The sequence below is a fragment of the Streptomyces sp. HUAS TT7 genome, assembly GCF_051550175.1.
Taxonomy (GTDB): Bacteria; Actinomycetota; Actinomycetes; order Streptomycetales; family Streptomycetaceae; genus Streptomyces.
In genome coordinates, this window is the sequence record NZ_CP196175.1 from 5,434,826 (window position 1) to 5,491,934 (window position 57,109).

At 72.0% G+C, this 57,109-nt stretch carries 50 protein-coding genes, 3 tRNA genes and 1 pseudogene (2 of these 54 cut by a window edge); 27 read left to right on the forward strand and 27 right to left on the reverse strand.

Going from position 1 to position 57,109, the window contains the following annotated elements:
* Positions 1–547 carry the 5' portion of a Gfo/Idh/MocA family oxidoreductase gene (locus tag ACSHXC_RS24575; protein ID WP_438293662.1) on the reverse strand. It extends 539 nt beyond the left edge of the window, so the window shows 547 of its 1,086 coding nt (coding positions 1–547); its start codon is at positions 545–547; its stop codon lies beyond the left edge, outside the window.
* A gap of 68 nt (positions 548–615) precedes the next feature.
* On the opposite strand from ACSHXC_RS24575, the gene ACSHXC_RS24580 reads away from it, so the two are divergent.
* From ACSHXC_RS24580 to ACSHXC_RS24640, 13 genes are all read left to right on the forward strand, one after another.
* Positions 616–1,716, forward strand: coding sequence for an ROK family transcriptional regulator (locus ACSHXC_RS24580; RefSeq protein WP_438293663.1), 1,101 nt, complete (start codon positions 616–618; stop codon positions 1,714–1,716).
* Positions 1,717–1,984: 268 nt separating this feature from the next.
* The gene (locus tag ACSHXC_RS24585; RefSeq protein ID WP_438293664.1) at positions 1,985–2,782 is read left to right on the forward strand and encodes a hypothetical protein; all 798 of its coding nucleotides are present in this window, start codon (positions 1,985–1,987) and stop codon (positions 2,780–2,782) included.
* 115 nt (positions 2,783–2,897) lie between these two features.
* Complete coding sequence (locus ACSHXC_RS24590; RefSeq protein ID WP_438296803.1) at positions 2,898–3,659, forward strand: GntR family transcriptional regulator; 762 nt, start codon at positions 2,898–2,900, stop codon at positions 3,657–3,659.
* Between the two features lie 497 nt (positions 3,660–4,156).
* A complete protein-coding gene (locus ACSHXC_RS24595; protein WP_438293665.1) occupies positions 4,157–5,278 on the forward strand; it encodes a TIGR03364 family FAD-dependent oxidoreductase in 1,122 nt (373 codons plus the stop codon).
* Positions 5,279–5,292: 14 nt separating this feature from the next.
* Positions 5,293–6,018: a phosphonatase-like hydrolase gene (locus tag ACSHXC_RS24600; RefSeq protein ID WP_438293666.1), complete on the forward strand. Its 726-nt coding sequence runs from the start codon at positions 5,293–5,295 to the stop codon at positions 6,016–6,018.
* Positions 6,015–7,094 carry an ABC transporter ATP-binding protein gene (locus ACSHXC_RS24605; protein ID WP_438293667.1) on the forward strand — a complete coding sequence of 360 codons (1,080 nt, stop codon included), beginning with the start codon at positions 6,015–6,017 and terminating at the stop codon, positions 7,092–7,094. Before ACSHXC_RS24600 ends, ACSHXC_RS24605 begins: the two co-directional genes overlap by 4 nt.
* Positions 7,095–7,272: 178 nt before the next feature.
* On the forward strand, positions 7,273–8,106 hold the full coding sequence (locus tag ACSHXC_RS24610; RefSeq protein WP_438296805.1) for a 2-aminoethylphosphonate ABC transporter permease subunit: 834 nt from the start codon (positions 7,273–7,275) through the stop codon (positions 8,104–8,106).
* The gene (locus ACSHXC_RS24615) at positions 8,093–8,890 is read left to right on the forward strand and encodes an ABC transporter permease (RefSeq protein ID WP_438293668.1); all 798 of its coding nucleotides are present in this window, start codon (positions 8,093–8,095) and stop codon (positions 8,888–8,890) included. The genes ACSHXC_RS24610 and ACSHXC_RS24615 overlap by 14 nt, the downstream gene beginning before the upstream one ends.
* Positions 8,891–8,918: 28 nt before the next feature.
* Positions 8,919–9,995: a 2-aminoethylphosphonate ABC transporter substrate-binding protein gene (locus ACSHXC_RS24620; protein ID WP_438293669.1), complete on the forward strand. Its 1,077-nt coding sequence runs from the start codon at positions 8,919–8,921 to the stop codon at positions 9,993–9,995.
* Positions 9,996–10,159: 164 nt separating this feature from the next.
* Complete coding sequence (locus tag ACSHXC_RS24625; RefSeq protein ID WP_438293670.1) at positions 10,160–10,939, forward strand: HAD-IIA family hydrolase; 780 nt, start codon at positions 10,160–10,162, stop codon at positions 10,937–10,939.
* Positions 10,940–11,038: 99 nt separating this feature from the next.
* Positions 11,039–11,614: a hypothetical protein gene (locus tag ACSHXC_RS24630; RefSeq protein ID WP_438293671.1), complete on the forward strand. Its 576-nt coding sequence runs from the start codon at positions 11,039–11,041 to the stop codon at positions 11,612–11,614.
* Position 11,615: 1 nt separating this feature from the next.
* Positions 11,616–12,299, forward strand: a complete 684-nt coding sequence (locus ACSHXC_RS24635; protein WP_438293672.1) for a class F sortase — start codon at positions 11,616–11,618, stop codon at positions 12,297–12,299.
* 329 nt (positions 12,300–12,628) lie between these two features.
* Entirely contained in the window at positions 12,629–13,672 is a 1,044-nt protein-coding gene (locus ACSHXC_RS24640) for a glycoside hydrolase family 6 protein (RefSeq protein WP_438293673.1), read from the forward strand.
* Positions 13,673–13,761: 89 nt separating this feature from the next.
* Here the strand turns inward: ACSHXC_RS24640 and ACSHXC_RS24645 are convergent.
* Positions 13,762–13,835, reverse strand: a tRNA-Lys gene (locus ACSHXC_RS24645).
* Between the two features lie 193 nt (positions 13,836–14,028).
* Here ACSHXC_RS24645 and ACSHXC_RS24650 point away from each other — a divergent pair.
* The 5 genes and pseudogenes from ACSHXC_RS24650 (at position 14,029) to ACSHXC_RS24670 (ending at position 20,788) form a co-directional block, all read left to right on the forward strand.
* The gene (locus tag ACSHXC_RS24650; RefSeq protein WP_438293674.1) at positions 14,029–15,642 is read left to right on the forward strand and encodes a peptidoglycan-binding protein; all 1,614 of its coding nucleotides are present in this window, start codon (positions 14,029–14,031) and stop codon (positions 15,640–15,642) included.
* 91 nt (positions 15,643–15,733) lie between these two features.
* Positions 15,734–16,897 (forward strand): annotated as a pseudogene (locus ACSHXC_RS24655) (SPFH domain-containing protein); the annotation flags it as partial.
* 187 nt (positions 16,898–17,084) lie between these two features.
* Positions 17,085–17,684, forward strand: a complete 600-nt coding sequence (locus ACSHXC_RS24660) for a lytic polysaccharide monooxygenase auxiliary activity family 9 protein (RefSeq protein ID WP_438293675.1) — start codon at positions 17,085–17,087, stop codon at positions 17,682–17,684.
* A 26-nt stretch (positions 17,685–17,710) separates the two neighbouring features.
* The gene (locus tag ACSHXC_RS24665; RefSeq protein WP_438293676.1) at positions 17,711–19,399 is read left to right on the forward strand and encodes an AMP-binding protein; all 1,689 of its coding nucleotides are present in this window, start codon (positions 17,711–17,713) and stop codon (positions 19,397–19,399) included.
* Between the two features lie 474 nt (positions 19,400–19,873).
* Positions 19,874–20,788 carry an SGNH/GDSL hydrolase family protein gene (locus ACSHXC_RS24670; protein ID WP_438293677.1) on the forward strand — a complete coding sequence of 305 codons (915 nt, stop codon included), beginning with the start codon at positions 19,874–19,876 and terminating at the stop codon, positions 20,786–20,788.
* A gap of 88 nt (positions 20,789–20,876) precedes the next feature.
* Here the strand turns inward: ACSHXC_RS24670 and ACSHXC_RS24675 are convergent, their stop codons facing one another.
* From ACSHXC_RS24675 to ACSHXC_RS24710, 8 genes are all read right to left on the reverse strand, one after another.
* Complete coding sequence (locus ACSHXC_RS24675; protein WP_438293678.1) at positions 20,877–22,460, reverse strand: MFS transporter; 1,584 nt, start codon at positions 22,458–22,460, stop codon at positions 20,877–20,879.
* 210 nt (positions 22,461–22,670) lie between these two features.
* Positions 22,671–22,744: transfer RNA gene (locus ACSHXC_RS24680), tRNA-Lys, on the reverse strand.
* 75 nt (positions 22,745–22,819) lie between these two features.
* Positions 22,820–23,578, reverse strand: coding sequence for an IclR family transcriptional regulator (locus ACSHXC_RS24685; protein WP_189966364.1), 759 nt, complete (start codon positions 23,576–23,578; stop codon positions 22,820–22,822).
* Between the two features lie 210 nt (positions 23,579–23,788).
* Complete coding sequence (locus tag ACSHXC_RS24690) at positions 23,789–24,571, reverse strand: amino acid ABC transporter ATP-binding protein (RefSeq protein ID WP_438293679.1); 783 nt, start codon at positions 24,569–24,571, stop codon at positions 23,789–23,791.
* Positions 24,561–25,211: an ectoine/hydroxyectoine ABC transporter permease subunit EhuD gene (gene ehuD / locus ACSHXC_RS24695; protein ID WP_344378925.1), complete on the reverse strand. Its 651-nt coding sequence runs from the start codon at positions 25,209–25,211 to the stop codon at positions 24,561–24,563. The genes ACSHXC_RS24690 and ehuD overlap by 11 nt, the downstream gene beginning before the upstream one ends.
* Positions 25,208–25,864 (reverse strand): ectoine/hydroxyectoine ABC transporter permease subunit EhuC, encoded by a 657-nt coding sequence (gene ehuC / locus ACSHXC_RS24700; protein WP_438293680.1) that lies wholly within the window; start codon positions 25,862–25,864, stop codon positions 25,208–25,210. Before ehuC ends, ehuD begins: the two co-directional genes overlap by 4 nt.
* Entirely contained in the window at positions 25,861–26,733 is an 873-nt protein-coding gene (ehuB, locus tag ACSHXC_RS24705; protein ID WP_438293681.1) for an ectoine/hydroxyectoine ABC transporter substrate-binding protein EhuB, read from the reverse strand. The genes ehuC and ehuB overlap by 4 nt, the downstream gene beginning before the upstream one ends.
* A gap of 76 nt (positions 26,734–26,809) precedes the next feature.
* On the reverse strand, positions 26,810–28,210 hold the full coding sequence (locus tag ACSHXC_RS24710) for an amidase (protein WP_438293682.1): 1,401 nt from the start codon (positions 28,208–28,210) through the stop codon (positions 26,810–26,812).
* A gap of 290 nt (positions 28,211–28,500) precedes the next feature.
* Between ACSHXC_RS24710 and ACSHXC_RS24715 the strand changes: the two genes are divergently transcribed.
* Positions 28,501–29,562 carry an LLM class flavin-dependent oxidoreductase gene (locus ACSHXC_RS24715; RefSeq protein ID WP_438293683.1) on the forward strand — a complete coding sequence of 354 codons (1,062 nt, stop codon included), beginning with the start codon at positions 28,501–28,503 and terminating at the stop codon, positions 29,560–29,562.
* Positions 29,563–29,876: 314 nt separating this feature from the next.
* On the opposite strand, the gene ACSHXC_RS24720 is transcribed toward ACSHXC_RS24715, so the two are convergent.
* Positions 29,877–30,425, reverse strand: coding sequence for an NADPH-dependent FMN reductase (locus ACSHXC_RS24720; protein WP_438293684.1), 549 nt, complete (start codon positions 30,423–30,425; stop codon positions 29,877–29,879).
* A 268-nt stretch (positions 30,426–30,693) separates the two neighbouring features.
* Between ACSHXC_RS24720 and ACSHXC_RS24725 the strand changes: the two genes are divergently transcribed.
* The gene (locus ACSHXC_RS24725) at positions 30,694–32,388 is read left to right on the forward strand and encodes a glycosyl hydrolase family 18 protein (RefSeq protein WP_438293685.1); all 1,695 of its coding nucleotides are present in this window, start codon (positions 30,694–30,696) and stop codon (positions 32,386–32,388) included.
* Between the two features lie 72 nt (positions 32,389–32,460).
* Here ACSHXC_RS24725 and ACSHXC_RS24730 read toward each other — a convergent pair whose 3' ends face one another.
* Positions 32,461–34,464 carry a putative bifunctional diguanylate cyclase/phosphodiesterase gene (locus tag ACSHXC_RS24730; RefSeq protein WP_438293686.1) on the reverse strand — a complete coding sequence of 668 codons (2,004 nt, stop codon included), beginning with the start codon at positions 34,462–34,464 and terminating at the stop codon, positions 32,461–32,463.
* A gap of 339 nt (positions 34,465–34,803) precedes the next feature.
* Here ACSHXC_RS24730 and ACSHXC_RS24735 point away from each other — a divergent pair, with 339 nt between their 5' ends.
* Positions 34,804–36,075, forward strand: coding sequence for a M6 family metalloprotease domain-containing protein (locus tag ACSHXC_RS24735; protein WP_438293687.1), 1,272 nt, complete (start codon positions 34,804–34,806; stop codon positions 36,073–36,075).
* A 171-nt stretch (positions 36,076–36,246) separates the two neighbouring features.
* Here the strand turns inward: ACSHXC_RS24735 and ACSHXC_RS24740 are convergent.
* The 7 genes from ACSHXC_RS24740 to ACSHXC_RS24770 all read right to left on the reverse strand — a co-directional run bounded on the left by ACSHXC_RS24740 (position 36,247) and on the right by ACSHXC_RS24770 (position 42,750).
* Positions 36,247–36,320: transfer RNA gene (locus tag ACSHXC_RS24740), tRNA-Lys, on the reverse strand.
* Positions 36,311–37,030 carry a bifunctional DNA primase/polymerase gene (locus ACSHXC_RS24745; RefSeq protein WP_438293688.1) on the reverse strand — a complete coding sequence of 240 codons (720 nt, stop codon included), beginning with the start codon at positions 37,028–37,030 and terminating at the stop codon, positions 36,311–36,313. Before ACSHXC_RS24745 ends, ACSHXC_RS24740 begins: the two co-directional genes overlap by 10 nt.
* Before the next feature lie 148 nt (positions 37,031–37,178).
* Positions 37,179–37,526, reverse strand: a complete 348-nt coding sequence (locus tag ACSHXC_RS24750; protein WP_189968460.1) for a hypothetical protein — start codon at positions 37,524–37,526, stop codon at positions 37,179–37,181.
* Positions 37,527–37,885: 359 nt separating this feature from the next.
* Positions 37,886–39,217 (reverse strand): AAA domain-containing protein, encoded by a 1,332-nt coding sequence (locus ACSHXC_RS24755; protein WP_438293689.1) that lies wholly within the window; start codon positions 39,215–39,217, stop codon positions 37,886–37,888.
* Positions 39,214–40,803 carry a hypothetical protein gene (locus ACSHXC_RS24760; protein WP_438293690.1) on the reverse strand — a complete coding sequence of 530 codons (1,590 nt, stop codon included), beginning with the start codon at positions 40,801–40,803 and terminating at the stop codon, positions 39,214–39,216. The genes ACSHXC_RS24755 and ACSHXC_RS24760 overlap by 4 nt, the downstream gene beginning before the upstream one ends.
* Complete coding sequence (locus ACSHXC_RS24765) at positions 40,794–41,942, reverse strand: hypothetical protein (protein WP_438293691.1); 1,149 nt, start codon at positions 41,940–41,942, stop codon at positions 40,794–40,796. Before ACSHXC_RS24765 ends, ACSHXC_RS24760 begins: the two co-directional genes overlap by 10 nt.
* Entirely contained in the window at positions 41,863–42,750 is an 888-nt protein-coding gene (locus ACSHXC_RS24770; RefSeq protein WP_438293692.1) for a phosphatase PAP2 family protein, read from the reverse strand. The genes ACSHXC_RS24765 and ACSHXC_RS24770 overlap by 80 nt, the downstream gene beginning before the upstream one ends.
* Positions 42,751–42,956: 206 nt before the next feature.
* Here ACSHXC_RS24770 and ACSHXC_RS24775 point away from each other — a divergent pair, with 206 nt between their 5' ends.
* Positions 42,957–43,562: a histidine phosphatase family protein gene (locus tag ACSHXC_RS24775; protein ID WP_438293693.1), complete on the forward strand. Its 606-nt coding sequence runs from the start codon at positions 42,957–42,959 to the stop codon at positions 43,560–43,562.
* A 753-nt stretch (positions 43,563–44,315) separates the two neighbouring features.
* Here the strand turns inward: ACSHXC_RS24775 and ACSHXC_RS24780 are convergent.
* Entirely contained in the window at positions 44,316–45,755 is a 1,440-nt protein-coding gene (locus tag ACSHXC_RS24780) for a tetratricopeptide repeat protein (RefSeq protein WP_438293694.1), read from the reverse strand.
* 230 nt (positions 45,756–45,985) lie between these two features.
* Between ACSHXC_RS24780 and ACSHXC_RS24785 the strand changes: the two genes are divergently transcribed.
* Positions 45,986–46,468 (forward strand): hypothetical protein, encoded by a 483-nt coding sequence (locus ACSHXC_RS24785; RefSeq protein ID WP_438293695.1) that lies wholly within the window; start codon positions 45,986–45,988, stop codon positions 46,466–46,468.
* 55 nt (positions 46,469–46,523) lie between these two features.
* Positions 46,524–47,381 carry a spermidine synthase gene (locus tag ACSHXC_RS24790; RefSeq protein ID WP_438293696.1) on the forward strand — a complete coding sequence of 286 codons (858 nt, stop codon included), beginning with the start codon at positions 46,524–46,526 and terminating at the stop codon, positions 47,379–47,381.
* Between the two features lie 4 nt (positions 47,382–47,385).
* Here ACSHXC_RS24790 and ACSHXC_RS24795 read toward each other — a convergent pair whose 3' ends face one another.
* Positions 47,386–47,940 carry a hypothetical protein gene (locus tag ACSHXC_RS24795; RefSeq protein WP_438293697.1) on the reverse strand — a complete coding sequence of 185 codons (555 nt, stop codon included), beginning with the start codon at positions 47,938–47,940 and terminating at the stop codon, positions 47,386–47,388.
* Positions 47,941–48,039: 99 nt separating this feature from the next.
* Between ACSHXC_RS24795 and ACSHXC_RS24800 the strand changes: the two genes are divergently transcribed.
* From ACSHXC_RS24800 to ACSHXC_RS24810, 3 genes are all read left to right on the forward strand, one after another.
* Positions 48,040–48,729 carry a response regulator transcription factor gene (locus ACSHXC_RS24800; RefSeq protein ID WP_438293698.1) on the forward strand — a complete coding sequence of 230 codons (690 nt, stop codon included), beginning with the start codon at positions 48,040–48,042 and terminating at the stop codon, positions 48,727–48,729.
* Positions 48,726–50,117 carry a sensor histidine kinase gene (locus ACSHXC_RS24805; protein WP_438293699.1) on the forward strand — a complete coding sequence of 464 codons (1,392 nt, stop codon included), beginning with the start codon at positions 48,726–48,728 and terminating at the stop codon, positions 50,115–50,117. The genes ACSHXC_RS24800 and ACSHXC_RS24805 overlap by 4 nt, the downstream gene beginning before the upstream one ends.
* Positions 50,118–50,621: 504 nt before the next feature.
* A complete protein-coding gene (locus ACSHXC_RS24810; RefSeq protein WP_438293700.1) occupies positions 50,622–52,109 on the forward strand; it encodes a cellulose binding domain-containing protein in 1,488 nt (495 codons plus the stop codon).
* A gap of 72 nt (positions 52,110–52,181) precedes the next feature.
* Here the strand turns inward: ACSHXC_RS24810 and ACSHXC_RS24815 are convergent, their stop codons facing one another.
* From ACSHXC_RS24815 to ACSHXC_RS24840, 6 genes are all read right to left on the reverse strand, one after another.
* The gene (locus ACSHXC_RS24815; protein WP_438293701.1) at positions 52,182–52,346 is read right to left on the reverse strand and encodes a hypothetical protein; all 165 of its coding nucleotides are present in this window, start codon (positions 52,344–52,346) and stop codon (positions 52,182–52,184) included.
* 37 nt (positions 52,347–52,383) lie between these two features.
* Positions 52,384–53,148 carry a MerR family transcriptional regulator gene (locus ACSHXC_RS24820; RefSeq protein ID WP_438293702.1) on the reverse strand — a complete coding sequence of 255 codons (765 nt, stop codon included), beginning with the start codon at positions 53,146–53,148 and terminating at the stop codon, positions 52,384–52,386.
* Positions 53,149–53,319: 171 nt separating this feature from the next.
* Entirely contained in the window at positions 53,320–54,723 is a 1,404-nt protein-coding gene (locus ACSHXC_RS24825; RefSeq protein ID WP_438293703.1) for a GH1 family beta-glucosidase, read from the reverse strand.
* Between the two features lie 174 nt (positions 54,724–54,897).
* A complete protein-coding gene (locus tag ACSHXC_RS24830) occupies positions 54,898–55,779 on the reverse strand; it encodes a carbohydrate ABC transporter permease (RefSeq protein WP_438296806.1) in 882 nt (293 codons plus the stop codon).
* A complete protein-coding gene (locus ACSHXC_RS24835; RefSeq protein ID WP_438293704.1) occupies positions 55,737–56,732 on the reverse strand; it encodes a carbohydrate ABC transporter permease in 996 nt (331 codons plus the stop codon). Before ACSHXC_RS24835 ends, ACSHXC_RS24830 begins: the two co-directional genes overlap by 43 nt.
* Before the next feature lie 2 nt (positions 56,733–56,734).
* Positions 56,735–57,109: the 3' end of an ABC transporter substrate-binding protein gene (locus tag ACSHXC_RS24840; protein ID WP_438293705.1), read on the reverse strand. 963 nt of this gene lie beyond the right edge of the window; 375 of the gene's 1,338 nt are visible here — the last part of the coding sequence; its start codon lies beyond the right edge, outside the window; its stop codon occupies positions 56,735–56,737.

Sequence of the window (57,109 nt, forward strand, 5' to 3'; positions counted from 1 at the left end):
GCAGCCCGCCGATCTCGTTCGGGTCGCCCGACTCGCGCCAGCCGCCCTTGGGCTGCGGCCGCCACCGCTCGAAGCGGGACTCGAAGCGCTGGATCTCGCCGAGCTCACCGTCCGCGAGCAGGGCCCGCAGGGTCAGGAAGTCGTTGTCCCAGCGGCGGTTCTGGAAGACCGAGAGCAGCAGGCCGCGCTCCTCGGCGAGGGACGCCAGGTCACGCGCCTCGGCGGCGGTGCCGGCCAGCGGCTTGTCCACGACGACCGGCAGACCCGCCTTGAGCGCCTCGGTCGCGATCGGGACGTGCGTCTTGTTCGGCGAGGCGATCACGACGAGGTCGAGGCCGGCGTCGTACAACTCCTCGGGGGAGTTCGCGACGCGCAGGTCCTCGCCGTGCTCGGCGCGGGCCTGTGCCTGGCGCTCGGGGTTCGAGGTGACGACCGTGTCGAGGACGAGGCCGTCGGTCGCGGCGATCAGCGGGGCGTGGAAGACGGAGCCCGCCAGGCCGTAGCCCACGAGTCCCACGCGGAGGCCGTCGGTCTGGGGAGCGTTCATGGGATCCTTCATGACATCCACTTAAGCAACGCTGTTGCCAAAGTGCAAGCAAGAGGGACAATGGGTCGGTGAACAGGAGCAATACGGGTGCGAATCTGCCGGCGCTGCGCAACCACAACGCCGCGCTGGTCCTCGACCTGCTGCGGGCCGCGGGAGAGGCGGGCATCAGCAGGCTGGAGCTCGCCGAGCGCACCGGGCTCACCCCGCAGGCCGTCAGCAAGATCACCGCGCGGCTGCGGGACGAGGGCACGGCCACCGAGGCGGGCCGCCGCGCCTCGACCGGGGGCAAGCCGCGCACCGTGCTCAAGCTGGTGCCGTCCGCCGCGCACGCCATCGGCCTGCACCTGGACCGCGACGAGCTGACCGCGGTCCTCGTCGACCTCGCGGGCACCCTGGTCGGCGCCAGGACCGTACCGCTGGACCTCGGCGCGGAGCCGTCGTGCGTGGTGGAGGCGGCGGCCGCCGAGGCGGAGGCGCTGACCGGGGGGCGGCGCGTGCTCGGCGTCGGCGTCGCCATGCCGGGCCCGCTCGACCACGGCAGCGGGGTGCTGCACCGGGTCACCGGCTTCCCGCACTGGAACGGCTTCCCGCTGCGCGACGCGCTCGCCGAGCGGCTCGGCCGGAAGGTCTTCCTGGACAAGGACACCAACGCCGCCGCCCTCGGCCTCGCCCTGCGCGCCGGCACCCGGGCGGGCTCCTTCGCGTACCTCCACCTCGGTACGGGACTCGGCGCGGGCCTCGTGCTCGGCGGGGCGCTGCACCGCGGCGCCCGTACGGGAGCGGGCGAGTTCGGGCACCAGACGATCCTGCTCGGAGGGCCGGCGTGCGGCTGCGGCGGGCGCGGCTGCATCGAGGCGCTGTGCCTGACGGCGGTCGCCCGCGGGGACATCGCGGCGGCGGCCCGCTTCCTCGGCGTGGGCGCGGCCAACCTCGTCGGGCTGCTCGACGTCGACGAGATCCTGCTCGGCGGTCGCACGGTGACCGCGGACCAGGACACGTTCGTACGGGGTGTGGCCGCGGTCGTCGAGGAACGCGCCCGGCGCGGCGGCGCCCCCGAGGTCCCGGTCCGCCCGGCCGCGGGCGGACCGCACGCCGTGGCGGAGGGCGCCGCCCAGCTGGTCCTGGTCCCGGTCTTCGGCCGGGCGAATGTGGCGTACCCGCAGGCGTAGGGCCGATACGCGCCCCCGGAACGCAGGCGTCCGGAAAGCACACGCTCGGAAAGGCCAGCGCCCGGAACGCCCATACGAAGGCCCGATATTGGGCTGATAGGGCGGTCTTCCCCGGCGTGTCCCGGCATGCCCGGGCGGGGCGCGCGAGGCGGGACACGGACGCGTGGCAGGCTCGCGGGCCACGACCGGGTCCGACCGACCGGGAGGCGCCGACTCCGTACGGGCGGCGGCCCCGAGCCCCGAACGCCCCGAGCAGCAAAGGCTCCTCATGCGACTGCGCACTGCCCTCGTCACCGCAGTGGCCGCCGCCGCCATCGCCCCGCTCGCGGGGGTGGCCGCGGCCGACGACGGCGGCGGGCTCCCGTCCGGCCGGCACAACGTCGCGCCGCTCAAGCCGGTCGTCACCGCGGTGCCCGTCGAGCCGCCGCTCAACGTGAAGCTGCCCTTCTGTGCCGGGCGGACCGGCACCGCGTTCCCGCTGGACACGAAGATCCACGGCGGGCCCGCCGAGTACCACCCCGGCGGAGCGAGGCAGTCCTGGTCCCTCGATCTCACCAACACCTCGCACGAGGACTGCGACAGCATCCACCCCGTCCTCGTCCTGGTCGACCGGGACCGCACCCTCAGGAACGACCGGATCCGGATGGAGTTCGACGACCCGGCCACCGGCCGCAGGCACTCCGTGGCGTTCCTCAAGACCGACGAGGACGAGCACATCGGCGTCTTCGACGACGGCTTCCCCGGCTTCGTCATCGGCGCGGGCAAGACGCTCACCGTGCCGGTGCGGCTCGGCTTCACCGCCGACGCCGTGCCCGACCAGATCACCGCCAACGCCGCGATCGTGCAGCGCCGCGGCACCAACGGCCAGTGGGTGGGGGAGTCCGCCGACTACCGCTTCGACCTCGTCGCCGAGGGCGACCTCCTGCACCAGATCGACACCGAGCTCGCCGAGACCGGCCGGGGCAGCGCGCTCGCCCGCCTCGGCCTCATCTCCGCCGTGCTCCTCCTCGCGGGCGGCGCCCTGGTGACCGCGCCGCGCCGGTTCCGCATCCGGCGCCGCCGCTGAGCAGGGCGACGACCCCGGTTGTTCACATGCTCATGCGAGCATCGCCCCTGTGGAAAACCCGAACGACGCCCTGAACGACTCCTTGAGCTCGCTGAGCGACACCCCGTACGACTCCCTGACCGGCTACCCGGAGAATCAGGCCCCCGGCGCCCCCATCCGCTCCGGCATCCCGGAGCACGGACGCATCCCGAAGTACTACGCCGTCAAGGCCCAAGTCGCCCTGCTCATCGATGAGTTGGGGGAGGGGGACCTGCTGCCGACCGAGCGCGACCTGGCGCTGCGCTACGAAGTCGCCCGGGAGACCGTCCGCCAGGCGCTGCGCGAGCTGCTCCTCGAAGGGAGGCTGCGCCGCCAGGGCCGGGGCACGGTGGTGGCCGGCGCCAAACTCGAACAGCCCCTCTCGCTGGCCAGCTACACCGAAGGGGTGCGCCGCCAGGGCCGTACGCCCGGACGCCACCTCATCACCCTCGAACGTTTCCCCTGCCCACCCGCGCTCGCCGCCGAGACCGGGCTCGAACGGGGCGAGCCGGTCTGGCACATGGAGCGCGTCCTGCTCGCCGACGACGAGCGGATGGGTCTTGAGAGCACGTACGCGGCGGTCTCGCGGATGCCCGACCTGGACAGGGAGTTCACGCCGGACTCCTCCTTCTACGCCTACCTCCGCGATCGGCTCGGGGTCACGCTCGGGGACGTCGACGAGCGCATCGAGACGGTCCTTGCCACGCCGCGGGAGGCCCTGCTCATCGGCACGCCGCCCGCACTGCCGATGCTGCTCATTCATCGGGTTTCGCGGGATGCGGGGGGCCGCCCCCTTGAGAGGGTCCGCACCCTGTACCGGGGTGACCGGTTCTCCTTCACGACCCACCTCGGGCGGTAGCGGGGGTCGGTGGGGGTGGGCGGGGTTTTCGACTGCGGGCCGCCGGGGCGATTGCGCCCACGCGGCGGAGCCGCAAATGTCACAGCCCCGCGCCCCTAAATGCCATGCGCTGCGCGCATGTGCCTGTTCTTCGGCTGCGGGCCGTGGCTGGCTGGTCGCGCCGTTCCCCGCGCCCCCAGCAGGGTTGATGCTGGTCGGCGCCGGAGCATTTCAGCTTGTCCGGCGTTTGAGGACGAGCGCCCTTCAGGCGCGAACGGGGTCTGGGGCGGAGCCCCAGGAAACCTGGCTTCACCCTTACTCCAACCCCCGGAGGGTCTCGGGAAGGGGCGGGGTGGGGCGGCCTCCGGGGCCTGGGGCGGAGCCCCAGGAGGGGTTGGGTGCCGCGAGGCGCATGGTCACGGGTGCATAACGGGTCTAGGCCAAGCTTGGGGGGCCGTTCACCGGGGCGTTGCCGGATGGACCGGCGCGGGACACCCTCCCCGAGGAGCGTTGCCGCCGTGAGAGTCATCGTCGTTGGAGCCGGCGTGGTGGGAACCATGCACGCCTGGCACGCAGTGGAACGCGGCCACGAGGTCGTACACATCGAGCGCGAGAGCGAGGCGCGCGGGGCCTCGCTCCGCAACTTCGGCCAGATATGGGTCAGCGGCCGCGCGGGCGGTGAGGAGCTGGACACCGCGCTCCGCGCCCGCGAGCTCTGGGAGGGGATCGGTGAGCGCGTCCCCGGGCTCGGGTTCCGGCCCAACGGCTCGCTGACCCCGCTGCGTACCGACCTCGAACTCGCCGTCGCCGAAGCCGCGTTGGCCCGCGAAGACGCAGCCGCCCGCGGTTACAAGCTCCTCGGCGCCGACGAGGCCCGCGCCCTCAACCCCGCCCTGCGCGGCGAATTCTCCGCCGCCCTGTGGTGCGAGCGCGACGCCGCCGTAGAACCCCGTACCGCTCAACTCGCCCTGAAGGACGCACTGTTGGCGTCCGGGCGGTACACCTACCTCGGTGGGCGGGAAGTCCGCGAGGTGCTCGGCGGCAACGCCGTCCGGGACGATCACGGTGATGTGCACCGCGGTGACGTCGTCGTCCTCTGTACGGGGGCCTGGCTCGGCGGGCTCGTGCGGGAGCTCGTGCCCGACCTGCCCGTGCGCCGCGTACGGCTCCAGATGATGCAGACCGCGCCGCTCGGCGAGCCGCTCACCACCTCCGTCGCCGACGCCGACAGCTTCCGCTACTACCCGGCGTACGCGAGCGAGGCCCTCGACGCGCTCAACGCCGGACAGGCGCAGGACCCCACCGCCGCCGCGCACAAGATGCAGCTCCTCATGGTGCAGCGCAAGGACGGCGGGCTGACCATCGGCGACACCCACGAGTACGAGCACCCCTTCGCCTTCGACGTCCTGGAGGAGCCGTATGAGCACCTCGTCCGGGTCGTCGAGTCCTTCCTCGGCCGGCCGCTCCCCAAGATCCAGCGTCGCTGGGCCGGGGTCTACGCCCAGTGCACCGACACCTCGCGCGTCGTGCACCGCCAGCGGGTGCGGGACGGGGTGTGGCTGGTGACCGGGCCAGGCGGACGCGGCATGACGTGTTCCCCGGCCATCGCCGAGAAGACCGCGAACGAGCTGGGCTGGTAAGGGAGTTGACCACCATGAAGTTGACCACGATGAAGTCGGCCAGGATGAACGCGTACAACCTGGTCGTGCTCGACATGGCGGGCACCACCGTCGCCGACGGCGGACTCGTCGAGCGGGCCTTCGCGAGCGCCGCCGGGCGGCTCGGCGTCGAGCAGGGCTCGGCCGAGCACGCCACCATGCTCGACTACGTCCGCGCCACCATGGGCGAGTCCAAGATCTCGGTCTTCCGGCACCTCTTCGGCGACGAGGCCAAGGCCCGGACCGCGAACACCGCCTTCGAGGAGGCGTACGGAACGCTCGTCGACGGCGGGCTCATCGCGCCGGTCCCGGGCGCCCGCGAGGCGATCGAGAAGCTCAAGGCGCAGGGCCGCACCGTGGTCCTCTCCACCGGTTTCGCCCGCGTCACCCAGGACGCGATCCTCAAGGCCCTCGGCTGGCAGGACCTCGTCCCGCTCACCCTGTGCCCGGCCGACGCCGGAGGCCGCGGCCGCCCGTACCCCGACATGGTGCTCAGCGCCTTCCTCCGTACCGGCGCGGTCGACTCGGTCCGCGACATCGCGGTGGCCGGCGACACCTCGTACGACATGCTCAGCGGCGTACGGTCCGGGGCGGGCATCGTCGCGGGTGTGCTGACCGGCGCCCACGGGAACGAGGCCCTTGCCGAAGCGGGCGCCTCCCATGTTCTCGGCTCTGTTGCCGAACTCCCGGACCTGATAGCCGAGTTGGAGGCCGGAAGGTGAGCGGCGCGGCCCCGCCGGGTGCCGTGCGCAGCGGCATCCGCTTCGACGGCGTCACCGTCGCCTACCACGGCAACGTCGTCCTCGACTCGCTCGACCTCACCGTCGAACCCGGCGAGGTCATGGCCCTGCTCGGGCCCTCCGGCTCCGGCAAGACCACCGCGCTGCGCGCCGTCGCCGGGTTCGTCCAGCCGGTGCGCGGGCGGGTGTTCATCGGCGAGCGCGACGTGACCCACCTGCCGCCCCACCAGCGCGGTATCGGCATGGTCGTCCAGCAGTACGCGCTCTTCCCGCACATGCGGGTCGAGGACAACGTGGCCTTCGGGCTCAAGGCGCAGAAGGTCCCCAAGGGGCAGATCCCCGGACGGGTCGCCGAGGCCCTCGCGATGACCGGCATGGACACCTACGCCAAGCGCTATCCGCGCGAGCTCTCCGGCGGGCAGCAGCAGCGCGTGGCCATCGCCCGCGCGCTCGCCATCCGGCCCGACGTGCTCCTCCTCGACGAGCCGCTCTCCGCGCTGGATGCCCAGCTGCGCTCGGGGATGCTGACCGAACTCGCCCGGCTGCACCGGGAGTTGCCCGACGTCTCCGTTCTGTACGTCACCCACGACCAGGTCGAGGCGCTCACCCTGGCCGACCGCATCGCCGTCATGGACAAGGCGCGGCTCCAGGACTGCGGGACTCCGCAGGACCTGTATCGGAGGCCGCGTACGGAATTCACGGCGTCGTTCGTGGGCAACGCGAACCTGTTGCCGGTGCGGGTGGGGGCGGGGTCCGTGCTGTTCGGGGACACCGAGCTGTCCGTCGCCACCGACGAGGCTGCCTGGGGGGCGATGGCCACGCTGTGCGTGCGGCCGCACTTGGTCGGGCTCGGCGCCGGGCCCAACGCGCTGCGGGGGAAGATCGCGGAGGTGCAGTGGCGGGGGGCCACGCATCGGCTGTACGTCGATGTGGCCGGGCATCGCGTGAAGGCGGACGTGCGGGAGCTCCGCGAGACTCCCGCTCTCGGTGACGAGGTGACCCTGCACTTCGCGCCCCAGGATGGGGTGCTGCTGGGTGCGGGGGTGGCCGGTGGGTAGCTCGGGGCGGGGGAAGCTGGCCGGTGATCCGGCACTGGGGGCTGTGCCCACCCGCCCCCAAGGTCTTAAGGGCCAGGGAGGGACCCCCATCGCCCTGCGGAACGATTGCCCACAGCAAGAAGGGGAAGAGGGAGCGGGAGCGACCAGCGGTGGCCGCAGGCCAAACCGGGGAGCCGGGCTGGGCGGCAGGCGTCAACTGCCCACCCTGCTATGGGTGTTGCCCCCCATCGCCGTACTCGCCGCCGTCTTCCTCTACCCCCTCGCCCTCGTCGTCCGGCAGTCCGTCACCCCCGACTCCGGCGGCACCTCCCTTCAGCCCTACGCCGACGTGTTCGCCTCCGCCGCGTTTCGGGAGGCGCTCAGTACCACCGTCTGGCTGGCCGTCGGGGCGACCGTCGGGTGTCTCGTGCTCGGGTTCGTGCTCGCGCTCGTCATCGCGTTCGTGCCGTTTCCCGGCGGAAAGGCCGTCGCCAAGTTCATCGATGTGTTTCTGTCCTTCCCCTCCTTTCTGATCACGCTCGCGCTGCTGTTCATCTACGGCACCGTCGGCATGGCCAATGGGCTGTGGACGGATGTCACCGGCGCGCACAGTGGGCCTTTTCAGTTTCTGACCACGCCCTGGGGGGTGCTGCTCGCGGAGATCACATATTTCACGCCCTTCGTGATGCGCCCGCTGCTCGCCGCGTTCTCGCAACTGGACACCGCCCAGCTGGAAGTGGCGTCCTCGCTGGGCGCGCGGCCGGCCAGGATCGTACGGCGGGTGATCCTTCCCGAGGCGCTGCCCGCCCTCGCGGCGGGCGGCTCGCTGGTGCTGGTGATGTGCCTGAACGAGTTCGGGATCGTGCTGTTCACCGGTGCCAAGGGCGTCACCACGCTCCCCATGCTCGTCTACAGCAAGGCGATCCTGGAGTCGGACTATCCGGCCGCCTGTGTCGTCGCCGTCGTCAACATCGCGATATCCGTGGGTCTTTACGGCCTCTACCGGGTGGTGAGCCGTCGTGTTGGTGCATAGCCGGGGTGGCCGCTGGGCCACGTACATCGTCTTCTTCGTCCTGTTCCTGCCGGTCTTCGCGCTGCCGCTGCTCGTCATCGTGGCCGCGTCGTTCGCCACCAGTTGGTCGAGCGTCTTCCCGTCCGGGTTCACCACCGGCAACTACGGTGCGGCGACCGCCGGGGATTCCCTCCAGGCGCTCACCACCAGCCTGATCACCGCCCTCGCGGCGAGCGTCCTCGCGCTGACCGTCGGCTCGTGGGCCGCGCTTGCCGCGGCTGCCCTGAAGAAGGGCGGACGGCGGTTCATGGACGCCCTGTTCGTGCTGCCGGTCGCCGTGCCGTCGGTGGTCGTCGGGCTCGCGATCCTCGTCGCGTTCTCCAAGCCGCCGGTGCTGCTCAACGGAACGCGCTGGATCGTGATCCTCGCGCACACCGTTCTTGTCATGGCGTTTGCCTACCAGTCGGTTTCGGCCGCCATCCTGCGTCTGGACCCGATGTACGAACAGGCCGCCGCCAGTCTGGGCGCCCGGCCGCATCTGGTCCTGTGGCGGGTGAAGCTGCCGCTTCTGCTGCCGTCCCTGACGGCCGCCGCAGGCCTCTGCTTCGCCCTGTCCATGGGCGAGTTGAGCGCCACCATGATGCTCTACCCGCCGGACTGGACCCCGCTGCCGGTGCAGATCTTCGCGGCCACCGACCGCGGCTCCCTCTTCACCGGCGCGGCTGTCGCCGTGGTGCTCATGGGGACGACGCTGCTCGTCCTGCTCGCCGTCTCCCGCATCCGTACCAAAGCCTCCTTCCGCTGACCCGAGAATCTCAGGAGTCCCGAACGTCATGCACAGAAACACCCTCACCGCGCTCAAGCCGGTCGCCGCCGTCACCGGCAGCCTCGTCCTCGCCGCCACCCTGTCCGCCTGCGGCGGCGACTCCTCCGCGGACTCCAACGCGAAGACCGTCACCGTCTACAGCGCCGACGGCCTCAAGGGCGAGAAGGGCGACGGCTGGTACGACAAGGTCTTCAAGGACTTCGAGGCGAAGACCGGCATCAAGGTCAAGTACGTCGAGGGCGGCTCCGGCGAGATGGTGCAGCGCGCCGTCCGCGAGAAGTCCAACACCCAGGCCGACGTGCTCGTCACGCTGCCGCCGTTCATCCAGCAGGCCCAGGACAAGGGGCTGCTCCAGAAGTACGTACCGGCCGGCGCGGACAAGGTCGACGGCGGCGCCAAGTCGCCCGACGGCATGTGGACCTCGGTCGTCAACAACTACTTCGGGTTCGTCTACAACAAGAAGGAGCTGAAGGAGGCCCCCAAGAACTGGGAGGACCTCCTCGACGCCAAGTACAAGAACAAGATCCAGTACTCCACGCCGGGCGTCGCGGGCGACGGCACCGCCCTCGTCATCAAGGCCATGCACGACTTCGGCGGCAAGGAAGCCGCGATGGACTACCTGCGCAAGCTCCAGGCCAACAACGTCGGCCCGTCCGCCTCCACCGGCAAGCTCGCGCCCAAGGTCGACAAGGGCGAGCTCCTCGCCGCCAACGGCGACGTACAGATGAACTACGCCCAGGCCAAGACCATGCCCAACCTCGGCATCTGGTTCCCGGGCACCGCGAGCGGCACCAAGCCGTCCTCCTTCGGGCTGCCGTACGCGGCCGGCCTGGTCAGCAAGGCCCCGCACGGCGCCAACGGCAAGAAGCTCCTCGACTACATGCTGAGCGAGGAGGCGCAGAAGGAGGTCAGCGAGATCGGCGGCGGCTTCTCGGCCCGCACCGACATCAAGGCCACCGACGCCAACGCGGTCGCGCTCGGCAAGCTGATGCAGGGCGTCGACATCTTCCAGCCCGACTGGATGGACATCTCGAAGAACCTTCCGGCGTACGTGGACGCGTGGAAGTCCGCCACCGGAAGCTGAACGGTCCCGGAAACCGAACGGTCCGGACGGTGATCGACCAGGTCGGGATCGGCGGATCCTGACTAGGCTGGGGGCGTCGGCAACGCACAGCGCGGTGCGCCGGCGTCCCCAGCTCATCGCTCAGCAGCGCGCGAAGACCGCGCAGAACGCAGGAGTCCGCACCCATGGCAGAGCGCAAGCCGATCGAATCCTGGCTCACCGACATGGACGGTGTCCTCATCCACGAGGGCACCCCCATCCCCGGAGCGGACGCCTTCCTCAAGACGCTCAAGGAGTCGGGCCGCCCCTTCCTCGTCCTCACCAACAACTCGATCTACACCCCGCGCGACCTGCACGCCCGCCTGATGCGCATGGGCCTGGACGTGCCGGTGGAGAACATCTGGACCTCGGCGCTCGCCACCGCGAAGTTCCTCGACGACCAGCGACCCGGCGGCACCGCGTACGTCATCGGCGAGGCCGGCCTGACCACCGCGCTGCACGACATCGGGTACGTCCTGACCGACCACGAGCCGGACTACGTCGTCCTCGGCGAGACCCGTACGTACAGCTTCGAGGCGCTCACCAAGGCGATCCGGCTGATCAACGCCGGGGCCCGGTTCATCTGCACCAACCCGGACGAGACCGGACCGAGCCAGGAGGGCCCGCTGCCCGCCACCGGCGCGGTCGCGGCCCTGATCACCAAGGCGACCGGCAGGAAGCCGTACTTCGCGGGCAAGCCCAACCCGCTGATGATGCGCACCGGCCTCAACGCGATCGGCGCGCACTCCGAGACCAGCGCCATGATCGGCGACAGGATGGACACCGACGTGCTGGCCGGTCTTGAGGCCGGCATGCAGACGTTCCTGGTCCTGACCGGGCTGACCCGGCCGGAGGCCGTCGAGTCGTACCCGTTCCGCCCGTCGAAGATCGTCGACTCGATCGCGGACCTGGTGAAACTGATCTGACCCGTCCGGGCGGACGGCGCGCCCGTCCGGCCGAGCCGCCACGCCCTCGGGGTGCGGAATGCGGGCTCGCACGTGAATCTCGGTTGCAGGAGGTTCACGATGCGCATGCGCCCCATCACACTCTGCGCGGCCGTGGCGGCCGCCGCCCTGACCGTGCTGCCCGCGTCCCCCGCGGCGGCCGAGTCCGAGCCGCACGGATCGGTGCGGGTGTCCCCGAGCACCACGGCCCTGGGAGGGGAGGTGGATCTCCGCGTCAGCGTGTGCAGCGGCCGCGAGGCGATCGGCACCTCCGACGCCTTCGTGTCGGAGGCCCGCTTCCGGCCCGCCTCCGACGGCGGCCTGTTCGCCCGGGCCCGGATCCGTTCGGACGCGCAGGGCCGCGACTACGACATCTGGGTCCACTGCAAGGACAGCTCCGGCAAGGCGAGCGGCCGCCTCACCGTCGTCCATGGCGACCGCGACCGCGACCGGGACCACGATCGCGACCACTCCCACGCCACCCCGTACCGGCCCGTGCACGCGGGCGGCGGCGGTGCGGCGACGCAGGCCGCGGGCCAGGCCAAGGAGCAGGGCCCCGGTACCCGGCACGCGGTGATCGGCCTCGCGCTCGCGGCCGTCGCGGCGGTCGCCGTGGCGTCCCGCAGCATGCGGCGCCGGCGCGGCGGCGGCGACTGAGATGTCCTCGGCACGGGGCAGCGGGCGGTCGGTCACCGGCCTCGCCTGGGCCGTGCTGCTGCTCGGCCTGTGGCTGTGGGGCCGGGACGCCTCCAGTGGCTCCGGCAGTACGTCGGCGCCCACCACGGGCGACATCGCGGCGGTGGGCCGCCCGCTCGGCGAGCCGCTGCCGCCCGCGCACGAACCGCTGAAGGGCGCACCCCCGCAGCGCGTGGAGATCCCCTCCATAGGCGTGGCCGCGCCGGTCGTGCCGCGCGGTCTGGACGCCGACGGCGCGGTCGACCCGCCGCCGTACGACCGGCCCGGCACGGTCGGCTGGTTCGGCAGCGGGATCCGGCCCGGCGAGGCGGGCGCGGCCCTCCTGGTCGGGCACGTGGACACCAAGAGCAAGCCGGCCGTCTTCTACGGCCTGAGCGCGGTCCGCACGGGCCAGCACATCAAGGTGACCCGCGCCGACGGCTCGGTTGCCGAGTTCACCATCGACGACGTCCAGGTCTTCCCGCGCAGCCACTTCGACGCGGCGAAGGCGTACGGGCCCCGGCGGCGCGGGCGCGCCGAGCTGCGCCTGATCACCTGCGGCGGAACGTACGACCAGCAGACGAAGGCCTACACCGCGAACGTGGTGGTCTCGGCCTATCTGACCGACGCGAGGGACGCGGCCCCTTCGAAGCCGCCGAAGCCCTGAGCGCCCCGCGCGGGAGGCCGGGCCCCGACCCCGCACGGCCACCGGGCACCTGGCCCGGCCGACGGCCCGCTCCCCCCGGAGCCGCCGACCGGGCTGGTCCTCGACCGCCGGCGCACGGGCTGCGGGAGAAGCCCGGCACCGCCGCGGGAGGTTCGGGGCCTGTGTCCGGACACAGGCTGTCAGTGCGGTCGGGAGCTTGTGAGGCGACCGGGGCGGGGGTCGACACCCCCACTCTAGAACGGATGTATGCCCGTGGCCTAGGTCCAGTTGACGCCAAGTCCCTTGACGAACACGCTGAGTTGAGATCCGGTAGGGGTGGCAGTCCTGTGATGCGGCCGTACAACTCGGCTTGGATTAGCCGGAGTCGGCCCAGGACCGGCCTTCGAGCCTGCGCCCTGGTCGCCGCGGCGGCCCTCCTGGCCGCGGGCTGCGGCGGCTCCGGCGAGGAGCCGGCCCCGAGCGCAACACCTTCCGAAGCGTCCCAACTCCAGCCCGCCACAGGTGAGTTCTGGGTGAACCCGGACACCGGTGCGGCCCGCCAGCTGGCCGCGTACACGAAGGCCGGTGACGCCGCGAAGGCCGCGCTCATCAGGAAGATCGCCGAGCAGCCGGTGGGCGAGTGGATCGCCGGGAGCGATCCGCAGGCCAGGGTGCGCGGCTACACCGAGGCCGCCGCCAAGGCCGGCCGCACGGCGCTGCTCGTCCTCTACAACATCCCGCACCGCGACTGCGGTCAGTTCTCCAGGGGCGGCGCCCCCGACGACGACACCTATCGCGACTGGGTCGACCAGGTCGCCCGCGGCATCGGGGACCGCCCCGCCACGGTCGTCCTCGAACCGGACGCCGTCCTGCACCTCGTCGACGGCTGCACGCCCCACGTGTTTCACGCTGCCCGGTACGCGCTCCTGAAGGGCGCCGTCGAGCGGCTCAAGCGGCAGCCGGCCACCAAGGTGTACGTGGACGCGGGCAACGCGGGGTGGCAGTCGCCCGGCTCCCTGGACGAACCGCTGCGGCGGGCGGGCATCGAGAGCGCCGACGGGTTCGCGGTGAACGTCTCCAACTTCCAGACGACGCGGGCGAGCCGCGAGTTCGGGGAGCACCTGTCGGCGAAGGTCGGCGGCAAGCACTTCGTGATCGACACGAGCCGCAACGGCAACGGCCCCTATACGCAGGGCGACCCCGCCGAGAACTGGTGCAACCCGCCGGGCCGGGCGCTCGGCGAGCGCCCGACGACGGACACGGGGCTCGGCTCGGTCGACGCCTACGTCTGGGTGAAGCGCCCGGGCGAGTCGGACGGCCCGTGCCGGGGCGGCCCCCGGGCGGGCGAGTGGTGGCCGGAATACGCCCTGGGCCTGGCGAGGAACTCGCGCTGAGCGATCCGCCAGGAGCGACGAGCGGTCGCACCGGGCTCCGGGAACGACCGAGGCCCCCTCGCGCTGGGCGAGGGGGCCTCGGTGGTGCGTGCGCCGCCAGGGACTCGAACCCCGGACCCGCTGATTAAGAGTCAGCTGCTCTAACCAACTGAGCTAGCGGCGCCTGCTGACTCGGAAAACTTTACCGGACTCCAGAGGGTGGTTTTGACCAGCGCCACGCTGTCAGATGTTCGTTTTATCCGTTTCGTTCCGTCAAAATGCGACTCATTATGACAATCGCGACACAGCTGTCCGTGCGGAAGTGCGGAAAAAATCTTCGAAGTCTCCGAGAGCGGAACGAGCGGGAGGGGGAGCGGATGAAGGCCAGTGCACCCGGGCCGGTGTTCGAGGACTACGAGCCCGCGGGAGAGTGCGGCTGCCCCGGCTGCGCGGACCGGCGGCGGCTGCGGCTGCTCCCGGTGCGCGACGGCGGCCACCCCGCGGCGAGCGGCGGCGCCCGGCGCGCGCTGGTCGCGGCCACCGCGGCCTCGGTGGTGCTCGGCGGCTCGGGCGTGGCCGCCGCCGTCCCCGTCCCGCTGCCCGGAGGAAACGGCCCCAACATGGCCGCCGACCCCGGGCCGCCCACCGAGCAGGGCGGCCCGAGCGGGCTGCACGGCGCGCCCGGCAAGCCCGCGCACGCGCCCGTCAAGCCGCGCCCGATCACCCGGGCCGAGATCATCAACCGGGCCAAGACCTGGGTCGCCGCATCGGTCCCGTACAGCATGGACGCGTACTGGACGGACGGGTACCGGCAGGACTGCTCCGGCTATGTGTCGATGGCGTGGAACCTCGGCACCAATGAGTGGACGGGGAGCCTGGACGAGTTCGCCGTGCGGACGACGCGCAACGCGCTCCAGCCCGGCGACATCCTGCTCTTCCACAACCCGAGCAACCCCAACAAGGGGTCGCACGTCGTGATCTTCGGTGGCTGGACGGACCACACGCACAACTACTACACGGCCTACGAACAGACCCCGCCCGGCACCCGCAAGCAGGCCACCCCGTACGCGTACTGGAAGAACTCGGCCAAGTACGTGCCCTTCCGGTACAAGGGGGTGGCGGCCGGCGGTGGAGGCGGCGGAGCGACCGTCGCGGAGACCGGCACGGAACTGCAGAGCCTGGCGTTCCCGGGCGCCGCGAAGTTCGGGCCCGGCGCCGACAACAGTTACGTCACGCGGCTCGGCCAGATGCTGGTGCTGCGCGGCGGAAGCCGTTTCTACAGCGAGGGGCCGGGGCCGCGCTGGACCTCGGCCGACCTGAACGCGACCCGCGCCTTCCAGGAGGCCCAGGGCTGGACCGGTGCCGAAGCCGACGGGATCCCGGGGCCGCAGACCTGGGCGCTGCTCGTGCAGGGCGGCGGCAAGGACATCGCTCCCGAGGAGGGTGGCCCGGCCCCGGCCAAGCCGCAAACCCCGGCCAAGCCCTCGGCCCAGGTTCCGACTCCGGTTCCGGTTCCGGCCAAGCCTGAGGTTCCGGCCAAGCCCCCGGCTCCGGCTCAGGACTCGGCGTCGGTTCCGGCGCCGGTTCCGTCTCCGGCGCAGGCCCCGGCCCCGGTTCCGGCTCTTGTTCCTGTTCTTGTTCCTGTTCCGGCTCAGGCGTCGACCCCGGCCCCGGCTCAGGACTCCACCACGGCCCCGGCGCAGGCTTCGGTACCGGTCCCGGCCCCTGCCCCGGGCGGTTCGCAGGCCATGCGGCCGGCGTACCCCGGCATGCGCTACTTCCGGCCGGGCCAGGGCAGCCCGTACGTCACCCAGCTCGGCCGGCAGCTCGTGAAGAAGGGGTTCGGCAGGTACTACACCGAGGGGCCCGGGCCGCGCTGGAGCGAGGAGGACCGGCGCAACGTCGAGGCGTTCCAGCGGGCCCAGGGCTGGTCCGGCGCGGAGGCCGACGGCTACCCCGGCCCCGAGACCTGGCGGCGGCTGTTCGCATGACCGCAGCACGGCACGGCGGCACGGACGGCACGACGCGATGACCGCAGCACGGCAGCACGGCATGACGGAGGGAACGACGAGCATGCAGACCCCCACCCCGACCCCGCCCGACGGCGCCGAACCGCCCCGGACCCCCGCCGTCGCGGTGCCGGGTGCCGGGCGCAGGGTGACCGTGATCAGCAGCGAGAACACCGCCGCGATCCCGCTCCACCTGCTGTTCCGCGACGCTACCCGGCTCAACCCGGTCGTCCCCGCAGCGGATCGGACCGCCCCCCGCCCGGTCGTGAGGCCGCCGAGGCAGGCGGGCGCGCGCACCGTCGTCGCGGCCCCGGCCAGGCCCGCGCCCCCGGTCGATCCGGGCATCGCGGAGCGGCCGGGCCCGACGCTGCCCGGCGGGACGGCCGTCGCCGCCGGGACCCTCGCGCTCGCGGGCTGCGCGGCGCTGATCTGGCGGACCGGCGCCCTGCCCCCGCCGGTGGCCATGCTGCTGCGGCTGCCCTCGTACCCGTACCACGGGATCGGCCTCGGACAGTGGGGGCTGCTCGCCCTCGGGGTGACCGTGGCGGTGCTCGCCTTCGGCGGGCTCGGGCGCGGGCACGTCGGGTACGCCTGGGTGCTCTCGCTGTTCGGCGACTACCGGGGGACCGTGCGGCGCACCGGTCTGGTGTGGATGAGCCCGCTGCTCCTGCGCCGCCGGGTCGACCTGCGGCTGCGGCACTGGCGCAGCGAGCCGATGGCCGCGGTCGACGCGAACGGGACCGCGCTGCGGGTGGTGGTCCTGGTGGTGTGGCGGATCCGGGACACCGCGCGGGCCGCGCTCGCCGTCGCCGACCACGAGAGGTATCTGCGCCAGCAGGTGGAGGCGGCGCTGGCCCGGGTCCTCTCGCAGCTCCCAACCGACGCCTTCCACGAGGACGCGCCCACCCTGCGCAACGCGGAGGCCGTCGGCGACGCGCTGACCCGCCTGCTGAAGTCGGAGGGGGAGCCGGTCGGCATCGAGCTGTACTCGGCGCAGCCGACCCGGATCGAGTACGCCCCCGAGGTGGCGGCGGCCATGCGCCGGCAGCGGGTCGCGGCGATCGACGCCCGCCACCGGGACGCGGTGCTGACCTCGGTGGTGGACGCCGTCGAGGACACCGTGCACCGGCTGACCTCGCGGGGTCTGGTCGAGCTCGACGACTACGAGCGCAAGGCCCTGGTGAAGGACCTGACGGTGGCGTTCTACACGGGGCGGGGGACGGGGGAGGGCGGCTGAGGGCACACCAGGGGCACACCGGGGGCGCCGGGAACACCTGGGGATGCCGGAATCCGGTTCGGCGCTTGGCCTGGACACGCTCAACTCCCGTGAATAGTCTGGGAGTTGGTCTAGACCGGAATATGAGATACCGCACGCGTGCAGCTCCATCCAAGGAACTCCCCCACGTTCTCCAGGAGTGGTCAGCATGCGAAAGAAGCAGCGGCTCGGTGCCGCTGTGGTGGGGCTTGCCGTCGTCGGCGCGTCCCTGCTCGCGACCGGCAGTGCGAGCAGCCACGGGTACGCCGACCAGCCGATCAGCCGGCAGAAGCTCTGCGCCAACGGCACGGTCACCAACTGCGGTGACATCCAGTGGGAGCCGCAGTCCGTCGAGGGCCCCAAGGGCTTCCCGGCGGCGGGTCCCGCCGACGGAACGATCTGTGCGGGCGGCAACGGCAGATTCGCCGAGCTGGACGACCCGCGCGGCGGCACCGGCTGGCCCACCACCAAACTGACGGCTGGTCAGACCTACACGTTCCGCTGGCAGTTCACCGCCCGTCACGCGACGACCGACTTCCGCTACTACCTCACCAAGCAAGGCTGGGACCCGAGCCAGGAACTCACCCGGGCCGCGCTCGACACCCAGCCGTTCCTCATCGTCCCGTACGGCGGGAAGCAGCCCCCGGCCACGCTCTCGCACGACGGCACCATCCCCGCCGGCCGGACCGGCCACCACGTCATCCTGGCCGTGTGGACGATCGCGGACACCGGGAACGCCTTCTACGCCTGCTCGGACGTTCAGTTCTGACGGTTTGTCAATTACGGTGCGGCGCCATGACCGCCATCAAGAAGAGTGCGTCGACCGTATCGACCGTGTCGGAGTACGTGCAGCGCCAGTGGGGCGACCGGCGGACCGGACTGCGGTACGGCGATCTGGAACTCACCCACCATCGGATCGCCGCGGGCGCCGCCGCCCGCGCCGCGCTCCTGACCGAGCTGCTGCCCCGAGGTGTCGAGCCGCACCTCGGGGTCCTGCTCGACAACACCCCCGAGTTCCCGCTCTGGCTCAGCGCGGCGGCGCTGGCCGGGGCGGCCGTGGCGGGCATCAATCCCACCCGGCGCGGCTCCGAGCTGGCCCGCGACATCCTGCACACCGAATGCCGGGTCCTGGTCACCGGGCGCGTACACCTTTCCCTGCTCGAAGGTCTCGAACTGCCGGGCGTACGCGTCCTGGTGACGGACACGGAGGAGTACGAGCGGCTGCTCGCGCCGTACGGGGGAGCGAAGCCGGGCGAGTCGACGCTGGGGCCGGTGAGCCCGGCCAGTCGCCTCCTGCTGTACTTCACCTCGGGCTCGACCGGCGCCCCCAAGGCCGCGATCTGCAGCCAGGGCCGGCTCGCCGCGGCGGGCGAGGCGCTGGTGAGCCAGTTCGGGACCGGCCGGGACGACGTCCACTACATCTGCATGCCGATGTTCCACGGCAACGCGGTGATCGCGAACTGGGCCCCGGCGCTGACGGCGGGCGCGACGGTGGCGCTCAGGGACCGCTTCTCGGCGTCGGGGTTCCTGGACGACGTACGGGCCTACGGGGCGACGTACTTCACGTACGTGGGCAGGGCGATCCAGTACGTGCTGGCGACTCCTGAGCGGGCGGACGACCGGGAGCACGGTCTGCGTACCGGATTCGGGACCGAGGCGGGGGCGGTGGACGCGGACCGGTTCGCGCAGCGGTTCGGGGTGCGGCTGGTGGAGGGGTACGGGTCCTCCGAGGGCGGGGCGGCGATCCAGCGCACGCCGGGGACGCCACCGGGGGCGATAGGCAGGCCCGCGCCGGGCGGCGACCTGGCGGTGGTGGACCCGTCGACGGGCCGCGAGTGCGAGCGGGCGCGCTTCGACGAGGCGGGCCGCCTCCTCAACGGGGCGGTTGCCATGGGCGAGTTGGTGAACAGAGGGCCGAACCCCTTCGAGGGCTACTGGCGCAACGCATCCGCCGACGCGGAACGCCGCCGGGGCGGGTGGTACTGGACGGGCGACCTCTTCTTCCGCGACACGGAAGGCTTCCTGTACTTCGCGGCCCGGGCGGACGACCGCCTCCGGGTGGACAGCGAGAACCTGGCCGCGGCGATGATCGAGAACATCCTGGCGCGGTGGGAGCGGGTGACGGGGGTGGCGGTGTACGCGGTCCCCGACCCGGTGACGGGCGACCAGGTGATGGCGGCGCTGTCCCTGCGATCCGCCTTCGACCCGGCGGCCTTCCTGGAATTCCTCGCCTCCCAACCGGACTTGGGTACGAAGATGGCGCCGCGCTTCGTGAGGGTGCTGCGGCGTCTTCCGGTGACGGCCACGAACAAGGTGCACCGGGCTGTGCTGCGGCGGGAGGGGTTCTGGGAGGGGGAGGGAGAGGTCTGGTGGCGCCCGCCGGGGACGGAGTCCTACCGGAGGCTGTCGGAGGCCGAGGCGACGGGTGAGCTGCCCGGGGCCCTGGGGGGTCCGCCCACCCACCCGCCCGTGGCCCAGCGCTGATGGGGCTGAGCCCCGGGGCGCCGTCCCACCCGCCCGCCCGTTGCCCAGCGTTGGCTGGACTGAGCTCCTGGGGCTGCGCCCCAGACCCCCTGCGGGGACTTCGTCCCCTGCACCCCGCTCGGGGGCTCCGCCCCGGGACCCCCGCTCCTCAAACGCCGGAGGGGCTGGATGTGCGGTCGGTCGGCTGCGGACCGTGCGTGGTTGCTCGCGCAGTTCCCCGCGCCCCCAACAGTGTTGGTGCTGGCCCGCACCAGGCATTTCAGCCTGTCATGGGGGTCCCCCTGGCCCTTAAGGCCTTGGGGGAGTTTGAGGACGAGCGCCCTTCAGGCGCGAACGGGGTCTGGGGCGGAGCCCCCAGCGCACCCTCGCTGGGGCGGTCGGGACGGGTCGGCCCAGCCGGTCCTGATCCCGCGCCCGGGTGAATCATCGGCCAGGGTCCCCCGACACCCCGCCCCGCAATGCGTGGATAGGCGCGTGAACCCCCGCCTCCTCCTCACCGCCTTCGCCCTCGCCACCCTGCTCACCGGCGCGGCCACCCCCGCCGAAGCCACCCCCCACAAACCCCCTCGATTCCACGAATACGTCGCCCTCGGCGACTCCTGGTCCGCCGATGTCACCTTCCTCGGCATCGATCACACCCACGCCCCCACCGGCTGCGCCCAGAGCACCTGGAACTACCCCAAGCAGGTCGCCGCCCGGCTCGGTGTGACGGCGTTCCGGGATGCGACCTGCGGTGGCGCGACCACCGCCGAGATGACCGCGCCGCAGAACGTCGGCCAGGCGCTGCTGTTCTCGCAGGGCGTGAACCCGCCCCAGTTCGACCGGCTGACGCCCACCACCGACCTGGTCACCGTCGGCATCGGCGGCAACGACGCCGGGCTGGACGGCGCGGTCCTCGGCTGTATCAACCCGCTGCCCGCCCCGTTCGCCGGCCCGTGCCGGACCAGGTTCGCCAGGCCCGGCGGCAGGGACCTGCTGTCGCAGCAGATCGCCGCCACCAAGTCGCGGATCACCGGCGTACTGGAGGGCATCCACGAGCGCTCGCCGCACGCCACCGTACTGGTCGTCGACTATCTGGCGGGGGTCGCCACCGACCGCGGCTGCTATCCGCGGGTGCCGATCCTCGACGAGGACCTGACCTGGTTCGGCGCCCGGCTCAAGGAGCTGAACGCCATGCTCGCCTCCGCCGCGGAAGAGGGCGGGGCCCGGTTCGTCGACACGTACCGGGGAAGCGTCGGGCACGACATCTGCAAGCCGGCCGATACGCGCTGGGTCGAGGGCTTCATGCCGGTGTCCAGCAACCCGCCGGGACCCGCCGTCCCGTTCCACCCGAACCGCCTGGGCGCCGACCATCAGGCCGCAACTGTCCTTGACGAACTGGACAGTTGACCCCCTCCTCGGACACCCCCGAAGGGCCGGCCATCCGGGAGATGGCCGGCCCTTCGGTGACACGGGGGCGTACGCGTACGTACGGGGTTCACATCGCCGGTTCCGCGATCCTGGCCGGGGCCACCTCGCCGCCGTCGCCCTCCGCGCCCTGCGCCCGGGCCGCGGCCTTCGCCGCCGCGGCCGGACCCCGCAGCATCCCCGCCGCGAGCACCGCCGCGATCACCAGGATCAGCGTGCCGCCGACCGCCGCGTACTGCATGCCGTGCACGAAGGCCTCCTGGGCGACGCCCGCCAGGGCCCGGTCGGCGCCTGCGACCGCCGCGCCCAGGGTCTCGCGGGCGGCGGCCGGCGCCGAGGCGGGCATGTCGGAGCGGTAGACCGCGGTGCCGATCGAGCCGAGCACCGCCATGCCGAGCGCCCCGCCGAACTCCTGCCCCGTCTCCAGGAGCGAGGCCGCCGAGCCCGCCTTCTCGGCGGGGGCCGAGGCCATCGCCATGTCCGAGACCAGGGCCATCACCGTCACGATGCCCATGCCGATGACCGCCGCACCGGCCAGCACGGTCCAGAGGGAGTCGGTCCCGGCGAGCGTCAGGAGTGCGTAGCCGGCGGCGCCGATCGCGAAGCCCGCGGCGATGACGTACGCCCGGTTCACCTTCTGTGCCACGGCAGTCGCGGCGGGGGCGGTGGCACCGATGGCGAGCGAGGGGGCGACGCTCCACAGCGCGGCCCGCATCGTGCTCATGTCGAGTACGGACTGGAGGTACTGGGTGGTGAAGTAGGCCGAGCCCATCATGGCGAACGCGGCGATGGTGTTGAGCGAGATCGCGGCGCCGAAACCCCGGCCGGGGCGGAACAGTTCACGGCTGATCATCGCGTCACGCCGGGTGAGCTGACGGCGTACGAAGACCGTGCCGAGGACGAGGCCCACCGCGACGCAGACCGCGCTCTTCACCGAGAAGCCGTCCGCCGCGAACTCCTTGAGGCCGTACACCACCGGCAGCACCGCGCCCATCGACAGCGGCACGCTCAGCAGGTCGAACCTGCCGGGCGCCGGATCCTTGAACTCCGGGACGAGCAGCGGCGTCAGGATCAGGAGCAGCACCATCGCGGGCACGTTGATCAGGAAGACCGAGCCCCACCACAGGTGCTCCAGCATGATCCCGCTCATCACCGAGCCGAGCGCGACGCCGCCCGCCATGGCGCCGGACCAGATGCCGATCGCCTGCCCGCGCTGCTTGTCGTCGCGGAACATGTTGCGGACCAGGCCCATCGTGGACGGCATCAGGGTGGCCCCGCCGATCCCGAGCAGTGCCCTGGAGGCGATGAGCATTTCGGCGCTGGTGGCGTACGCGGCGGTCACCGAGGCGACGCCGAACGCGGTGGCGCCGAACATGAGCAGCTTGCGCCGGCCGATCCGGTCGCCGAGCGAGCCCATCGTGATCAGCAGCCCGGCGAGCGCGAAGGCGTACACATCGATGATCCACAGCTGCTGGGTGGCGGAGGGGTCGAGCTCGCGGCTGATGGAGGGGAGCGCGAAGTAGAGGACGGAGACGTCCATCGAGACGAGGAGGAGGGGGAGCAGGAGGACCACGAACGCGGTCCATTCCCTGCGCCCGGCGCGGAGACCCGCCCCGTCGGTGGTGCTCGCTGTGGTGCTCGTCGAGTTCGTCATGGCATCAACGTACGGGCGTCTTAAACGCTTGTCTAGTACTTGCGTTTAAGACGCCCGTGTAAATTTTTGGGCGTCGATGAGCTGCGCTGTCGCGTCGGCGGAGGGGGTGGGCGGGTTCGGGCCGGAGCGGAGCTCGGCGAGCCGGATCGGCGCGCACGAAGAGCGCACACGAAAAAGCCCCCCGCTTTCGCGAGGGGCTTTCTCCGTCTGTGCGCCGCCAGGGACTCGAACCCCGGACCCGCTGATTAAGAGTCAGCTGCTCTAACCAACTGAGCTAGCGGCGCCTGCTGACAGAGAAAATACTACCTGGTCCCTCGGGGTGCTCATGACCACCTCGGGACCGGGCTGTGCCGGGAGGGTCAGATGGCCAGGGAGAGCACTACCGGGGCGGCCCTGCGGTTGAGGGTGTCGGCCGCGGCGCGCAGCCGGTGGGCGTGCTCGATCGGCATCGACAGGGCCAGGCAGCCCACGGCCGAGCCCGCGGTCAGCGGGACGGCCGCGCAGACCGTGCCCACCGCGTACTCCTGGAGGTCGAGCACCGGCACGGTGGCCGGCTGGCTGTCGAGCTTGGAGAAGAGCACCTTCTCGCTGGTGATCGTCCGCGAGGTGAGCCGGGCGATCTTGTGGCGCGAGAGGTGGTCGCGGCGGCCGTTCTGGTCGAGCTGGGTCAGCAGGCACTTGCCGACCGCGCTCGCGTGCGCCGCCGACTTGAAGTCGACCCACTCGTTCACCTTCGGCGCGGTCGGCCCGTCCGCGTACTGGGTGATCTTGACCTCGCCGTCGATGTAGCGGCTGATGTAGACGGCCGCGCCCACCGAGTCGCGCAGGGCCATGAGGGTGTCCTGGAGTTTGGTCTCCAGGGCCTGCTGGCGGGCGGCGCCCGAGCCGAGCAGCACCATCGAGTCGCCGATCACATAGGCGCCGTCGGCCACCTGCTCGACGTATCCCTCGCGCCGGAGCATGAGCAGCATCGAGGTCAGGTGCGCGGTCGGGAGACCCGTCTCACGTGCGATCTGGACATCGGTCACACCTCCGCCGTGCCTGGAGATCGCCTCCAGGACCCGGAGGACGTATTGCACCGAATGGAACGGCGCGGTCGGCTCTGGCTTCAGCGCCACGGTTTCCCCCTAGCAGGTCGAACTGCGAAGGTGGCAGGTCTGCCGTTCCACGATAGCCGCCAAGACCCGTTTCCGGTGGGGGTGTTGACAAGATTCGTGGCGCGTTCCAGGGCCATACGCTGGGACGCGCCACGGTGGCATATGCCAGAGTCACGATCGGGGGCGCTCGGATGGCCGGAACGTGAGGTCAGCGTCGTGCACGGCGCGTGCTCAGGCAATTGCGCCGAGGAACTCACGCGTACGCTCGTGTTCCGGATCGCCGAAGATCTTCTCGGGCGGGCCGGACTCGATGACCTTGCCCGCGTCGAACATCATCAGCTCGTCGGAGATGTCCCGCGCGAAGCTCATCTCGTGGGTGACGCAGAGCATCGTGATGTCGGTCGTACGGGCGATGTCGCGCAGCAGATCGAGGACGCCGGCGACCAGCTCCGGGTCGAGCGCGGACGTCACCTCGTCCAGCAGAAGCACCTGCGGACGCATCGCAAGCGCCCGCGCGATCGCGACGCGCTGCTGCTGGCCGCCGGACAGCTGGGCGGGCTTCGCGTCGCGCTTCTCGCCCAGGCCCACCAGGTCGAGCAGTTCGCGCGCCCGCGCCTCGGCCTCGTCGGGGGACAGGCCGAGCACCCGCACCGGAGCCTCGGTGATGTTGCGCAGCACGCTCATGTTGGGGAACAGGTTGAACTGCTGGAAGACCATCCCGATCTTCTTCCGGGCCTCCCGGCGTTCCTTCTCGCCGGCCGGGTGCAGCCGCGTCCCGTTGACCTGGATGATCCCCGAATCGGGCGTCTCCAGGGTCATGAGCAGCCGCAGGATCGTGGTCTTGCCGGAGCCCGACGGGCCGATCAGGGTGACGTGCTTGCCCTTGCGGGCGGTGAAGCAGAGGTCGTCGAGGACGGTGTTGTCGCCGAAGCGTTTGGTGACGTTCTCGAAGCGGATCAGCTCGGTGCCGCTCTGCTTCTTCGCGGGCAGGTCGATCTGGGTGTCAGCGGACAAGGCGGCGCTCCAGGGCTCGTACGAACAGCGAAGCCGGATAGGCGATGAGGATGAAGGCGACGCCGACGACGGTCAGCGGCTCGGTGTACTGGAAGGTGCTCGCCCCCGCCAGGCGCGACTGCTGGAGCATCTCCAGGACGCTGATGCCGGCGAGCAGCGGGGTGTCCTTCAGCATGGAGATGACGTAGTTGCCCAGTGCGGGAGCGATGCGGCGCACGGCCTGCGGCAGGATCACCGCGAACCAGGTGCGGTGCGCGGGCAGGCTCAGCGCGGTCGCCGCCTCCCACTGGCCCTTGGGCACGGCGTCGATGCCGGCCCGGTAGACCTGTGCGGTGTACGTCGAGTAGTGCAGGCCGATGGCGAGGACGCCGGTGGTCAGCGCGGAGAACTTCACGCCCCACTCCGGCAGCACGAAGAACAGGAAGAACAGCTGCACCAGTAGGGGGGTGGTGCGGATGAACTCCGTGATCAGGTTGACCGGCCAGCGCACGAAACGGGTCGGCGCCCGGAAGGCCAGCGCCCACACGAGGCCCAGGCTGAAGGAGATGAGGGAGCCGAGCGCGAGGATCTGCAGCGTGGTGAGCACGCCGTCCCCGAAGCGCGGCATGAAGTCCCAGACCGCGGACCAGTCCCAATTCACTTGGCCACCCCCAGATTCGCCTTGGTGCGGCGTTCAAGTGCCTTCATTCCACGGGTGATTCCGAAGGCGAGGACGAAGTAGATGACCAGCGTGACGGAGTAGATCTGCGCGCTGTCTTGCGTCGCGAGCCGCACCAGGTACGCCGCGAACGACACGTCGCCCACCCCGAGCAGCGAGACCAGGGCGGTCCCCTTCAGCAGCTCGATCAGCAGGTTGCAGAACGGCGGGATCATCTCCGGCACCGCCTGCGGCAGCAGCACGAGCCGCATCCGCTGCCAGGGCGTGAAGCTCAGGGCGATGCCGGCCTCGCGCTGGGCGGGCGCCACCGAGTTCAGCGCGCCGCGCACGATTTCGGCACCGTACGCACCGTAGGAGAGGCCGAGCGCGAGGACGGCCGCCCACATCGGGACGAGCTGCCAGCCCGCGAGCGGCGGCAGCACGAAGAACAGCCAGAACATCAGGACAAGGGCCGAGGTGCCGCGGAAGATCTCCGTGTACGCGGCCGCCAGGAAGCGCACCAGGCGCGAGCGGTGGGTGCGGGCGATGCCGACGCCGAAGGCGACCGATGCCGCCAACGCGGCGCTGTACACCGTCAGTTGGAGCGTGATCCAGATTCCCGGCAGCACCCAGTGCTGCCACAGTCCCGCCGTCATCGGCACAGCTCCTTGGCGGTCAGGGTGGTCATCTCGGCCTGCGTGAAGCCGAACGGCCGCAGGATCCGGAAGAGCTCGCCGCTCTGCTTCATGCGGTGGATCTCGGTGTTGAACGCGTCACGGAGCGGGCCGTCGGTGGGCCGGAAGGCGAAGCCGCCGCCGTCGATCTTCTTCTTGCCGTCGACGACCGCCGCGAACGGCTGGGTGGACTCGGCCTTCGAGCTCTTCTTCACCACCTCGCGCACGGTGAGCGAGGTGCCCGCGAAGACGTCGACGCGCCCCGACTCGACCGCGTTCAGGCCCGCGACCTGGTCCTGGAGGATGACGATGCTGCTCTCGGGGTAGCCGGCGGCGGTGGCGTAGCCGATCTCGGCATAGCCGGTGCCGGTCGCGAGGCGCGCCTTGCTGCGGACCACGTCCTCGTAGCTGTGCAGGTTCTTCGGGTTGCCCTTGCGGACGATGAACGCGTCCAGCATCTGGTACTCGGGGTCCGCGAACAGGACCTGCGCGCAGCGGTCCTTGTTGATGTACATCCCGGCGGAAACGACATCGAACTGCTGGGAGTTGAGCCCCGGTATCAGCGAGGAGAAGTCGGTCGCCACCGGCTGTACGTGGCCGATGCCGAGCCGCTTGAAGATCACTTTGGCGAGTTCGGGGGCCTCGCCGGTGAACTCGCCCTGGTCGTTCACATACCCGTACGGGACTTCACCGGCGATGCCGAGGCGTACCGCGCCCTGCGACTTGAGACGGGCCAGGGCGCCGCCCTCGGGGACGCGGGAGCAGGCGGCGGCGCCGGTGAGGGCGGCGGCGCCGGTGAGCAGGGTTCGCCTGGGTATGGAGGGTCTGGGGCGTGAGGTAGCTCGGGCCATGGCGGCGCGGCTACCCCCCTTTACACAGCCCATGCCCCTTATTTTTCGGGGCGCCGCCCCGGCCCGCCCGCCGGGCTCACCTCAATGGGAGCTCCGGGAAGGCCGCGGCCGCCCGCAGCACCACGCCGTCCTGGTGGCGCGCCGCGATCAGCTGGAGGCCGATCGGGAGGCCGTCCGCGTCCGTGCCGACCGGGACGGTGGCGGCCGGCTGCTGGGTCAGATTGAACGGGTATGTGAACGGGGTCCATCCGGTCCAGCGGTGCAGGGCGGAGCCCGCCGGTGCCTCCCGGCCCGCTTCGAAGGCGGTGATCGGCAGTGTCGGGGTGACCAGCAGATCGAAGCGCTGGTGGAAGCAGGCCATCCGCCGGCCGAGTTCGAGCCGGGCGGTCTGCGCGGCGAGCAGCTCCAGGGCGGAGAGCCGGGCGCCCCGCACGGCCATCTGCCGCAGTCCCGGGTCGAGCAACTCACGCTGTTGGGAGCCAAGTTGGTCGACCACGCGAGCCGCCCCGGCGCTCCACAGGGTGTGGAAGACGTCGATCGGATCCGCGAAGTCGGGGTCGGCCTCCTCGACATGGGCTCCGAGCTCGGCGAGCCGGGCCACCGCGGCCCGTACCGCCGCCGCGACCGCGGGCCGTACCGCCACCTGCCCGCCGAAGGTGGGCGAGTAGGCGATGCGCAGTCCCTTGATGCCGGTCGCCGTGTCTTCCGCGAGGGCCGTCGCGTACGAGTGGGCGGGGGGCTCCAGGGCGGTGGGGTCGCGCCAGTCCGCGCCGCTGATGACGTCGAGGAGCAGCGCCGCGTCCGCCGCGTCCCGGGCGATGGGGCCCACGTGCGAGAGCGAGCCGAACGCGCTCGCGGGGTGCAGCGGGACCCGGCCGTACGTCGGCTTGAGGCCGAACACCCCGCAGAACGAGGCCGGAATGCGGATCGAGCCCCCGCCGTCCGTGCCGAGCGACAGCGGCGCCGCCCCGGCCGCGACGGCCGCCGCGCTGCCCCCGCTGGAGCCGCCCGCCGTGCGCGCGGGGTCGTGCGGATTGCGGGTGATGCCGGTGCGGGGCGAGTCGGTGACGCCCTTCCATCCGAACTCGGGGGTGGTCGTCTTGCCGACCAGTACGGCCCCGTGCTCGCGCAGCCGGGCCACGGCGGGCGCGTCCTCGCGCCAACTCCCTTGTTCCGATGTGGTGTTGGACCCTCTGAACGTGGGCCCGCCGGCTTGCAGGAGCACATCCTTCACCGACACCGGCACCCCGTCGAGAAGCCCCTTCGGCTCCCCGGTGCGCCACCGCTCGGTGGCGGCGCGGGCCTGGGCCAGGGCGGGTTCGGTGTCGACGCGCACGAACGCGTTGAGGCGGGGCTGGATGGCCTCGATCCGGGCGAGTACGGCGCGGGTGGCGTCGAGGGGGGAGAAGGTGCGGGCCCGGTAGCCGGTGAGGAGTTGACGTGCCGTCAGAGTGGTGAGATCGCTCGGCTCAGTCATGAATGGTGTCGTACCCATGTTTGTGGCTCGCCACGTGGTGGGGTGGCGGCGGCTTTACGGCCGCCATCAGGTCGTACGGCGCGACCGTCCGGGCGGGGTGGGCGCTGCCCCTGGCAGGGTTCGGTTCACCGGAGCCGTGGAGGCGTCGCCGCGCAGGTCCAGCCCGTGGTGCTGGGGCGACCCGGCCGGGCTGGTCGCGGCGCGGGAATAAAACGGAGCCCCCCTCCTGTTTGGCTCGGCGTACGCAGAACGCGTACGACCGACGAGGCTGGAGGCACGGACCGGTGGACGTGGATGCGATTCGAGGGACGGCGGCCGGAACCGCCCCCGTACCCCTGTCCGTACTCGACCTGGTGACGGTCGGCAACGGTTACACCGCGAACCGTGCCCTGCGCACCAGCGTGGAGATCTCGCAGCTCGCCGAGCGGCGCGGCTTCCACCGGCACTGGGTCGCCGAGCACCACTCCATGCCGGGTGTCGCCTCGTCCGCGCCGGCCGTGATCCTCGCCCACCTCGCCGCCCACACCTCCCGCATCCGGCTCGGCTCGGGCGGCGTCATGCTGCCCAACCACGCCCCGCTGGTGATCGCCGAGCAGTTCGGCACGCTGGAGGCGATGGCCCCGGGCCGCATCGACCTCGGGCTCGGGCGGGCGCCCGGCACGGACGGCGCGACGGCCGCCGCCCTGCGCCGCACCGATGGCCTCAACGAGGGTGCCGAGGACTTCCCGCAGCAGCTCGCCGAGCTGACCCGCTTCCTCGACGACGACTTTCCCGACGGCCACCCCTACGCCCGCATCCACGCGGTGCCGGGTCCCGTGCAGGGCCCCTCGGCCCGCCCGCCGATCTGGCTGCTGGGCTCCTCCGGCTTCAGCGCGCGCCTGGCCGGCACGCTCGGCCTTCCCTTCGCCTTCGCGCACCACTTCTCGGCGGCGAACACCGTCCCGGCGCTGGACCTGTACCGGGATTCCTTCCGGCCGTCGGCGATTCTGGACGCGCCGTACGCCCTGATCGGCGTCTCGGCGCTGGCGGCGGACGACGAGAGGGAAGCCCGGCGCCAGACCCTGACCAACGCGCTCTCGATGGTCCGCCTGCGTACGGGCCGCCCGGGTCTCGTGCCGACCCCGGAGGAGGCCGAGTCCTACCCATTCAGCGCGCTGGAGCGGGAGTTCGTGGACAGCTGGCTGTCGAACGTGATCTCCGGGACGGCTGGGGAGGTGCGGGCGGGGCTCGACGACCTCCAGAAGCGCACCGGTGCGGATGAGCTGATGATCACGGCTAACGCGCATGGGCCTGAGGTGAGGGTGCGTTCCTACGAACTGATCGCTGATGCCTATGGGCTGCCTCGGCTCTGACCCTGCCAAGCGCGCGGGGCGCGACCGCCTGGGGGGATCAGCCCCAGCCCTGCTAGGGGCGCGGGGAACTGCGCGACCAGCCCACGACGACCTGCGGCCGACCGAATGCATGCGGAAGCGGCCGTTCCTAACTGGCCCTGGGTGGGCCGGGTCCTTACGCTCCCGCCAGTTGTCGTTCGGGTGCGGGCCGTCCGTGGCTGATCGCGCAGTTTCCCGCGCCCCTTGGCGGCATGGGGCTCAACTCGCTCTGGAGCGTGGCGGGTTCCTCCCTGCGCCCCTAAGGCAAGGAGCTTGTGGCTCAACTTGGCCTCGAATCAAGCGGGTTCGGCTGTCAGCAGGGTGCTGATCACCCCCGCCAGAGCGTTCTGCGCGCTCACCTCGGCGACCAGGCCCGAGCCAGGGTCGATCGCGTCCCGCGGTACCGGGACATGGACGGCCGCCGCGTCCACGACGAGCGCGCCCGTGTAACCCAGCACCGTCCGGAGCGCCGCATGTGCCCCGGCCGCGCCCGTCGGGGCGACCGACGCGTTGATCCAGCCCACCCGCTTGTCCGTGATCTCGACGCCGCCGACCGTCCAGTCGAGCAGGTTCTTGAAGGAGCCCGGGAGGCTCCCCGCGTACTCCGGGGTGCAGATGAGGATCGCGTCCGCCGAGGTGATCAGGGCGCGCAGCCGTACCACCTCCGCGGGCAGCGGCTCGGTGTCGTCGTCCGGGTTGAAGTGGGGCAGGGAGCCCATGCCTTCGTAGGTGACGGCCTTCGCGCGGCCCTCCGCGAGTTCCGCCACCGTGCGGACCACGGCCGAGTTGGTGGAGGCGCCGCGCAGGCTGCCGCTGATGAGCATCAGGGTCGGGATGTCGGTCATGCCGCCGATGCTACGTCGGTAAAACCTGGGTTACCGGAGAGGACTGGTCCAGCCCTTTCCCTCGCCGCCCCCTCGCCGCGCATGGCCAGTCGTCGCCGGGCCAGGGCGGCCCGGAACGCCTCAACTCCGGCCCTGACAAGCGCATTCGTCTCCCGATTGGTCTAGTCCTCAATTTGGTTCAGACCATTGACGTGGCCGGGATTCGATCGCTATCACTTCCTCAACCGCCGTTATCCGCACCCCGTGCCCGCAGCCCCCGGAGGCCGTCTTGCAACGCCGCAGACCCCTTGTTGCCGCCCTGAGCACCGCCGTGCTCGCCGCCGGCGCCCTGGCCGCCTTCGCGGGCCTCGGCACCGCCTCCGCCGCCCCGAGCGCGTCCGCCGCGCCCTCCACGGGCGGCGTGAAGATCGCGTACTACGACCAGTGGAGCGTGTACGGGAACGCCTTCTACCCCAAGCACCTCGACACCCGGGGCATCGCCGGCAAGCTGGACGTCCTCAACTACTCGTTCGGCAACATCGACCCCACCAACCTCACCTGTTTCGAAGCGAACAAGGCGGCGGGCGACGACAACAACCCCAACGCCGGTGACGGCGCGGGCGATTCGTTCGCCGACTACCAGAAGTCGTTCTCGGCCGCCGACAGCGTCAGCGGCGTGGCCGACACCTGGAACCAGCCCATCGTCGGTGTGTTCAACCAGTTCAAGCAGCTCAAGGCCAAGTACCCCAAGCTGAAGATCAACATCTCCCTCGGCGGCTGGACGTACTCCAAGTACTTCCACGACGCGGCCCTCACCGACGCCAGCCGCAAGAAGTTCGTCTCCTCCTGCATCAACCAGTACATAGCCGGAAACCTGCCGGTCGACGGCGGGTACGGCGGCGACGGTACGGCGGCCGGGATCTTCGACGGCGTCGACATCGACTGGGAGTACCCGGGCTCGCCCGACGGCCACCTCGGCAACCACTACGGCGCCGAGGACAAGGCCAACTACACCGCCCTGCTCGCCGAGTTCCGCAAGCAGCTCGACGCGTACGGAGCCGCGCACGGCGGCAAGCACTACCTCCTGACGGCGGCGCTCCCGGCCGGCCAGGACAAGATCAAGAACATCGAGACGGACAAGATCGGCGCGTCCCTCGACTACGCCAACATCATGACGTACGACATGCATGGCGCCTGGAATGCGACCGGTCCGACGTACCACCAGTCCCCGCTGGTCTCGCCCGCGAACGACCCGACGGACGTGATCAAGCCCGGCACCCAGAAGTACTCGATCTCCAACGCGATCGACTCCTGGATCGACGGCAACGCGGCCTACGGCATCGCGGGCGGCTTCCCCGCCAACAAGATCACGCTGGGGTACGAGTTCTACTACCGCGGCTGGAAGGGCGTCCCGACGGCCAACAACGGCCTCGCCCAGACCGCGACCGGGCCGTCCAACGCCCGGCCCACCAGCCAGGTCGCGGGCACCGCGCTCTACAAGGAGCTCGGCGGCATCGTCGACAACCCCGCGACCACCTTCTGGGACGCCGACGCGAAGGCCTCGTACTTCTACAAGGACGGCGAGTTCTTCACCGGCCTCGACAAGCAGTCCATCCAGGCCCGCGCCGACTACGCCCACCAGCGCGGCCTCGCCGGCGCCATGATGTACAGCCTGCTCGGCCTCGACGACAACACCACGCTGCTCAACGAGATCGTCGACGCGGTCGGCTCGTCCCCCTCCTCGTCCCCGGACCCGACGCCGACGGCCACCGGCTCCCCGTCGCCGACCCCGACCGCCACCAGCAGCCCGTCCCCGACGCCCGGCGGCTGCACAGCCCCGGCCTGGGACAAGGCGGCGGCCTACGCCGGCAACACCCAGGTCTCGTACGGCGATCACACCTGGAAGGCCAAGTGGTGGACGCAGGGCGAGCAGCCCGGCACCACCGGCGAGTGGGGCGTCTGGCAGGACCTCGGCGCCTGCTGATCCCCCCTGCACACCCGGCCGCCCCACCCCTCGCCCTGCGGAGGAGTGGGGCGGCCGCCCGCGTACGTGGCCTCAGACCTTCTGCGGGCTCAGCGCGACCATCTCGGCGATCCGGTCCGGGGCGACCGCGCGGGAGTAGAGCCAGCCCTGGCCCGTGTCGCAGCCGATCCGGGCGAGCCGGGAGGCCTGGTCGGCGGTCTCCACGCACTCGGCGGTGACGGTGAGCCCGAGCCGGTGGGCGAGCTGGACCATCGCCTCGACGATGGTCTCGTCGGCCGGGTTGGGGTGCGCGCCGCCCTCGTCGTACTGGAAACCGCGCACGAACGACCCGTCCAGCTTGAGGACGGAGACGGGGAGCCGGCTCAGGTAGGCGAGGTTGGAGTAGCCGGTGCCGAAGTCGTCGATCGCGATGTGCACGCCCATGTCGGACAGCGCCTGAAGGGCCTGGAGCGGGCGGCCCGCCGAGCCCATCACCGCGGACTCGGTCAGCTCCAGCTGGAGCAGATGGGGCGAGAGCCCGGTCTCCGCCAGGATCTCGGCGACGTCCGCCACCAGGTCGGAGTCCCAGACCTGGCGCACCGCGACGTTGACGCTGACGAAGATCGGCGGCACGTCCGGGTGCTCGGTCTGCCAGCGCCGGGCCTGCCGGCACGCGGTGCGCAGCACCCAGCGGCCGAGCTGGACGACCGAGCCGTCTTCTTCAGCAATTCCGATGAACCGATTCGGCGGCAGCATCCCGAACTGCGGATGGTTCCAGCGCACCAGCGCCTCGACCCCGTGCACCACTCCGTCGGCCATGCCCACAAGGGGCTGGTACTCCAGCGCGAACTCCCCGCGCTCCACGGCCGGGCGGAGCGTGGAGGACAGCGCCTGCCGGGTCATGCGGTGGGCGTTGCGCTCGGGGTCGAACAGCGTCCAGCGGGCCTTGCCGTCGGCCTTCGCCCAGTACAGCGTGGTGTCGGCGGCCTGCATCAGGCCGGTCGCGGTGGTGCCGGCGCTGGCCCGCTCCACCACTCCGATCGACGCCGACACCGACAGGCGCTGGCCCGCCAGGTCGAAGGGCTGCTGAAGGGCTTCGAGTACGGAGCGGGCGAGCTCGGCCAGCTGCTCCGTACCCGTGGAGTCCTCGACCAGGACGGCGAACTCGTCGCCGCCGAGCCGCGCCACCAGGTGCCCGCCGCCGCGCGCGTACCCGGACTGGTCGGCGCACTCGGTGAGGCGGGCCGCGACGGCGCTGAGCAGCCGGTCGCCGACCCGGTGGCCGAGGGTGTCGTTGACCGCCTTGAACCCGTCGAGGTCGAGGTAGCAGATCCCGATGCGGCCGGTGCCGCCGTCGTAAGTGGACGTCTCCAGCGCGGAGTTGAGGCGCTCGAAGAAGAGGGTGCGGTTGGGCAGCCGGGTCACCGGGTCGTGCATCTGGAGGTGGCGCAGGCGGGCCTGGAGCTCGCGCCGGTCGCTGATGTCCGCGATCGAGAGCAGCACGCTGGAGCTGTCGGGCACGGGCGCGACGGTGACCTCGGCCCAGAGCGAGTGCCCGTCGGGGTGCTTGAGGCGGCGGGTGCAGCGGAACCGGTTGCGGGCGCCGCGCAAGACCTCGCGGTAGGCGTGCCAGGTGCGGTTGTCGTCGGCCAGATCGACGAGGTCGGCGGCGTCCTGCTCGTGCAGCGCGGCCGGGTCGGTGCCGAGGAGTTCGGCGAGCGCGTCGTTGGCGGCGACGACGGTGCCCTCGCGGTCGACGACCGCCATGGCGAGGTGGGCGGCGTTGAACGCGGCCCGGTAGTCGCGCAGCTCGGAAGCGCTGCGCCCCGCCGCGAACCGGGTGGCCTGCTCGGCGCGCTCGGCCCGCAGGGCGGCGAGGAGCTCGGCGGCCCGGGCGGCGAGCGATGCCGCGCGCTGCTGTGCGCAGGAGTCCGGCGCGGGGCCGGCGTGTTCCGGCGGATGCTCGGGCGGGGGGTCTCCGGCGCGTTCCGGAGGGCGCTCGGCCAGGGCGTCTCCGAGCCGGTCGATATGACGCTCTGTGACCGGCGACCGGGTGGTCGAGGGTGCTTGACCCGGTCCTTCGGAGGTTCCGCTCACCGCTGGCTCCCGCAGTGCGATCGAGTTGTGCAGAGGTAGTACGGAGGTGCTCTGGTTCTTCGGCCGGGGTGGACGACAGCCTTGGAGGCCGGTTCCACGCAGGAAAGTGTGCCGATCATAGAGGCTGGCGCGCGGCGCGATCCAGCTTCGGCGTCGTGATCAAGGGCACCCGGAGTTCCGGGTCGATCGTTGGCCGATCGTTTCTGCGCGGGTGTGGCCGGGCTCGGGCCCTCGGTGATCGGCCGTGACTTTCCGTAAGTCATCGGGGTGTCGGCCCTCTCACCTTTCTGGGGCAGCAGAACAGGCCATACCCGTAGAAACATGCACAGAGTGGGTGGGATGTCCCGCATCCCGCTCCCGGAGGTCGACGTGCAGCGTCAGCAGACACCCGGGGGAGTGGAGCGTGTCCGGCTGCGCAGTGCCGCGGCGACGCTCACCTCCCTCTCGGCGCTCGCCGCCATCTCGCTGGCGTCGGGGCCCGCCGTCGCGGCGAATTCCGCGGTGCCCTGCGCCCTGCCCCGGACCGAGGCCCACCACTCGCTCGGCGTCGACAGCTGGAACGCCGCCTACCCGCGACCCGTTCGCACCCTGAACGCGGTGATGGTCTTCCTGTCCTTCCCGGACTCGAAGCCCGCCACCGCCCCCAAGGACCTGGCCGCCGACTACTTCCCCGCCACCAGCCGCTTCTTCGACCAGGCCTCGTACGGCAAGTTCCGGCTCAACGCCGATCCGCAGCAGCACTGGGTGCGCATGCCGGCCGCGTCGACCTCGTACCGCATACAGCGCGACTGGGACCCGGACCAGCGCACCCGCTATCTGCAGGACGCGATCCACGCGGCCGATCCGACCACCGACTTCTCGAAGTACGACATCGTCTATCTGGTCGCCGACCCGGACGCGCCCGGGGTCGACTCGGACGCCACGAAAGTCGTCAACTTCGACCGGCCCGTGCGCGCGGACGGGCGCGACATCAACCGGGTCGTGACCGTCTTCGAGCACCACCCGCCGGACCGCAACGTGCTGGCCCACGAGACCGGGCACGTCTTCGACCTGCCGGATCTCTACCACCGCCCCCAGGACGGCAAGAACGGCGACTGGGACACCTATGTCGGCGACTGGGATGTGATGGGCAGTCAGTTCGGGGCGGCGCCCGATCTGTTCGGCTGGCAGAAGTGGAAGCTCGGCTGGCTGGACCGGCAGGAGGTCGCCTGCGTGACGGGTGACGGCACGAGCAGGCTCACTCTGGAACCGCTGTCCGCCTCCCCGGCGAAGGCGGGCGCGGCGGGCAAGCGCCTCGCCGTGGCCCGTACCGCCGAGGACCGGGCGATCGCCATCGAGGTGCGGGACTCGGGGGGCCTGGACCGGGCGAGCTGCAAACAGGGGCTGCTCGTCTACCGGGTCCACAGCGGGTCCGCGTCCGGCGGCGGCCCGGTCGAGGTGCTCGACGCCCATCCGGGCACGGCCGCGTGCTGGGAGAGGTCGGTGTACCCGGCGCTCGCGGACGCGCCGGTGGCGCTCGGCGAGACGTTCACGGTGCCCGGCGAGGGCATGAAGATCGAGGCCGAGGGCCGGACGAAATCGGGCGCCTGGACGGTCAAGATCTCGCACTGAGCGGTTCGGCAGCGGACATGGCCGGTCCTCGCCGCGGACACGAAGAAGCCGGACACGAAGAAGCCGGACACGAAGAAGCCGGACACGAAGAAGCCGGACACGAAGAAGCCGGACACGAAGAAGCCGGACACGAAGAAGCCCCCCGCTTCCGCGAGGGGCTTCTTCCGTCTGTGCGCCGCCAGGGACTCGAACCCCGGACCCGCTGATTAAGAGTCAGCTGCTCTAACCAACTGAGCTAGCGGCGCCTGCTGACGTCGTAGACACTAGCATCCTGATCGGCGCGAGGAAAAATCGATATCCGGGGAAGGTCCGAGGGCTCGTTCTTCGCCGCCCGGACACAGGCCCACAGCAGTACGTCGGGCCCCGGCAGCCAGGGGCGGCGGGTGTCGGGGGCCACCAGCCAGCGGGCCGCACCCGCGCTCTCCCGCTGTGGGCGGACCAGCGCCGGGACGGTGACGGCGTCGCCCGCGCCATGACACAGCAGCGGCGGGACCGGGACCTCGGCGCCGTGCCACTCCTCCCACTCCAGGAGCGAGGGCAGCCGCTGGGCCGTGCCGGGCGCGGCGAAGAGCAGCATGCGCCCGCGGTGGACCGCGACCGGCCCGGAGCCCGGCCCCTCGGCCCACAGCCGGTCGAGCATGCGGCGCCCGAAGATCGAGGGGACGTTCACGACGTCGAAGACCGAGCCGCAGGGCAGCACGCCGGGCGCGGTCGGCCGGGCCTCCCAGAGGGAGAGGGTGCTGCGCGCGTGGGTGGCGGCCGACGACAGCCAGGCGGCGCCCGCCGCGGTCACCTCGCCGACCTGATGGCCGTCCTCGTCGCGCAGCGCATGGAAGATGTCGTACGCGTCCTCGCCCCCGGCCGCGCCACCGCGCCCGTCGACCGCTGTGAGCGGGCCGCTGCCCGTCCTGGTCTCCCGGACGCCGCCGCTGCCTCTGCCGTTGTCGCTGCTCATGCTCTACGTCTACCGGCTGGACAAGTTCCGGTTCGGCGACTTGGCGGAAACCGGGACAGGGCGGGGCGGGAGGGGGTATCTTGCGCCCCGGCATATGCCCGGGGCGCGTGGCCGGGGTGGTGCGGGTGGTGCGGGTGCCTCGGGAGGCCTAGGGGAGTTCTCCCGCGCGCATCAGATCGCGGCCGAACTCGATCATCTTCTTCGCGTAGTCCTCGGTCCACTGGGCCCGTTCCGCCACGTCGGCAGGGGTGAGCCGGTCGAAGCGGCGGGGGTCGGCGAGCTGGGCCGCCGCGATCGCCTGGAACTCGACGGCCCGGTCCGCCGCCGCCCGGAAGGCGAGGGCCAGCTCGGTCGAGCGCATCAGGAGCGCCCGGGGGTCCTCGATGGACTCCAGGTCGAAGAAGTGCTCCGGGTCGGCGGTGGCCTCGGAAGGCTCGAAGAGCAGCGGCGCGGGCCTGAGCCGCTGCCGCTCCTCGTTCCGCTCGTGCTCCGGCATGTCTGTCCTCCCAGGGGCAAGGCCGACGCTCGGGGTCCGGGCGCCCGGACCACCGTCCATTCTCCCGCGCGTACGCAAGGGGGCGTTCGCGGGGCCGATTCCCGGGGGACGGCCTGCCCCCCGGCTCAGGCCTGCCGAGTGCTGCATCCATTGGCCGCCTCGGGCGGCGTGCCGGACTCCGTCCGTCAGGGCTGCCAAGTCACCCGGTGTTCCGCGAGATGCGAGAGCACCGCGTGGTTCGCCTCCCACCCGTCCGGGGCTGTAACCATTGGCCGCGTCCGGCGGCGTGCCGGACTCCGTCCGGCGAGAGGGGGCGGCGCTGAGCCGGGTGTCCGCCGACCTGGTGCCGGGTGTGCCGGTCACGGACGCCAGACCACCCGGTGTTCGGACCAGTGATCCCATGTGGACATCATTGCCTCCCACCCGTCCGGGAACTTCACCGTCACTCCCAGCTGGACCGGCTCCGTCGACGGGTGGTCGTCCAGGAGGTCCGTCACGCCCGCGCGGCACACCACGATGCAGGCGTGCCGGTGGCGCGAGGCGAGGACGCACAGGCGGCCCGTCTCCAAGTGGAAGGCCGTCGCGTCCGGGCGGCCCGAGAGCGGGTGCAGGACGACCGTCACGTCGAACTCCCTGCCCTGGAGCCGGTTCGCGGTGTCGACGGCCACCCCCGTCACGCCCAGCTCCGCGAGCGCGGCCCGGACCGCGGCGGCCTGGTCGCGGTGCGCGGTGCCGACCGCGATCCGGGCCGCCGTCAGCGGGACCGGCTCCGGCGAGCGCTCGCTGGTTGCCGCCCCGCCCCGGTCCAGGAGGCGGCGTACGACCTGGGCGACGGCGCGGACCGCCTCCGGGTCGGTGCGCGGGGTGTGCCGGGCCGGCAGTTCGAGCAGGGCCCAGCCCGACTCGGCCGCCTCGTCCAGCACGCGGTCCGGCGCCGAGCCGTCCGAGGCGACGCCGAAGGCGAGCCGCCGGTCGCCGTGATCCGTGCCGCTGCGGAACGGCGTGAACGGATAGAACGCGTCCGAGACCAGCGGCGCCGCCGACGCCGGCAGCCGCCAGGAGACGGGCAGCCGGTGCTGCGGCAGCTCCGGGTTGTGCGCGAGCAGCGTCGAGACCGCGCTCGCCGACGGGTCGTACGAGAGCCCCGCCCACTGCTCGGCGTCGGCGATCGCGAACGGGTCGAGCTGACCCGGGTCGCCCACGAACAGCGCCCGCTCGAAGAGCCCCGCGACCGCGAGCAGCGCGTCGGAGCGCATCTGGTACGCCTCGTCCACGATCGCGTGCCGCCACGGATCGACGTCCTTCACGTGGGCCCACTTCGCGGCCGTCGAGATCACCACGTCCAGGCCCGCCAGATCGCCCGCCTTCGACGACTTCCGTACGTTCTCCAGGTCGTCAAGGGCCTTGTCGTACGGGTCGCTGTCGCTGCTGCGCAGGCGGCCGACCGGCAGGTCCGGGGCCTTCTCGGCGAGGCGCACCACCAGGTCGTCGACCTGCGAGTTGGTCTGGGCGACCACCATCAACGGGCGCCCCGCGGCGGCCAGTTCGAGCGCGGCGCGCACTACGAGCGTGGACTTGCCGGCGCCCGGCGGCGAGTCGACGACGACGCCGCGGGAGACGCCGTGCAGGGTGTCGGCGAGGATCGCGTCGGTGGCCCCGGCCGCGGCCGCGCCCGGATCGAAGGCGGTCACAGAAGGTCCTCGGGGGTCAGCGGGTCGGGCTGCTCGGCGGTGTCGGAGCCGGGCGGGCCGCCGTGGGTCCACGGCGTTGCCTCCGGGTCGGGCAGCTTGGGGGCGCCGCGCTGCTCGTGCTCGAACAGCGTCCAGCAGATCCGGTCGCCCTTGTCGGGGACGGAGCCGGGCGCCGGGTCCTTGGCGCGCCCCATCTTGTCCAGGATCCGCAGGACAAGGGCGCCTTCCGGCTCGTACGTCACGAACTCGGCCTTCTGCGGTTTGCCGTCCAGGGTGCGGTAGACCTTGGCGCCCTCGGCGAGGTGCGGGGCGTCGTCCGTGCGCAGGGTGACCAGGGGGCGGGGGCTCGGGCGCTTGGACTCCGTCCACGCCGGCGTCACCTCGACGACCTCGCCCGCGAACGCCTCGCCCGCGAGCCTGCGGCCCGCCATCACGAGCGGGTCGTCGAGCGCCTCGCCCGCTTCGAGCTCGGCCTGCGCGCGCTCGCGCCGCAGCAGCTTGGTGGCGGCCGTCACCGCGTCGTCGCGGCGTGGCTGGGGCGGCTCACCCGCGGTGATGCGGTCCCGGTGGCCGGTGAACGACCAGCGGTCGCTCGTCCAGCGCGCGGCGGCCCGCTCGCCCTCGGGGAGCTCCCGCAGCAGGTCGAGGGCGTGCCACACCGCCGACCAGGTGGGCATGAGTTGTTCGGCGAGCAGACGCCGTATCTCCCGTTCGGCGACGGTGAGTCGACCGAGGTGCTCGTCCGCGACTAGCCCGTCCTCGGCCGCCTGCAACGCCTGGCGGGCCCGGTCGTAGCGCTCCACGGCGGGGGCGAGGAGGCGGTTGTCGAACGCCGGGTCGGTGGCCGGGCCGGCCGGCGGGCACAGCAGCTGGCCGTCCGCGCCCCGCGCCAGCTCGGCCCGCAGCGCGGCCTTGGCACCGGACTCGCCCTCGGGCGGGTCGATCCAGGCGAGCAGCGCGCCCAGGTGCTGGTCCTCCAGGCTGGACTGGCCACTCGCCCAGTGCCGGTTCAGGAGGTCGGTCGCGGCCAGCAGCAGCGCGGCCCCCGGTGTGCGGGCGCGCTCGGCGTAGTGCGTGAACCAGCGGCCGAGCAGCGGGACCCGGGGCGGCGCCGGATAGGGCGCGTCCGGGTCCTGCTCGGCGGTGCGGCGGAACCGCATCGAGCGGCCGAGGAGGCGTACGAAGTCGATGCCGGCCCGGCCGGGGACAATCAACTGCGGCGCGTCCGCGCACAGTTCGACCTCGACCTTGGTCTTCTTGCCGGTCTCCGGGTCCGTCTCGGAGCGCTCGGCCGGCTCGACGTCGTCGGTGTACGCGTCCAGGTACGGCAGTACGGCCTCGGCGAGGTCGGCCAGGAACGTGAAGCGCAGGTCGCGGTCGCGGGGCTGGGGGACCACGAGCAGCGTGGGGGCCGCGCGGTCGCTGCCGACCAGCGCGCCGAGCGGGGCGCCCGCCTCGCCCGCCGTGGTGAGCGGCACGAAGACGAGGGGCCGCTCGGACAGATGGCGGTGGCGGACGGTGGCCAGCGGCTGCGCTCGGCCGGACTCGACGGCTTCCAGGCGGGCCAGCGTGGAGATCAGCGACACGGGGCGCCCGCCTCCGCGCGCAGGGCGGCCGCGCGGCGTACCGCGGCCACCGTCGGATCGGCGGGGTCGCCCGACTCGCCGCGCGCGGCCGCGAGGACCTCGCCGATCGTGGTCAGGCCGCCGAGCTCTCCCCGCAGGGAGCGGCCGAGCGCGGTCACCGCGCCCTCCTCGCGGGCCCGGCCCCGGCAGTGGAAGGCCAGCTCGCACGCGGCCAGGCACTCCGGCGCGTACACCGCGGGAACCGCCTCGACGGCCGAGGCCAGGGACTCGCCGGACTGGCCGTCGAGGTCGAAGGTGGTGCCGGGCGGCAGGGCGTCCGCGATGTCCTCGATCCGGGCCAGTCGTGTCAACTGCCGCCGGGTGACGGAGAGTTGCTTGCGTACGTCGATGACGGAGGCGGTCGGCAGGTTCGAGAAGTCCTTGGGGCAGACGAGCAGGACCGAGTGGTCCACCCAGGCGCCGTCGGTGAGCGCCGCGACCCGCTCCAGGGCGAGCACGTACACCGCGGACTGGCGGGCCGCGGCGCCCACCTTCGACGGGTCGGCGGCCGCGTCGATCATGGGGAAGGACTTGATCTCGACGACCGTCCAGCGGCCGTCGGGGTGTACCACCACCGCGTCCGGCTCCAGGTAGGCGGGGGAGCCGGCCACTTCCAGGGCCAGCATCGGATGGTCGAGCAGCGCCCAGTTTCCGGCCGCGGTGGCCTCGCGCAGGGCGAGCGAGGTGCGGGCCGCGCGGCCCTCGGGGCCGGCCGCCGCGAGATCGGGGGTCGTGGCGTCGCCGGGCGGCTCGGAGCCCGCGCCCATCCGCTCGTGCAGCAGGCGGAGCAGCTCGGTGCCGCCGTCGCCCTTCACCTTCGCCTCGAAGGCGTTGCCGCGCATGAAAGCGAACTGGGACTGGCCGAACGCGGCCGACGGCGCGCCGATCGCCTCGGCGAGCGCGCCCTTGTCCACCCCGGCGCCGTCCAGGAGGGCGCGCCTGTGGCAGCCCGGGTTCGCGGCGAGGGCCGCGAGCGCCCGTGCGTCCAGCGGCCGGGCCACGGCGGCCGGGCCGCGCAGCTCAGCGAGCCTTCGACGGAGTGCTGTCGCCGACTTCTGCGGGGGTGTCGGAGGACGTCCGCTGCCCAGGGATTCGCTCACCCACGGAAGTCTCGCATCCGGCACTGACAATCGAGGCGCCCGTGGCGGAAGAGGCGGGCGCGAAGCGGGCGCGTACGCGCTCCGCGAGCCGCAGTACGGGCTTGGAGAGCCACAGGCCGAGGCCCATCACGGCGACGCCGGCGACCGCGTCGAGCAGGTAGTGGTTGGCCGTGCCCATCACCACGAACGTAATGGTCAGCGGGTACGCGACGGCGGCGATCCGCGTTATTCGGCTGCCGCCGAACTTCCACAGCATCACCCCGCACCACAACGCCCACCCGACATGCAGGCTCGGCATCGCGGCGAACTGGTTGGTCATGCCGCCGAGCCCCCGGGGTGCGCTCGCCTCGCCGCCCCACCAGCCGTACGAGCCGTACTGGGCCATCGTGTCGGTGAAGCCCTGCACCGCCGGGAGCAGCCGGGGCGGGCAGGTCGGCAGGAAGGTGAAGCCGATCAGGCCGAGCAGGGTGGAGGTCATCAGCCAGCCGCGGGCGGCCCGGTACTGGGTGGGGCGGCGGCGGAACAGCCAGATCAGGATGGCCGGCGTGACCAGGTAGTGCAGCGAGGCGTAGATGAAGTCGGCGGGTATGCCGATCGCCGGGGTGTGCGTGAACAGCCTGTTCAGCGGGTGTTCGGCGTTGAGGTGGAGAGCCTTCTCCAGGCGCAGGATGGACAGGCCGTGCTCGACGGCCCGCGCCTCGTCGCCGCGTACGATCAGTCGTCCCAGGGAGTAGGCCGCGTACACGATCGCGATCAGCGGGAGTTCGGTCCACCAGCGCGGTCGCGTGGCTTGCTGCGGCGGCTGCATCCGGTGGGTTCCTCCAACTGGTACTCGGGTCGCCCGCTGGGGGCCTCCGGGTTTTCGGCGTGCGTTCAACCGTACGGTGTAAGTGATCGCCCTCACGCAGCACCCCGGCGTTCCGGTCAGACGCCAAGATCCGGCTCGGGGTTGCTTCGCCGGGTGCGCGATGATGGTGATCGGAACATTTCGTACGGGATCGGGAGAGAACACCCATGGCAGCCGCCGCACCGCGCATCCTGCTGGCCCGGCACGGGCAGACCGAGTGGTCGCTCGCGGGCAAGCACACCGGCCGGACCGACATCCCCCTCCTGGAGGAGGGCCGGCGCGGCGCGAAGCTCCTCGGCGAGCGGCTGCACCGGGAGCCCTGGGGCGGGCTGCCCGGCGTCGAGGTCCGCACCAGCCCGCTCGTGCGGGCGTCCGAGACGTGCGAGCTCGCCGGGTTCGGGGAGCGGGCCGAGCCGTGGGACGCGCTCATGGAGTACGACTACGGGGCGTACGAGGGCATGGCGCCGCCCGAGATCCAGGCGCTGCGGCCGGGCTGGTTCATCTGGCGGGACGGGGTGCCGGACGGCGAGACCCTGGCGCAGGTCTCCGCGCGGGCGGACGAGGTCGTGGCCTGGGCGCGCTCTGCCGGGCGGGACGTGCTGGTCTTCGCCCACGGGCACATTCTGCGGTCCATCGCGGCGAGGTGGCTGGGCGAGGACATCTCCTTCGCGGCCCGGATCCGCCTCGACCCGACGTCCCTGTCGGTCCTGGGGTGGGCGTACGGCGACCCGGCGATCGAGCGGTGGAACGACACGGGGCACCTTGAGCGGTGAGCTGATCCAGTGCGGGGTGACCGGGGCCGCCCGGGGCTCCGCCCCGGACCCTGGGGGCCTGCCCGTGACGGGGGTGGATGGCCCGGCCCCTGGGGCTGCGCCCCAGACCCCGGAGGGTTCGCCCGCCCGCGCAGGGGGTCTGGGGGCTGCGCCCCCAGACCCCCTTGCGGGGGCTCTGCCCCCTGCGCCCCCGGGGCGCTGGCCCGCCCTCCCGCCCGTGACGGGGGTTGGGATGGCTGAGCCCTGGGGCTGCGCCCCAGACCCCCTGCGGGGACTCCGTCCCCTGCGCCCCTGCTTCGGGGGCTCCGCCCCCCGGACCCCGGCTTGGGGGGCTCAGGCCCCGGACCCCGGCTTGTGGGGCTCAGGCCCCGGACCCCGGCTGGGGGAGGGGCTCCGGCCCGGACCCCGTTCGCGCCTTGAGGGCGCTCGTCCTCGAACTCCCCCAAGGCCTTAAGGGCCAGAGGGGACCCCCATGACGGGCCGGGGATGCCGGTGCGGGCGGTGTGCAAAAGGCCATGCCGCCTGCCAGGGCCAACCCTGCTGGGGGCGCGGGGAACAGCGCGACCGGCCATCCGCGGTCCGCAGCCGAAAGCCGTCCGCACATCCAGCCCCTCCGGCGTTTGAGGAGCGGGGGTTCGGGGGCGGCGCCCCCCGGAGAGAACGGACCTCAGCCCATTGCCACCCCCGGAGGCCACGCGGCGGAGCCGCAGAGTGTCACAGCGGGAAGGGGCGGGGTGGGGAGGGGTAAACCCGTCAGACAGCCACCGCTGCCCGGCGTTCCAGGAACGCCGCCACCTCCGGTGACGCCCGATGCGGGGCCAGGATTCGGGACGTGTCCGCCAGCATCGCCTGGATCCGGGTGGACTGGACCTGGTTCAGAAGGTCCAGGACCTGCTGCCCCGCCGCCGCGGATTCGGCCGGCGCCCCCGCCCGCGCGAGGTCGTCGGCGAGCTCGGCCCGGTACAGGGCGAGGTTCCGGGCGAAGTGGGGGTCCTGCACGGTCGCCGCGCGGTGCGCGTGGCGGGCCGCCCGAGACCAGTCGCCGAGCGCGGAGAAGCACTGCGCCTGGAGCATCTCCAGCTCGGCCTCGACGAAGAAGGTCATCCACTCCGGGTCGGCGGGCGAGGTGCCCCGCGCGAAGTGGCAGTGGGCCCGCGTCAGGGACTCCTCGCACGCCGAGCGGTCGCCGAGCCCCGCCCAGCCCCCGGCCTCGCGCAGCGCGAGCAGGGAGAGCAGCCGGGGCGAGCCGAGCGTGTGCGCCGCACGCTCGCCCGCCTGCGCCGCACGCATCGCCTCGCGAGGCCGGCCCATGTCTCTGGCCAGGAACGACATGTTGCAGAACGCGTGCGCCTCAAGACCGGCGTCGCCCGCGAGCCGGGCCGTCGCGAGGGCCTCCGCGTAGTGCGAGCGGGCCTCGCCGAAGCGGCCCGAGTCGTGCGCCAACCAGCCGACGGAGATGGCCAGTTCACCCGCGCCCGTGTGCAGCCGCTCCTGCGTGGAGCGCCGCGCCGCGCTCGCGTCGAGCAGGGCGTACGCGGTGCGCAGCGGCTGGGCGGCCCGCTGGTAGAGCCCGTCCGCGCCGTGCCGGTCGTCGAGCAGTCTGATCCGGCGCACCGCCTCCTCGACGGCGCTCACCTCGGCCTCGCCGACGCGCTGGACGGGATGTGCGGATGCCGGGCCGAGGCCCAGCGAGACGGCCGCCACCGTGGCGGTGGAGCCCGTCATGAATGCGCGACGCAGCACGTCGCTCTCCTCGTGGTTCTGGTGAATGTGGTGGTTGGCCGACGGTGGGCCGGGCGAATCGTCGCGTGGATGGTCGGGGCGGGGCGTGATGTGGAGCAGGGGCGCGGCGGAAAGTGGGCGCGCCCCCCGGCCTCGTACCGTCTCCCTCGCCGAGAACCCCAAGTCGGCCAGGGTCAAACCCGGGAACATGTGCCGGAAGACCCTTTCGTACGCGTAATTGGGACAGCGGATCTCGCCGTTCTCCACGCGTCCGATGTAGCGGGCGTCGCAGGCGACCTGCTCGCCGATCTCGCGGGCGGCCCGGCGGACCGCGGCCGCGAACTCGCCCGGTGAACGGGCACCCCTCAACTGCCGGAAGGCCACGTTGGGTTCCCGCGTGAGCCGGCGCGGCGTCTGCGGAGTCCGCGCGTTCACCCGGGGGTCGTCGTGGGGATCTGGTGACGGCGCCATGGCTCGACAGCCCTCTCTGGCGGGGTGGTGCGGAGCAAGAACGTACCTGCTGTGACGAGTCGTTCACGCTGTGTTTGGCTACAAACCGGATATCTCACCCGCGATCCGCCATGAACTGCCATCCTTTGCGGCGGCACGTCGCCGTTCCCCTTGACGCGCAAGGGCGTTGAACCATGTGGAGAGCGCCAACCCCGCAGAGACGCGGAGGGCTTGCCTTGTTGGAGGACTGCGTGAACACCGACACCGACATCGACTTCACAGGCTCCGGTACGCAGACGACGGCCGTCCGGCATGCGCATTCACCGCAGGCGGCCGCCCCGCCGGTCCTCGCGCGCGCCGCCGAGGAGCCCTGCGACCTGGTCACCGTGCCCGCCCGGCAGGGCCTGGAGGCCGTCGACATCATCCGCCGCGGCTCCGCCCCGGCCGCCGTCGGCCCCGTCCTGCACGACGGGACCTGCGACACCCTCGGCTTCCTCGTCCCGTCCGGCACGGCCGCCGCCTGGGACGTGCCGGGCAGCGCCTGTACGGAGACCAACGGGCGCGGCCTTCGCATCGAGGGCCTGCCCGTCGAGCCCCCCGTCACCGGCTCGGGCTGGCTGCTCCCCCCGAACACCACCGAGGTCACCGACCCCGGCCTGCTCCGCGAGGCCCTCGGTGAGGCGGCCCGGATGATCGAGGCCGCCGACGGGATCAGCGAGGCCGACGGCCGCTGAGCGCGGCCACGGGTGCGGGCGGGCGGCACCCGCCCGGCCGGTCGATAATGGCCGGATGGCGAAAAGCAGCAGGCGGCGCGGGCCCGAGCCCGTCGTCGAGACGGTGGACGGCGGCCTCGCCGAGCTCATACCCGACCGGGACCGGACCGGCGGGTGGACACTGCTGCTCGACGGGGCGCCCCAGTCGCATGTGGATCTCGAAGCCCCGGACCGGCTGACCTTCGAGTACCAGCGCCGTCTCGGCCACGTCATCGACCTCGCGGCCCCGCCCGGCCGGGCCCTGAACGTCCTGCACCTGGGCGGCGGCGCCTTCACCCTGGCCCGCTACATCGCAGCCACCCGGCCCCGCTCCACCCAGCAGATAGTCGAGCTCGACGCCGCGCTCGTCCAGCTCGTACGCCGTGAGCTGCCGCTCGACCCCGGCGCCCGGATCCGGGTACGGGGAGGGGACGCCCGCGCCGGGCTCGGCAAGCTCCCCGACGGCTGGGCCGACCTCGTCATCGCGGACGTGTTCAGCGGGGCCCGCACTCCGGCCCATCTGACCAGCACCGAGTTCCTCGCGGACGTACGCAGAGTGCTCAAGCCGGGCGGAACGTACGCCGCGAATCTTGCCGACGGGCCGCCGCTCGCGCATCTGCGGGGCCAGATCGCGACCGCCGCCGGGGTCTTCCCCGAGCTCGCGCTCGCCGCCGACCCGACGGTGCTGCGCGGCAAGCGGTTCGGGAACGCGGTGCTCGTCTGCTCGGCCGTGCCGCTGCCCCTCGCCGAGCTGACCCGGCGCATCGCGGGCGACCCGCACCCCGGCCGCGTCCAGCACGGACGTGAGCTCGCCGACTTCACCGGCGGGGCCGTCGCGGTGAGCGACGCGAGCGCGAAGCCCTCGCCGGCGCCGCCGGCCGGGGCGTTCCGCTGAGCGGTCAGGTGTTGTTGATCTCCACCGAGGGCGGGTGGCCGTTCCAGGTGCAGAACACCGAGACCGTCTCGCTGCCCCGGGTGAACGTGACCCGTATCCACTCCGTCTGGATCCAGCGCTCCATCTGCCAGCCCGATGCGGGCGTCGCCGAGACCAGCTGGGCCGAGGTGTCGCCGAGATCGAAGACGACCCGGCCACCCGAGACGTTGTAGCCCTGCACCGCGCCGGAATTGGCGGAGTTGCCCGAACTGCCGGACGGTGACGGCGACTTGCCGCCGGACGGGGAGCGGCTGCCCGACGGCTTCGCGCTCCCGGCGTCCTTCGACGGCTTCTGGGAGGCGGAGGACGACGGCGAGGGCGGGGTCTCCTTGGGGCGCGGGGTGGACGAGGCGTCCGGCTTCGAGCCCTGCGTGATGTGCGCGTCGCCGCTGATCGGCAGGGCGCGCGGCGGGTCGTAGACGGTGCCCGCAAGGACCGTGTGGACGCCCCACCATGAGAGCGTGACCGCCGCTCCGGTAGCGAGCGACCACGCCAAACCGTGTACGAGTCCTCTGTGCATCCGGGCCATACTGCACCACGAGCCCCACCCGTGTCCCGCCACCGCCCACTCCACTCCCGCGGGGGACTCCGGTCCTCCGCATGGCGTACGGTGCGGGCCATGGCAAGTGTGCTCGTGGTCGAGGACGACCAGTTTGTCCGCTCCGCCCTCATCCGCCACCTCACCGAGGCCTCCCACACGGTACGGAGCGTCGGCACGGCACTTGAGGCGCTGCGCGAAGTGGCCCATTTCCGGTTCGACGTGGTCATCCTGGACCTCGGACTGCCCGACCTGGACGGGGCCGAGGCGCTGAAGATGCTGCGCGGCATCACCGACGTACCGGTGATCATCGCCACCGCGCGGGACGACGAGACGGAGATCGTCCGGCTGCTCAACGACGGCGCGGACGACTACCTCACCAAGCCGTTCTCCGTGGAGCACCTTTCCGCACGGATGGCCGCCGTGCTGCGCCGGGCGCGCGCCACCACCGGGGCCGAACCGCCGTCACGCGTGCTCCAGGTCGGCGGGCTGTGCATCGACCCGCTGCGGCGACAGGCCGAGCTGGACGGCGTACAGCTCGACCTGACCCGGCGTGAGTTCGACCTGCTCGCCTTCCTCGCCGGGCGGCCCGGCGTGGTCGTGCCCCGCAAGGAGCTGCTGGCCGAGGTGTGGCAGCAGTCGTACGGTGACGATCAGACCATTGATGTGCATCTGTCCTGGTTGCGGCGGAAGTTGGGAGAGACCGCGGCGCGGCCCCGCTATCTGCACACCCTGCGCGGGGTCGGCGTGAAACTGGAGCCACCGCAGTGAGGTGGGCCCTGGTCAAGGTCTGCCTCGCCGTCACCGTGATGGTGGTGGTCGCCTTCGCGGTGCCGCTCGGCATGGTCATCAAGGAGATGGCTCGCGACCGGGCGTTCTCCAACGCCGAGCGGCAGGCCGCGGCGATCGGGCCGACCCTGTCCATCACCACCGGCCGCGACGCCCTGGAACGAGCCGTCGCCTCCACCCAGTCCGGCGCCGAGGACCGGATGGCCGTGCACGTCCCGGCCGACCCGGCCGTCCCGGGCAGCGCGCCGGTGGAGATCGGCAGGCAGCGGGCGGCGGACAAGGACCTCGAAGCGACGCGCAAGGTCATCAAGGCCTCGATCTCCGACGTCTCGGGCGGCTCCACGCTGCTCCAGCCGACCGCGCTCAGCTCCGGCCAGATCGCGATCGTCGAGGTCTTCGTGCCGGAGGCCGAGGTCACCAACGGCGTGACGACGGCTTGGCTCGTCCTCGCGGGCGTCGGCATCGGCCTGATCATCGGCTCCGTGGCCGTCGCCGACCGCCTCGGCGTACGCATGGTCCGGCCGGCCCAGCGGCTCGCGGGCGCGGCGCAGGATCTGGGCGAGGGCAAGCTCGGGGCGCGGGTTCCGGAGGAGGGCCCCACCGAACTGCGCTCGGCGGCCGTCGCGTTCAACTCCATGGCCGACCAGGTGGTCCAACTCCTCGCCAACGAACGGGAGTTGGCGGCCGACCTCTCGCACCGGCTGCGTACGCCGCTCACCGTCCTCCGCCTCAACGCGGCCTCGCTCGGGGACGGGCCCGCGGCCGACCAGACGCGGGCGGCGGTCGAGCAGCTGGAGCGGGAGGTCGACACGATCATCCGCACCGCGCGCGAGGCCAAGCCCAAGACCCAGCCCGCCGGGCCGGGGGCGGGCTGCGACGCCTGCGAGGTCATCCTCGACCGGATGGAGTTCTGGTCGGCGCTCGCCGAGGACGAGGGGCGCGAGGTACGGCTCGCGGGCGTGGACCGGCCGGTCCGCATCCCGGTGGCCCGGGCGGATCTGGTGGCCGTGCTCGACGCGCTGCTCGGCAACGTGTTCCGGCACACGCCGGAAGGCACGGCCTTCTCGGTGGACGTCCACAACGGCGAGGACGCGGTGATCGTCCTGGTCTCCGACGCGGGGCCGGGGATCGCCGACCCGCGGGCGGCGCTGGAGCGGGGCAACAGCGGGGGCCGGCCCGGCTCTACCGGCCTCGGCCTCGACATCGTCCGCCGGGTCGCGGAATCGACGGGCGGCGACGTCCGGATCGGCCACTCCGTCCTGGGCGGGACGGAGGTCCGCCTCTGGATCGGCCTGGGGGTTACGCCGCCGGGCCGGCGGGGGCACCGGGTACGGGGGCGGGGCCGAGCCCGCCGGGGCGCGGACGCCTGATCCTTTCCCCACCCCGCCCCTTCCCGAGACCCTCCGGGGGTAGAAAGGGGTGAGCCAGTTTTCCTGGGGCTCCGCCCCAGACCCCGTTCACGCCTGAAGGGCGCTCGTCCTCAATCTCCCCCAAGGCCTTAAGGGCCAGGGGGGACCCCCATGACGGGCTGAAAGTGCCGATGCTGCTAGGGGCGCGGGGAACTGCGCGAGCAACCACGCACGATCCGCAGCCGAGAACCATCCGCACATCCAGCCCCTCCGGCGTTTGAGGAGCGGGGTCTGGGGCGGAGCCCCAGGGGCGACCACCAAGCCGCAGCAGAGCGAAACCCCCCGGAGGGTCTTGGGAAGGGGCGGGGTGGGGAAAGGAACCCGGGCTTAACCACCCCCCATCCCACCCTTAAGCCGACCCTAAGATCACCAACCCCCGCCCCGAACTGGGCATTTGTCCGATTCCGCATCGCTAGCGTGCTGCCGCACCCCCGAATTCCCCCGCAACGCAGAGGCAGGCACGGCATGGGCAGCAGTACGCACCGGCGCAGGGCGAGTGGCAAGACCAAGGTGATCGGCGGGGTGGCCGCCGCCGCGGTCGTCGGCGGCGCGGCCTTCGCGCTCACCGGCACCGCGCAGGCCGCCTCGGTCGGCGCGGCGTACACCAGGACCAGTAGCTGGACCGGTGGTTACACCGGGCAGTACGTCATCACCAACGACACCGGCAAGACCCTCGCCGACTGGACCCTGGAGTTCGACCTCCCCGCCGGCACCACACTGTCCTCCCTCTGGAACGGCGACCAGACCGTCAAGGGCCAGCACGTCACCGTCAAGCCCCCGAGCTGGGACAAGGCCGGGCTCGCCGCGGGCAGGTCGGTCACCGTCGGCTTCGTCACGTCGGCCGGCGGCACCGCGGGCGACCCCACCGGCTGTCTCATCGACCAGGAGAAGTGCTCCGCCGACACCGGCGCCACCCCCAAGCCCAGCGGCCGCCCCACCGAACAGCCCACCCCCAGGCCGTCCCAGTCGGCGAGCACCAGGCCGACCGCCGAGCCCACGCCCTCCAAGTCGGCCACCGCGATACCCACCCCCACCAAGAGCACCGGCGGCGGAACCGCGACCGGCGCCGGGTTCGCCCCGTACGTCGACACCTCGCTCTATCCGACGTACGACCTCGCGGCCACCGCCGACAAGACCGGCGTCAAGCAGTTCAACCTCGCCTTCGTCACCTCCGGCGGCAGTTGCGCCCCGCTGTGGGGCGGCGTCACCGACCTCCCGGGTGACAAGGTCGCCTCGCAGATCGGCGCGCTGCGCGCCAAGGGCGGCGACGTCCGGGTCTCCTTCGGCGGCGCCTCCGGCTCCGAGCTCGGCCTCGTCTGCAAGAGCGCGGACGAACTGGCCGCCGCGTACGGCAAGGTCATCGACGCGTACAAGCTCACCAAGGTCGACTTCGACATCGAGGGCGCGGCCCTGCCCGACACCGGCGCCAACACCCGCCGCGCGCAGGCCATCGCGAAGCTCCAGCAGTCCCACCCCGGGCTCGACGTGTCGTTCACGCTGCCCGTGATGCCGGAGGGCCTCACCCAGCCCGGCGTCGACCTCGTCGCCGACGCCAAGAAGAACGGCGTCAAGGTCTCCGCCGTCAACATCATGGCGATGGACTACGGGCCCTCCTACAGCGGCGACATGGGCGACTACGCGATCCAGGCGGCCACCGCAACTCAGGCCCAGATCAAGGGAGTTCTGGGTCTTTCCGACGCCGCTGCCTGGAAGGCCGTGGCCGTCACGCCGATGATCGGCGTCAACGACGTCAACGTCGAGAAGTTCACCGTCGCCGACGCCACCAAGCTCGTGGACTTCGCCAAGTCCAAGGGGCTCGGCTGGCTCGCCATGTGGTCCGGCGCCCGCGACCAGCAGTGCCCCGGCGGCACCAAGGACTCCGCCGACCCGACCTGCTCGTCCATCGCCCAGGAGCCCCTCGCCTTCACCAAGGCCTTCGGCGCCTACAAGTAGCCACGCACAAGCAGACCCACTGACCAGCGTCCCGGCCGGATCGCACCTTCCCCCATGTCGGCCGGGGCGCGCTCAGTGCGTGGTGGACCTTCCGGCCGCCCTCGCCACCAGCGCCAGCACCCCCACCGCGATCACCACCGCGAGCACCACGCCCCACCCGAGCACCCCGAACCCCGCGAGCACGCACACCAGCGGCACGGTGATCAGCAGGAACGGCAACAGCGAGTACGTGTTCATCGTGTGCTTCTCCTTTCCGTCGTGTACTTCTCCTTCATCACTTCGGCCCCCCTCGGGCCGCGTCCAGGTAGTCCGTCAGGTCGTCCCACTGGCCCCGCTGTACCGACGCGTCCCCCGACAGCGCCCCCGGGTCCTCGCGCCACGCGGTCCGTACGCCCGCCGAGATCGTCCGGTCGCCGCCGCTGAACAGCGCGCCCAGCTCGTCCATCCGGGCCGCCAGCTTGCGTACGCGGGGATCGGTCGGCGGGGTCCCGGACACCCTCAACTCCTCGGCCCGCCGGTACAGTTCGGGCCACTCGACTTCCAGCAGGTAGTGCGCGGCCGGGCCGAGGGCCGCGGTGTGGGTGGCAAGGGCGCGCAGCTGGTCGTCGTCGAGGTGGCGGCGTACCGCCTGTTCGGCGGCGGGGCTCGCGGCGCCGGTGGCGCGCAGCGCGTCGAGGACCGCGGAGGTCGTCGGGGCCCGGCCGTCCGCCACCTCCTGCTCGATGTGCACGAGCCGGTCGCGCAGGCCGGTCAGCGCCGCCAGCTGCGCCTCGACGCTTTCGCGGTGGTCGCGCAGGACCCGCATCGGATCGACCCCGGAGTCCAGGCACACGGCGATGGTGTCGAGGCCGAGCCCCAGGCCGCGCAGGGCGAGCACCTGGTAGAGCCGTGCGATGTCGTCCTCGGTGTACTCCCGGTGCCCGCCCGGCGTACGGCGCGACGGCGAGAGCAGACCGATGGTGTCCCAGTGGTGCAGCGTGCGGACGGTGAGCCCACTGGCCTCGGCCAGGGGACCCACCTTCCAGGTGGATTCGCTCATGGAGCCACTGTGCGTCCTCACGCCGCGTGAGGTTCAAGCCCCGCTCGAACGGCGCGAGCCGCGCGAACGACTGGATTTCCGCACGGGCGAGCCTGGTCCTGGGCGCAGGGCTTCCTTACGTACGGCAGCGGAACCTGTGGAGGAGGTGCCCGCTGCCGCCCCGCCGCCGCGTCACACTTCCGGCAGTTCACCTGTCCGGGCCAGCTCCGCGTACCAGCGGGCGCTCGACTTCGGGGTGCGGGCCAGCGTCTCGTAGTCCACGTACACCGCGCCGAACCGCTTGCCGTACCCGTACGACCACTCGAAGTTGTCCATCAGCGACCAGAGGTAGTAGCCGCGTACATCCGCGCCCGCCTCCATCGCGCGGCGCACGACCGCGAGGTGGTCGCGCAGATAGCGGATGCGGTCCGGGTCGTGCACCGCGCCGTCGGGGCCGGGTCTGTCGTCGCAGGCCGCGCCGTTCTCGGTGACCAGGAGCGGCAGGCCGGGAGCCTCCTTCGTGTAGCGGAGCAGCAGGTCGTACAGGCCCGACGGGTCGATGGCCCAGCCCATCGCGGTGCGTTCGCCGGGAGGCTGGTGGAAGGCGACCGAGGCGGCGCCCGGCCACGGCGAGTGCGCGCTCGTGCCGTGGCCGTCGGCGCGGCTGTCCGCCCGGTCGGGCTCGGCGGCCGACACCAGGGACGTCGTGTAGTAGTTGAGCCCGAGCGCGTCGAGCGGCTGGTGGATCGCGCGGAGATCGCCGTCGTGCACGAAGGCCCAGTCGGTCACGGAGGCCGTGTCCGCGAACAGGTGCTCCGGGTACGCGCCGTGCAGCATCGGCCCGTGGAAGACGCCGTTGGCCAGGTCGTCGATCCGGCGGGCCGCCTCCAGGTCCGCCGGATCCTGCGAACGAGGCCTGACCACGGCCGAGTTGAGGCTGACCGCGATCTGGTTGCGGGCCGGCATCGCGGCCCGTAGCGCCGAAGTCGCCTGTCCGTGAGCCAGGTTGAGGTGATGGGCGGCCTGCAGAGAGGCCTCCGGACTGGTCCTCCCGGGCGCGTGCACCCCCGACCCGTACCCCAGGAATGCGCTGCACCAGGGCTCGTTGAGGGTGATCCACCGCTCGACCCGGTCGCCGAGCGCGGCCCCGACCAGGGCCGCGTACTCGGCGAAACGGCAGGCGGTGTCCCGGGCCGGCCAGCCGCCCGCGTCCTCCAGCTCCTGGGGCAGGTCCCAGTGGTAGAGGGTGAGCGCGGGCGCGATGCCCCGGTCGAGCAGCTCGTCGACCAGGCGCTGGTAGAAGTCGAGCCCGAGCTGGACGGCGGGCCCGCGGCCGGTGGGCTGCACCCGGGACCAGGAGACGGAGAAGCGGTACGAGGTGAGGCCGAGCTCCGCCATCAGCGCGACGTCCTCGCGCATGCGGTGGAAGTGGTCGACCGCGACATCACCGGTATCGCCACCGGCGGTCCGCCCCGGGGTGTGGCTGAAGGTGTCCCAGATGGACGGAGTACGCCCGCCCTCGGCCACCGCCCCCTCGATCTGATAGGCGGAGGTGGCAACGCCCCAGAGGAAGTCGGACGGAAATCGATCGGGCATGAGCACTCCAAAAGTGCGAAGGAACAAATGGAATTTGGCCCAACGGCCTTGGCGATGCACGCTGCGCAGACGAACCCTGCGAGGGGCGCGGGGCTGTGACACATATGCGGCTCCGCCGTGTGGGCGCGCTCGGCCCCCACCGGCCCGCAGGTGAAGCACACCCCGAAGCGCCCCTCACCCCTTGACCGCGCCCCGCATGATCCCGCCCACGATCTGCCGTCCGAACACCACGAACGCCACCAGCAGCGGCAGCGTGCCGAGGAGGGCGCCGGCCATGATGACCGACTGGTCGGGGATGTAGCCGCGGCCAAGGCCCGTCAGGGCCACCTGCACCGTGGGGCTGCCGTTCTGGGTCAGCGCGATGATCGGCCAGAAGAAGTCGTTCCAGGCCATCACGAACGTCAGCATCCCGAGCACCGCCATCGCGGGCCGGGCGACGGGGAACACGATGTGCCACACCACCCGCCAGCTGCTCGCCCCGTCCACCCGGGCGGCCTCGATCAGCTCGGTGGGCAGCGCCTCCATCAGGTACTGCCGCATGAAGAACACCCCGAACGCGCTGACCAGGGTAGGCAGGATGACGGCCTGGAGCTGGTCGGTCCAGGACAGCTCGGCCACCAGCATGTACAGCGGTACGACGCTGAGCTGCGGCGGCACCATCATCGTGCCGATCACCAGGAGCAGCAGCAGGTTCTTGAAGCGGAAGCGCAGCTTGGCGAAGGCGAAGCCGGCCAGCGTGGAGAAGAACACCGTGCCCGCCGCGATCGAGCCCGCCACGACCGTCGTGTTGAGCAGTGCCGTGCCCATGTTGGCGTCGGTCCAGGCGATCCGGAGATTCCTGAACAGGTGGGAGCCGAACCAGAACGGCGGGGGCGTCTGGGCCAGCCTGGTGTTGGTGCGGGAGGCGGCCACCGCCGTCCAGATCAGCGGGAAGAGCGATCCGGCGGTGAACACGATCAGGACGGCGTAGGTGAGGCGGCCGTCGTGCAGCTGGCGGCCGGCACGCTGGGCTCTCAACTCGTCATCCCCTTGCGCAGCTTGTGGGAGATGAGCCAGTTCACCGCGCCGACGAGGAGCAGGATCAGGAACATCGCCCAGGCGATCGCCGAGGCCCGGCCGAGGTGCAGATTCACCCAGCCCTGTTCGTACAGGTAGAGGCCGAGCGTCTGGAACTGGTGGTCCGAGCCGCCGGTGGCGCCCGCGGAGCCGTTGAACAGGAGCGGCTCGCCGAACAGCTGGGTCGCGCCGATCGTCGAGACGACGGCGGTGAACAGGATGGTCGGCCGCAGCGACGGGATCGTCACATGGCGGAACTGCTGCCACCGAGAGGCCCCGTCGAGGGCGGCGGACTCGTACAGGTCGGCGGACACCGCCTGCATCGCGGCCAGGTAGATCAGCGCGTTGTAGCCGGTCCAGCGCCAGACGACGATGGTGGACACGGCGAGCTGCGAGCTCCAGCCGCCGTTCTGCCAGTCGATGTGATCGAACCCGACGAGCCCGAGCGCCCAGTTGACCATCCCGTAGTCGCGCCCGAAGAGCAGCACGAACACCAGGGTCGCGGCCGCCACGCTGGTGGCGTACGGGGTGAGGACGGCGACCCGGAAGAACATCGAGCCGCGCAGCTTGTAGTTGAGCAGATGCGCGATGCCGAGCGCGATGAGCAGTTGCGGCACGGTGGAGAGAATGCCGATGGTGAAGGTGTTCTTCAGCGCGTTCCAGAAGAAGTCGTCCGAGAGCAGCCGCGAGAAGTTCCTGAGGCCCACCCATGTCATGTCGTTCGGCGAGGTCAGCTCGACCTGGTGCAGCGAGGCCCAGCCCGTATAGAGGAGCGGGAAGAGGCCGAAGGCCGCGAAGAACAGGAAGAAGGGCGCGATGAACGCGTACGGGCTCCAGCGCACATCGCGCCGGTAGCGGCGGCTGCGCCGCTCGTCCGCCCGGGCCCGGGCGGGGGCCGTGCTCTCCTGCCCGGGAGTGGGGGAGGGCACGGCGGCCGTGGTGTCGCTCGCCATCGTCACTGGTCCAGCGCGTTGTCGATCGCCTTCACCGCGGCATCCCAGCCCTGCTGCGGCGACTTGCCCTTCTGCTCGACCTGGAGCATGCCGATGTCGGAGAGGTTCTGCTGGATGATCTGGTCCTTCGGGCCGAGGGTCTGCACCGGGGTGCCCTCGGCGGCCCGCGCGAAGATCTGGCCGATGGGCGCGTTCCCGAAGTAGGCGTGCTTGGCGTCCGCCACCGCGGGCAGCCCGTACGCCGCCTTGGCGCTCGGGAAGCTGCCGCGCTTCGCGAACAGGACGGCCTGCTGGGCGGGCGCGGTCAGCCAGGCGGCGAGCTTGGCGGCCTCCGCCTTGTGCGGGCCGGCCGAGGGCACGGTGAGGAAGGAGCCGCC

Bases quoted from the DNA above. Each gene is read 5' to 3' on its own strand.
- ACSHXC_RS24640 (WP_438293673.1), top strand. From the start codon at position 12,629: ATGCGGCCGTACAACTCGGCTTGGATTAGCCGGAGTCGGCCCAGGACC.
- ACSHXC_RS24660 (WP_438293675.1), top strand. From the start codon at position 17,085: ATGCGAAAGAAGCAGCGGCTCGGTGCCGCTGTGGTGGGGCTTGCCGTC.
- ACSHXC_RS24665 (WP_438293676.1), top strand. From the start codon at position 17,711: ATGACCGCCATCAAGAAGAGTGCGTCGACCGTATCGACCGTGTCGGAG.
- ACSHXC_RS24815 (WP_438293701.1), bottom strand. From the start codon at position 52,346: ATGAACACGTACTCGCTGTTGCCGTTCCTGCTGATCACCGTGCCGCTG.
- ACSHXC_RS24770 (WP_438293692.1), bottom strand. From the start codon at position 42,750: ATGCAGCCGCCGCAGCAAGCCACGCGACCGCGCTGGTGGACCGAACTC.
- ACSHXC_RS24735 (WP_438293687.1), top strand. From the start codon at position 34,804: ATGTCCCGCATCCCGCTCCCGGAGGTCGACGTGCAGCGTCAGCAGACA.
- ACSHXC_RS24795 (WP_438293697.1), bottom strand. From the start codon at position 47,940: ATGCACAGAGGACTCGTACACGGTTTGGCGTGGTCGCTCGCTACCGGA.
- ACSHXC_RS24745 (WP_438293688.1), bottom strand. From the start codon at position 37,030: ATGAGCAGCGACAACGGCAGAGGCAGCGGCGGCGTCCGGGAGACCAGG.
- ACSHXC_RS24790 (WP_438293696.1), top strand. From the start codon at position 46,524: ATGGCGAAAAGCAGCAGGCGGCGCGGGCCCGAGCCCGTCGTCGAGACG.
- ACSHXC_RS24775 (WP_438293693.1), top strand. From the start codon at position 42,957: ATGGCAGCCGCCGCACCGCGCATCCTGCTGGCCCGGCACGGGCAGACC.
- ACSHXC_RS24625 (WP_438293670.1), top strand. From the start codon at position 10,160: ATGGCAGAGCGCAAGCCGATCGAATCCTGGCTCACCGACATGGACGGT.
- ACSHXC_RS24800 (WP_438293698.1), top strand. From the start codon at position 48,040: ATGGCAAGTGTGCTCGTGGTCGAGGACGACCAGTTTGTCCGCTCCGCC.
- ACSHXC_RS24825 (WP_438293703.1), bottom strand. From the start codon at position 54,723: ATGCCCGATCGATTTCCGTCCGACTTCCTCTGGGGCGTTGCCACCTCC.
- ehuC (WP_438293680.1), bottom strand. From the start codon at position 25,864: ATGACGGCGGGACTGTGGCAGCACTGGGTGCTGCCGGGAATCTGGATC.
- ACSHXC_RS24810 (WP_438293700.1), top strand. From the start codon at position 50,622: ATGGGCAGCAGTACGCACCGGCGCAGGGCGAGTGGCAAGACCAAGGTG.
- ACSHXC_RS24720 (WP_438293684.1), bottom strand. From the start codon at position 30,425: ATGACCGACATCCCGACCCTGATGCTCATCAGCGGCAGCCTGCGCGGC.
- ACSHXC_RS24780 (WP_438293694.1), bottom strand. From the start codon at position 45,755: ATGGCGCCGTCACCAGATCCCCACGACGACCCCCGGGTGAACGCGCGG.
- ehuB (WP_438293681.1), bottom strand. From the start codon at position 26,733: ATGGCCCGAGCTACCTCACGCCCCAGACCCTCCATACCCAGGCGAACC.
- ACSHXC_RS24620 (WP_438293669.1), top strand. From the start codon at position 8,919: ATGCACAGAAACACCCTCACCGCGCTCAAGCCGGTCGCCGCCGTCACC.
- ACSHXC_RS24710 (WP_438293682.1), bottom strand. From the start codon at position 28,210: ATGACTGAGCCGAGCGATCTCACCACTCTGACGGCACGTCAACTCCTC.
- ACSHXC_RS24675 (WP_438293678.1), bottom strand. From the start codon at position 22,460: ATGACGAACTCGACGAGCACCACAGCGAGCACCACCGACGGGGCGGGT.
- ACSHXC_RS24630 (WP_438293671.1), top strand. From the start codon at position 11,039: ATGCGCATGCGCCCCATCACACTCTGCGCGGCCGTGGCGGCCGCCGCC.
- ACSHXC_RS24600 (WP_438293666.1), top strand. From the start codon at position 5,293: ATGAAGTTGACCACGATGAAGTCGGCCAGGATGAACGCGTACAACCTG.
- ACSHXC_RS24635 (WP_438293672.1), top strand. From the start codon at position 11,616: ATGTCCTCGGCACGGGGCAGCGGGCGGTCGGTCACCGGCCTCGCCTGG.
- ACSHXC_RS24820 (WP_438293702.1), bottom strand. From the start codon at position 53,148: ATGAGCGAATCCACCTGGAAGGTGGGTCCCCTGGCCGAGGCCAGTGGG.
- ACSHXC_RS24835 (WP_438293704.1), bottom strand. From the start codon at position 56,732: ATGGCGAGCGACACCACGGCCGCCGTGCCCTCCCCCACTCCCGGGCAG.
- ACSHXC_RS24650 (WP_438293674.1), top strand. From the start codon at position 14,029: ATGAAGGCCAGTGCACCCGGGCCGGTGTTCGAGGACTACGAGCCCGCG.
- ACSHXC_RS24585 (WP_438293664.1), top strand. From the start codon at position 1,985: ATGCGACTGCGCACTGCCCTCGTCACCGCAGTGGCCGCCGCCGCCATC.
- ACSHXC_RS24750 (WP_189968460.1), bottom strand. From the start codon at position 37,526: ATGCCGGAGCACGAGCGGAACGAGGAGCGGCAGCGGCTCAGGCCCGCG.